Annotated in this window: 53 protein-coding genes and 2 pseudogenes (2 of these 55 only partly in view); 32 read left to right on the top strand and 23 right to left on the bottom strand. The window is 65.7% G+C overall.

The features are described from left to right. The 9 genes in view from ABIB27_RS12000 to ABIB27_RS11965 are tightly spaced (at most 11 nt apart) and all read left to right on the top strand, a layout consistent with a single transcriptional unit that may run on beyond the window. On the top strand, nt 1-847 hold the 3' portion of the coding sequence (locus tag ABIB27_RS12000) for a nickel-dependent hydrogenase large subunit (RefSeq protein WP_354216526.1). 947 nt of this gene lie to the left of the window's left edge; 847 of the gene's 1,794 nt are visible here — the last part of the coding sequence; its start codon lies off the left edge, out of view; it ends in the stop codon at nt 845-847. Nucleotides 848-853: 6 nt separating this feature from the next. After that, on the top strand, nt 854-1,771 hold the full coding sequence (locus tag ABIB27_RS11995) for a NifU family protein (protein ID WP_354253921.1): 918 nt from the start codon (nt 854-856) through the stop codon (nt 1,769-1,771). A 1-nt stretch (nt 1,772) separates the two neighbouring features. Beyond that, the gene (locus tag ABIB27_RS11990; protein ID WP_354216524.1) at nt 1,773-2,444 is read left to right on the top strand and encodes a DUF5947 family protein; all 672 of its coding nucleotides are present in this window, start codon (nt 1,773-1,775) and stop codon (nt 2,442-2,444) included. Continuing rightward, complete coding sequence (locus tag ABIB27_RS11985) at nt 2,444-3,109, top strand: DUF6084 family protein (protein ID WP_354216608.1); 666 nt, start codon at nt 2,444-2,446, stop codon at nt 3,107-3,109. The genes ABIB27_RS11990 and ABIB27_RS11985 overlap by 1 nt, the downstream gene beginning before the upstream one ends. Next, nucleotides 3,106-4,497, top strand: a complete 1,392-nt coding sequence (locus ABIB27_RS11980) for a hypothetical protein (RefSeq protein WP_354216523.1) — start codon at nt 3,106-3,108, stop codon at nt 4,495-4,497. The genes ABIB27_RS11985 and ABIB27_RS11980 overlap by 4 nt, the downstream gene beginning before the upstream one ends. Next, nucleotides 4,494-4,613, top strand: coding sequence for a DUF6893 family small protein (locus ABIB27_RS19455; RefSeq protein WP_502909192.1), 120 nt, complete (start codon nt 4,494-4,496; stop codon nt 4,611-4,613). The genes ABIB27_RS11980 and ABIB27_RS19455 overlap by 4 nt, the downstream gene beginning before the upstream one ends. Before the next feature lie 7 nt (nt 4,614-4,620). Then, entirely contained in the window at nt 4,621-5,109 is a 489-nt protein-coding gene (locus ABIB27_RS11975; protein ID WP_354253920.1) for a hydrogenase maturation protease, read from the top strand. Nucleotides 5,110-5,120: 11 nt separating this feature from the next. Further along, on the top strand, nt 5,121-5,447 hold the full coding sequence (locus ABIB27_RS11970) for a HypC/HybG/HupF family hydrogenase formation chaperone (RefSeq protein ID WP_354216521.1): 327 nt from the start codon (nt 5,121-5,123) through the stop codon (nt 5,445-5,447). Continuing rightward, complete coding sequence (locus ABIB27_RS11965) at nt 5,416-5,784, top strand: prolipoprotein diacylglyceryl transferase (protein WP_354216520.1); 369 nt, start codon at nt 5,416-5,418, stop codon at nt 5,782-5,784. Before ABIB27_RS11970 ends, ABIB27_RS11965 begins: the two co-directional genes overlap by 32 nt. A gap of 81 nt (nt 5,785-5,865) precedes the next feature. On the opposite strand, the gene ABIB27_RS11960 is transcribed toward ABIB27_RS11965, so the two are convergent. Continuing rightward, on the bottom strand, nt 5,866-6,639 hold the full coding sequence (locus ABIB27_RS11960; RefSeq protein ID WP_354253919.1) for a DUF6390 family protein: 774 nt from the start codon (nt 6,637-6,639) through the stop codon (nt 5,866-5,868). A gap of 148 nt (nt 6,640-6,787) precedes the next feature. Here ABIB27_RS11960 and ABIB27_RS11955 point away from each other — a divergent pair, with 148 nt between their 5' ends. Genes ABIB27_RS11955 through ABIB27_RS11945 form a run of 3 tightly spaced genes read left to right on the top strand, consistent with a single transcriptional unit; the run spans nt 6,788 to nt 9,765 of the window. Next, nucleotides 6,788-7,942 (top strand): ABC transporter substrate-binding protein, encoded by a 1,155-nt coding sequence (locus ABIB27_RS11955; protein WP_354216518.1) that lies wholly within the window; start codon nt 6,788-6,790, stop codon nt 7,940-7,942. After that, nucleotides 7,932-9,029, top strand: a complete 1,098-nt coding sequence (locus ABIB27_RS11950) for a FecCD family ABC transporter permease (protein WP_354216517.1) — start codon at nt 7,932-7,934, stop codon at nt 9,027-9,029. Before ABIB27_RS11955 ends, ABIB27_RS11950 begins: the two co-directional genes overlap by 11 nt. Then, nucleotides 9,022-9,765: an ABC transporter ATP-binding protein gene (locus tag ABIB27_RS11945; RefSeq protein WP_354216516.1), complete on the top strand. Its 744-nt coding sequence runs from the start codon at nt 9,022-9,024 to the stop codon at nt 9,763-9,765. Before ABIB27_RS11950 ends, ABIB27_RS11945 begins: the two co-directional genes overlap by 8 nt. A gap of 39 nt (nt 9,766-9,804) precedes the next feature. Here ABIB27_RS11945 and ppc read toward each other — a convergent pair whose 3' ends face one another. Then, a complete protein-coding gene (gene ppc / locus ABIB27_RS11940) occupies nt 9,805-12,636 on the bottom strand; it encodes a phosphoenolpyruvate carboxylase (RefSeq protein ID WP_354253918.1) in 2,832 nt (943 codons plus the stop codon). A gap of 338 nt (nt 12,637-12,974) precedes the next feature. After that, complete coding sequence (locus tag ABIB27_RS11935) at nt 12,975-13,655, bottom strand: NADPH-dependent F420 reductase (RefSeq protein WP_354253917.1); 681 nt, start codon at nt 13,653-13,655, stop codon at nt 12,975-12,977. Nucleotides 13,656-13,791: 136 nt separating this feature from the next. Between ABIB27_RS11935 and ABIB27_RS11930 the strand changes: the two genes are divergently transcribed. Next, nucleotides 13,792-14,628: a DUF1684 domain-containing protein gene (locus tag ABIB27_RS11930; RefSeq protein WP_354253916.1), complete on the top strand. Its 837-nt coding sequence runs from the start codon at nt 13,792-13,794 to the stop codon at nt 14,626-14,628. Nucleotides 14,629-14,630: 2 nt separating this feature from the next. Here the strand turns inward: ABIB27_RS11930 and ABIB27_RS11925 are convergent, their stop codons facing one another. Beyond that, nucleotides 14,631-15,836: an acyl-CoA dehydrogenase family protein gene (locus ABIB27_RS11925; RefSeq protein ID WP_354253915.1), complete on the bottom strand. Its 1,206-nt coding sequence runs from the start codon at nt 15,834-15,836 to the stop codon at nt 14,631-14,633. Further along, on the bottom strand, nt 15,833-16,648 hold the full coding sequence (locus ABIB27_RS11920; protein WP_354253914.1) for an SDR family NAD(P)-dependent oxidoreductase: 816 nt from the start codon (nt 16,646-16,648) through the stop codon (nt 15,833-15,835). Before ABIB27_RS11920 ends, ABIB27_RS11925 begins: the two co-directional genes overlap by 4 nt. Before the next feature lie 133 nt (nt 16,649-16,781). Between ABIB27_RS11920 and ABIB27_RS11915 the strand changes: the two genes are divergently transcribed. Next, nucleotides 16,782-17,948: a glycoside hydrolase family 76 protein gene (locus ABIB27_RS11915; RefSeq protein WP_354253913.1), complete on the top strand. Its 1,167-nt coding sequence runs from the start codon at nt 16,782-16,784 to the stop codon at nt 17,946-17,948. A 6-nt stretch (nt 17,949-17,954) separates the two neighbouring features. Here the strand turns inward: ABIB27_RS11915 and ABIB27_RS11910 are convergent, their stop codons facing one another. Further along, complete coding sequence (locus tag ABIB27_RS11910; protein WP_354253912.1) at nt 17,955-18,704, bottom strand: ABC transporter permease; 750 nt, start codon at nt 18,702-18,704, stop codon at nt 17,955-17,957. 225 nt (nt 18,705-18,929) lie between these two features. Between ABIB27_RS11910 and ABIB27_RS11905 the strand changes: the two genes are divergently transcribed. The 4 genes from ABIB27_RS11905 to ABIB27_RS11890 all read left to right on the top strand — a co-directional run bounded on the left by ABIB27_RS11905 (nt 18,930) and on the right by ABIB27_RS11890 (nt 23,673). After that, nucleotides 18,930-19,985, top strand: coding sequence for an iron ABC transporter substrate-binding protein (locus ABIB27_RS11905; RefSeq protein WP_354253911.1), 1,056 nt, complete (start codon nt 18,930-18,932; stop codon nt 19,983-19,985). 4 nt (nt 19,986-19,989) lie between these two features. Continuing rightward, entirely contained in the window at nt 19,990-21,585 is a 1,596-nt protein-coding gene (locus ABIB27_RS11900) for an ABC transporter permease (protein ID WP_354253910.1), read from the top strand. Beyond that, nucleotides 21,582-22,751, top strand: coding sequence for an ABC transporter ATP-binding protein (locus ABIB27_RS11895; RefSeq protein ID WP_354216506.1), 1,170 nt, complete (start codon nt 21,582-21,584; stop codon nt 22,749-22,751). The genes ABIB27_RS11900 and ABIB27_RS11895 overlap by 4 nt, the downstream gene beginning before the upstream one ends. Before the next feature lie 733 nt (nt 22,752-23,484). Further along, complete coding sequence (locus tag ABIB27_RS11890; RefSeq protein ID WP_354253909.1) at nt 23,485-23,673, top strand: hypothetical protein; 189 nt, start codon at nt 23,485-23,487, stop codon at nt 23,671-23,673. Between the two features lie 42 nt (nt 23,674-23,715). Here ABIB27_RS11890 and ABIB27_RS11885 read toward each other — a convergent pair whose 3' ends face one another. Both ABIB27_RS11885 and ABIB27_RS11880 read right to left on the bottom strand, forming a co-directional pair. Beyond that, nucleotides 23,716-24,033 carry an FAD-dependent oxidoreductase gene (locus ABIB27_RS11885; protein WP_354253908.1) on the bottom strand — a complete coding sequence of 106 codons (318 nt, stop codon included), beginning with the start codon at nt 24,031-24,033 and terminating at the stop codon, nt 23,716-23,718. A gap of 108 nt (nt 24,034-24,141) precedes the next feature. Then, nucleotides 24,142-24,876, bottom strand: a complete 735-nt coding sequence (locus tag ABIB27_RS11880) for a DUF4386 domain-containing protein (protein ID WP_354217167.1) — start codon at nt 24,874-24,876, stop codon at nt 24,142-24,144. A 112-nt stretch (nt 24,877-24,988) separates the two neighbouring features. Here ABIB27_RS11880 and ABIB27_RS11875 point away from each other — a divergent pair, with 112 nt between their 5' ends. Next, nucleotides 24,989-25,702, top strand: coding sequence for a TetR/AcrR family transcriptional regulator (locus ABIB27_RS11875; RefSeq protein WP_354217166.1), 714 nt, complete (start codon nt 24,989-24,991; stop codon nt 25,700-25,702). A gap of 990 nt (nt 25,703-26,692) precedes the next feature. Here ABIB27_RS11875 and ABIB27_RS11870 read toward each other — a convergent pair. Both ABIB27_RS11870 and ABIB27_RS11865 read right to left on the bottom strand, forming a co-directional pair. After that, the gene (locus ABIB27_RS11870) at nt 26,693-27,403 is read right to left on the bottom strand and encodes an ankyrin repeat domain-containing protein (RefSeq protein WP_354217164.1); all 711 of its coding nucleotides are present in this window, start codon (nt 27,401-27,403) and stop codon (nt 26,693-26,695) included. 10 nt (nt 27,404-27,413) lie between these two features. After that, entirely contained in the window at nt 27,414-27,995 is a 582-nt protein-coding gene (locus ABIB27_RS11865) for a GlcG/HbpS family heme-binding protein (RefSeq protein ID WP_354217163.1), read from the bottom strand. 222 nt (nt 27,996-28,217) lie between these two features. Here ABIB27_RS11865 and ABIB27_RS11860 point away from each other — a divergent pair, with 222 nt between their 5' ends. The 3 genes from ABIB27_RS11860 (at nt 28,218) to ABIB27_RS11845 (ending at nt 31,649) form a co-directional block, all read left to right on the top strand. Next, on the top strand, nt 28,218-29,444 hold the full coding sequence (locus tag ABIB27_RS11860) for a sensor histidine kinase (protein ID WP_354217162.1): 1,227 nt from the start codon (nt 28,218-28,220) through the stop codon (nt 29,442-29,444). Then, nucleotides 29,441-30,067, top strand: coding sequence for a response regulator (locus tag ABIB27_RS11855; RefSeq protein ID WP_354217160.1), 627 nt, complete (start codon nt 29,441-29,443; stop codon nt 30,065-30,067). The genes ABIB27_RS11860 and ABIB27_RS11855 overlap by 4 nt, the downstream gene beginning before the upstream one ends. 736 nt (nt 30,068-30,803) lie before the next feature. Then, nucleotides 30,804-31,649, top strand: coding sequence for a fumarylacetoacetate hydrolase family protein (locus ABIB27_RS11845; protein ID WP_354253907.1), 846 nt, complete (start codon nt 30,804-30,806; stop codon nt 31,647-31,649). 136 nt (nt 31,650-31,785) lie between these two features. On the opposite strand, the gene ABIB27_RS11840 is transcribed toward ABIB27_RS11845, so the two are convergent. Both ABIB27_RS11840 and ABIB27_RS11835 read right to left on the bottom strand, forming a co-directional pair. After that, entirely contained in the window at nt 31,786-31,977 is a 192-nt protein-coding gene (locus tag ABIB27_RS11840) for a hypothetical protein (protein ID WP_354253906.1), read from the bottom strand. A 169-nt stretch (nt 31,978-32,146) separates the two neighbouring features. Next, complete coding sequence (locus tag ABIB27_RS11835) at nt 32,147-32,368, bottom strand: hypothetical protein (RefSeq protein ID WP_354217174.1); 222 nt, start codon at nt 32,366-32,368, stop codon at nt 32,147-32,149. 74 nt (nt 32,369-32,442) lie between these two features. Here ABIB27_RS11835 and ABIB27_RS11830 point away from each other — a divergent pair, with 74 nt between their 5' ends. The 7 genes and pseudogenes from ABIB27_RS11830 to ABIB27_RS11800 all read left to right on the top strand — a co-directional run bounded on the left by ABIB27_RS11830 (nt 32,443) and on the right by ABIB27_RS11800 (nt 39,174). Beyond that, entirely contained in the window at nt 32,443-33,210 is a 768-nt protein-coding gene (locus ABIB27_RS11830) for a VOC family protein (protein WP_354253905.1), read from the top strand. Nucleotides 33,211-33,304: 94 nt separating this feature from the next. Beyond that, nucleotides 33,305-33,844, top strand: a complete 540-nt coding sequence (locus tag ABIB27_RS11825; protein WP_354217157.1) for an NUDIX hydrolase family protein — start codon at nt 33,305-33,307, stop codon at nt 33,842-33,844. An 85-nt stretch (nt 33,845-33,929) separates the two neighbouring features. Next, the gene (locus tag ABIB27_RS11820; RefSeq protein ID WP_354253904.1) at nt 33,930-35,036 is read left to right on the top strand and encodes a DUF6707 family protein; all 1,107 of its coding nucleotides are present in this window, start codon (nt 33,930-33,932) and stop codon (nt 35,034-35,036) included. 48 nt (nt 35,037-35,084) lie between these two features. Next, on the top strand, nt 35,085-35,810 hold the full coding sequence (locus ABIB27_RS11815) for an SRPBCC family protein (protein ID WP_354253903.1): 726 nt from the start codon (nt 35,085-35,087) through the stop codon (nt 35,808-35,810). 33 nt (nt 35,811-35,843) lie between these two features. Continuing rightward, the gene (gene tgt, locus ABIB27_RS11810) at nt 35,844-37,181 is read left to right on the top strand and encodes a tRNA guanosine(34) transglycosylase Tgt (RefSeq protein ID WP_502909190.1); all 1,338 of its coding nucleotides are present in this window, start codon (nt 35,844-35,846) and stop codon (nt 37,179-37,181) included. A 68-nt stretch (nt 37,182-37,249) separates the two neighbouring features. Further along, a complete protein-coding gene (locus ABIB27_RS11805) occupies nt 37,250-37,999 on the top strand; it encodes a dienelactone hydrolase family protein (RefSeq protein ID WP_354217153.1) in 750 nt (249 codons plus the stop codon). Nucleotides 38,000-38,235: 236 nt separating this feature from the next. Further along, a pseudogene (locus ABIB27_RS11800) lies at nt 38,236-39,174 on the top strand (type IV toxin-antitoxin system AbiEi family antitoxin domain-containing protein). Between the two features lie 128 nt (nt 39,175-39,302). Here ABIB27_RS11800 and ABIB27_RS11795 read toward each other — a convergent pair. The 10 genes and pseudogenes from ABIB27_RS11795 to ABIB27_RS11740 all read right to left on the bottom strand — a co-directional run. Continuing rightward, nucleotides 39,303-39,701, bottom strand: a pseudogene (locus ABIB27_RS11795) (queuosine precursor transporter); the annotation flags it as partial. Between the two features lie 303 nt (nt 39,702-40,004). Continuing rightward, nucleotides 40,005-41,753, bottom strand: a complete 1,749-nt coding sequence (locus tag ABIB27_RS11790; protein WP_354217152.1) for a pyruvate dehydrogenase — start codon at nt 41,751-41,753, stop codon at nt 40,005-40,007. A 641-nt stretch (nt 41,754-42,394) separates the two neighbouring features. Further along, a complete protein-coding gene (locus ABIB27_RS11780; protein ID WP_354217173.1) occupies nt 42,395-42,706 on the bottom strand; it encodes a GntR family transcriptional regulator in 312 nt (103 codons plus the stop codon). A 674-nt stretch (nt 42,707-43,380) separates the two neighbouring features. Next, complete coding sequence (locus tag ABIB27_RS11770) at nt 43,381-44,106, bottom strand: maleate cis-trans isomerase family protein (protein WP_354217151.1); 726 nt, start codon at nt 44,104-44,106, stop codon at nt 43,381-43,383. A gap of 8 nt (nt 44,107-44,114) precedes the next feature. After that, nucleotides 44,115-45,536, bottom strand: coding sequence for an amidohydrolase family protein (locus ABIB27_RS11765; protein ID WP_354217150.1), 1,422 nt, complete (start codon nt 45,534-45,536; stop codon nt 44,115-44,117). Between the two features lie 26 nt (nt 45,537-45,562). Beyond that, nucleotides 45,563-46,369, bottom strand: a complete 807-nt coding sequence (locus tag ABIB27_RS11760) for an aspartate/glutamate racemase family protein (RefSeq protein WP_354217149.1) — start codon at nt 46,367-46,369, stop codon at nt 45,563-45,565. After that, nucleotides 46,366-47,049 (bottom strand): GntR family transcriptional regulator, encoded by a 684-nt coding sequence (locus ABIB27_RS11755; protein ID WP_354217148.1) that lies wholly within the window; start codon nt 47,047-47,049, stop codon nt 46,366-46,368. Before ABIB27_RS11755 ends, ABIB27_RS11760 begins: the two co-directional genes overlap by 4 nt. A gap of 67 nt (nt 47,050-47,116) precedes the next feature. Continuing rightward, entirely contained in the window at nt 47,117-48,481 is a 1,365-nt protein-coding gene (locus ABIB27_RS11750) for an MFS transporter (protein ID WP_354217147.1), read from the bottom strand. Between the two features lie 364 nt (nt 48,482-48,845). Then, nucleotides 48,846-48,968: a hypothetical protein gene (locus ABIB27_RS11745; protein WP_354217146.1), complete on the bottom strand. Its 123-nt coding sequence runs from the start codon at nt 48,966-48,968 to the stop codon at nt 48,846-48,848. Nucleotides 48,969-49,383: 415 nt separating this feature from the next. Then, nucleotides 49,384-50,898: a helix-turn-helix domain-containing protein gene (locus ABIB27_RS11740; protein WP_354217145.1), complete on the bottom strand. Its 1,515-nt coding sequence runs from the start codon at nt 50,896-50,898 to the stop codon at nt 49,384-49,386. 148 nt (nt 50,899-51,046) lie between these two features. Between ABIB27_RS11740 and aceA the strand changes: the two genes are divergently transcribed. Next, nucleotides 51,047-52,378, top strand: coding sequence for an isocitrate lyase (gene aceA, locus ABIB27_RS11735; RefSeq protein ID WP_354217144.1), 1,332 nt, complete (start codon nt 51,047-51,049; stop codon nt 52,376-52,378). Nucleotides 52,379-52,474: 96 nt separating this feature from the next. Further along, nucleotides 52,475-54,127 carry a malate synthase A gene (aceB, locus tag ABIB27_RS11730; RefSeq protein ID WP_354217143.1) on the top strand — a complete coding sequence of 551 codons (1,653 nt, stop codon included), beginning with the start codon at nt 52,475-52,477 and terminating at the stop codon, nt 54,125-54,127. Nucleotides 54,128-54,344: 217 nt separating this feature from the next. Here aceB and ABIB27_RS11725 read toward each other — a convergent pair whose 3' ends face one another. Further along, nucleotides 54,345-55,583 (bottom strand): MFS transporter, encoded by a 1,239-nt coding sequence (locus tag ABIB27_RS11725; protein WP_502909188.1) that lies wholly within the window; start codon nt 55,581-55,583, stop codon nt 54,345-54,347. Between the two features lie 178 nt (nt 55,584-55,761). Between ABIB27_RS11725 and ABIB27_RS11720 the strand changes: the two genes are divergently transcribed. Then, on the top strand, nt 55,762-56,347 hold the 5' portion of the coding sequence (locus tag ABIB27_RS11720) for a D-2-hydroxyacid dehydrogenase family protein (protein ID WP_354253901.1). 374 nt of this gene lie beyond the right edge of the window; only the first 586 of its 960 coding nucleotides appear in the window; the start codon lies at nt 55,762-55,764; its stop codon lies off the right edge, out of view.

The following is a 56,347-nucleotide window of genomic DNA, read 5'->3' as shown; positions in this document are numbered from 1 at the left end:
CATCCGGATCATGCTGGGCTCCTCCTACTACGAGGACTGGGAAGACCAGGAAATGTTTGTGACCCACGATCCGCTGGGCAACCCGGTGGACCGCCGCCATCCCTGGAACCAGCACACCAATCCGCGGCCGCAGAAGAGGGACCTGAAAGAGAAGTACAGCTGGGTCATGTCCCCGCGGTGGTTCGATGGCCAGGACAACCTGGCGTTGGACACCGGGGGCGGACCATTGGCCAGGCTGTGGGCAACCTCGCTGGCCGGACTGGTGGACATCGGCTACATCAAGGCAACCGGGAAGAGCGTCCAGATCAACCTGCCCAAGACCGCATTGAAGGGCCCGGTATCCTTCGAATGGAACATTCCGCAGTGGAGCAACACCATTGAACGCAACCGCGCCCGCACCTATTTCCAGGCCTATGCCGCCGCGGCCGCCCTGCACTTCGCGGAGAAAGCCTTGGAGGAGATCCGGGCAGGCCGGACCAAGACGTGGGAGACGTTCACGGTCCCGGACGAAGCCATCAGTTGCGGCTTCACGGAGGCTGTGCGCGGCGTCCTGTCACACCACATGGTGATCCGGGACGGCAAGATCGCCAACTACCATCCGTACCCGCCCACCCCTTGGAACGCCAGCCCCACCGACTCGTCCGGGACCGCCGGCCCTTATGAGGACGCTGTGCAGGGCCAGCCCATCTTCGAGGAGAATGACCGCGAGCATTTCAAAGGGATCGACATCATGCGGACCGTCCGCAGCTTTGACCCGTGCCTGCCGTGCGGTGTCCACATGTATCTGGGCAACGGCCAGACCCTGGACAGGCTCCACTCGCCCACCCAAGCGCTCACCGGAGAGTAACCTGCCATGCCCGGCGGGGACCGGCCGCTGCAGACCGGCGAACGGATAGGCACCCTCCTCGACGCCCTCGGAGCCGGCGGGGCGGTGGCCCGCGGGCGCGCCGAAGACCTGGTCCGCCAGGTCACCGACATGTACGGCTCGGGGCTGGAACGCATGCTGGAAATCCTCGACGAGCAAGGAAAGCTCGACGCCGGCACGCTGGCGGCGCTCGCCGCCGACGAACTGGTGTCCGGCCTGCTGATCATCCACGGCTTGCATCCCGAGTCGATGGAGACAAGGGTGGCCGGAGCCCTGGACAGCGTCCGGCCTTATCTGGGCTCGCATGGCGGGGACGTGGAACTCCTGGACATCAGCCCGGAGGGCGTCGTGCGGCTGAAGCTGCTCGGCACCTGCCAGGGCTGCCCGTCGTCGTCCGTCACGCTGAAGTTCGCCGTGGAAGAAGCGATCGAAACGGCAGCTCCCGAGGTTACGGCCATACAAGTGGTGGAAGCTGAAAAGCACGCTGCCACCCCTGCGCTGATCCCGGTGGACGCCCTGATGGTCCGGTTGAACAGCGCTGATCAGCCGGAAGGCTCCTGGGAGCCGGTCCCCGGCATCGCCGACCTGGAACCCGGCGACGTCGCCGGGTTCCAGGTGGGCGGCTATTCGCTCCTGGCCTGCCGGACGGGGCAGGACGTCTACGCATACCGTGACTGCTGCCCACGCTGCGCCGGCCCCATGGCGGGCGCAGCACTGCAACGCGCCCTCGCAGCCCCGGCCGGCGGAGGACTCCTGCGCTGCCCCACCTGCCACGCACACTTCGATGTCCGCCAGGCCGGCTCTTGCTTAGAGGACCGCACCCTGCACCTTGACCCGCTTCCGCTGCTCGTGCGCGGCGGTGTGATGTCCGTGGCCGTGCCGGCCGCTGCCGTGAAGGGCGGCTGAGATGAACGCGCCTGGCCTGCCCGTTGGACTCCTGCGCCGGATCGCCGCTGCCCCGCCTGCTGCCCCCGCCGGCGAGCGCTGCGAAATGTGCGGGGAACCCATCGCCGCGGAACACCAGCACGTAGTGGACCTGGACAGCCACGCCATGATGTGCACCTGCCGGCCGTGCTACCTGCTCTTCACGGACAGCGATGCCCATCTCCGGTACCGGTCGGTGCCGGACCGGTACCTGTCCTTCCCCGATTTTGAGCTTGGCCCGGGCCAGTGGGACGAGCTGGAGATTCCGGTGGGGCTGGCGTTCTTCTTCCGCAGTTCCACGATGGAGCGGACCGTTGCCTTCTATCCCGGCCCTGCCGGCGCCACCGAATCCGAGCTTCCGCTGGACGCCTGGGATGCCGTCATGGCGCGGAATCCCGCCCTGTCCGTGGCCGCCGCGGACACCGAGGCGCTCCTGATCCGGGGACCCGGCGTCGACCGTCCCCAGGCTGACTGCCACCTGGTTCCCGTGGACGCCTGCTATGAGCTGGTCGGGCACCTGCGGCGGCTGTGGCGGGGGTTCGACGGCGGCCAGGAGGCCCGCGACCAGCTCACCGCGTTCTTCGGGAGGGTCAGCAGCCGCAGCAAGCCGGTCCGCGAAGCCAGGCGGGAACCAACGTCCCGGGGCCCACAGTGATGGCACTGGCATTCGAGGTCCTGGATATCCAGCCCGAGCCCTACGCGGCGGCCCCGCAGCTCACCGCGACGCTGCGCGTGACCGAGTCCACCGGCGCCGCAGTGCACGCCATCGCCCTGCGGTGCCAGGTCCGGATCCTGCCCCAGCGCCGCGGTTACACCCCCGCCGAAGAGGCCGGCCTGCTGGACCTCTTCGGCGAGCGCAGCCGGTGGCCCACCACGCTCAAGTCCTTCCTCTGGCTGCAGTGCAGCACCATGGTCCAAGGCTTCAGCGGCGAAACGGAACTTCACCTCCCGCTGCCCTGCACCTTCGACTTCGACGTTGCCGCCGCCAAGTACCTTCAGTCCCTGCGTGACGGACTGGTCCCGCTGGAACTGCTGTTCTCCGGCACGGTCTTCACCAAGGGCCAGAACGGCTTCGGCGTGGAGCAGGTGCCCTGGGACCTCGAAGCCTCCTATCGGCTTCCCGTGGACGCATGGCGCCGGCTCATGGACCAGTACTTCCCCAACACCGGCTGGCTCCGCCTGGACCGGGACGTGCTCGCTGCCCTGTCGCATTACAAGGCGGCCCGGGGCCTGACCTCATGGGATGCCACCGTGGAAACCCTCCTCGCGAATGCCGCAGCGGTGTCCCCGGCAGTGCTGTCGGGAGACCCACTGCCATGAATATGAGCCTCAGCCTTGCCCGCGCCGTGGCAGATGCCGTCCTCTATGAGGGCTACCTGCTCTACCCGTACCGCGCGTCCTCGCAGAAGAACCAGGCCCGGTGGCAGTTCGGCATCCTTGGCCCGCCGGGCGCAGCCGCTGCCGGTACCGGCGAGGAGCCGGACATGTTCGCGGACTGCCTGCTCACCCCTGGCCCGCATGCCGCCGTCGAAGTCCACCTGCGCTTCCTGCAGCTCCAGAGCCGGTCTGCGGAGAAAATGGACGACGACGGCGGGTTCACGGCGGTTGACGAGCTCACGGTCGGTGCTGCCCGCTGGCTGAGCTGGGATGAGGCAGTGGAACGGGAAATCGCGCTGGGGCCCTTCCCCGCAGTCCGGCTCAGCGGCCAGGAGACGGTCCTGCCCGTGGAAGTTCCCGGCGGAGAGGACGTGGAAGAACTCCGTGACACCTCGGGGCGGGTGGCAGGCCGGCTGGTCCGCCGTCGTCGTGCGCTGCATGGTGACGTGAGGCTGGAAGCTGCAACTGCCGGCGGGGGCCTGATCAGGCTGCGCATCTCAGTGGTTAATAGGGCTGTGACCCCGGCGGCGGGCACGGCGGATGCCCGGACCAGGGAGGATGCCATCGCGGAATCGTTCATCGGCACGCACCTGCTGCTGAGCCTTGACGACGCCGACTTCGTCTCCTTGCTTGAGCCACCACCCGAGGCCCAGGCTGCGGCGGCGGGCTGCGGGCAACGCCGTTGCTGGCCCGTCCTGGCTGGTCCGGAGGGGCAGTCGGACGTACTGCTGATATCCCCGATCATCCTCTACGACCACCCCGCAGTGGCTGCGGAAAGCTCGGTGGCGCTGTACGACTCCACGGAGATCGACGAAATCCTCACCCTGCGGGTGCTGACACTCACCGAAGACGAGAAGGCCGAAGCCCGCGCCACGGATCCACGGGCGGCGGCCATCATCGACCGGTGCGAGGCCATGTCCCCGGAGGAATTGCAGCAACTGCACGGCATCCTGCGCAATCCCCATGCCCTGGACATTCCCGAAGCCCCAGCCGCGGCCCCCGGCGCGGAAAACGCGTGGTGGACGCCGGAGGCGGAAGCCCTGGTCCAGCCACACCTGGATGCCGTCCTGATCAACGGGGTTGCGGTGGCCCGGGGCAGCAGGGTCAGGGTGAATCCGAACAGGCGCGCCGACGCACAGGACCTGTTCTTCGCGGGGCAGACGGCCCGCGTCACCAACGTCCACTTCGATGTTGACGGCAGCACCCACGTTGGCCTTGTCCTCGACCAGGACCCGGCCGCAGACCTCCACGAGGGCTACGGCAGGTCCTTCTACTACTCACCCGAAGAGCTTGAACCCCTGGGTTCGGATGGAAAGGAAAGCCCGCCATGAGAATCATAGGAATGGCCACCGTAACGTTGCTGGCAGGGTTGGCACTGGGCGCCATCTACGTGGGGATCCGGTCGGTTCCTGACATCCAGCGTTATCTGACGGCACGGCGGATGTGAGCCCGGCGTGACTGTGCTGGTGGCAGGTGTGGGCAACATGTTCCTGCGCGATGACGGTTTCGGGCCGGAAGTTGCCCGCCGGCTGGCCACGGACGAAAGCCTTCCGGCCGGTGTGGACGTGGTGGACTATGGCATCCGCGGCATGCACCTCGCCTACGACCTCCTCGCCGGCGTGGAGGTGCTTGTGCTCGTGGACGCGGTGCCGCCGGACCATGGGACAGAACACGATGGGGCGCCGGGCAGCCTCAGAGTGCTCCGGATCCGCAGCGAGGATCTCGACGGCGGCGCCTCGCTGGACCCCCACGGCATGGACCCTGCCGCTGTCCTGGGCAAGCTCCGGACGCTGGGCGGCAAGGTTCCAGTGACCTACGTAGTGGGCTGCGTTCCGGCCGATGTCACCGAGGGCGTCGGCCTGACGCCACCGGTGGCAGCAGCCCTGCCGGGGGCGGTTGCCGCCGTCGTTCATCTCCTCAGCCAGCACACCTTCACGACCTAAGGCGGACCACCATGTGCCTCGGAATCCCCGGCCAGGTCATCGGCCCGATTGATGGCTACGGCAATCAGCTCGCACTGGTGGACGTGGCCGGCGTGCAGCGGAGGATCAACATCGGCCTGCTGGACGACGGACCGCTGCCACCGGGCAGCTGGGTCCTGATCCACATGGGTTTCGCGCTCGAGCGGGTGGATCCCGCGGGCGCCGAACGGGCCATGAGCGGCCTGGAACTGATGGGCCAGCCGCGGCAATCCGGCGACGACGACATCCCGCCGCCGGCTGACCACCAGCTCGATCAAGGAGAACGCCATGACACCGATGAATCCCTCCGAACCAACTGACTCTGCACCCCGCGCTACTGGAACACGCGGCGGGGAGCAGGGAACCTCGCCGGGCACCGCCCGTGCGTGGGGCAGCGAGCCGCCCTTGAAGGAGCCCGCGCAGCCGGGTGCTGATGAGACGCCCGAGGACGCGGCCATGGCTCCGGACGGCGTGGGCGAGAGCACCACACGGCGTGGCGAAGACGTAGTCAAGGAGGAAGGCAAAGAGACCGGCCGCGAAGACACCGGCACCGACGCGGGTCCGGTGGAGCGTCCCACCGGTGAATCCGCTCCCCGGGACGCGACCGGCGTTCAGCCGCCGGACGATCCCGATTCCGCGGCCCCGCAATCCCCGTAGGCCCGGGTTCCACGGCCCGTGATGAGGGACCCAGCGCTTTCAGGGTTTTGGCGGTCCAGCGCGTGCTTATCGTTCGAGTGCTTATCGTTCGAGGGCGATGGCTGCGCCGCGGTGCTCAACACCGGTGTTGGCAATCCTGAGGTGCCTACCGGTGAAGAGCACCAGCTGCTGCAGCTGGTGGGGTGTCAGCCGGTCGCAGACCCAGTCCCAGTGGAGCGACACCACATCACCCGCTGCGAGCCCGGCAATGAAGCCGGTTCCGTTCACGGCATACTTGGCGGTCTCCACCACGGGTTCGCCCACGGCCAGAGATGTGCCGTCCCAGGTCAGGGGTCGCGATTTCACTACGGCTTCGTCGCCCGTGGTGGCCAGAACCTCGCCCCACCGGATCCGGCAGCGGTCCAGGACGTTCAGTGCGGTGGCGTAGCGGCGGTCATCACGCAGCAGGCCCAGCCAGGGATAAATTTCGAAGACGTGGAAGCTGTGGTGCGGGACGCCGCCGGCCAGCACGCCTTCCACTAGGTGCGGAAACTGCCGGCCCGTGCGGGCCCGGAATCGGTCTTCCATCGAGTTGCCCATGTTGCCGATGCCCACCGTGTCCAGCAGGCTGTTTCCCACCCAATAGGCCTCCACCACGCGAGAGTCGAGCGGATCCGGGATGCCGTGCGCGCCGGCAATCAGCTTCAGGTAAGGCCAGGCGCCAGCAAACCCCTTAGCGAGTTCCCGCAGGCCCTGGTCAGTGACGCCGGACTGGCCGTAGTGCAGGAGGGCGTCACTGTCGGGAGGGCCGCAGCTGCCCCGCGAATTGGGCGGGTAGGCGTACCGGACAAACAACTGGGCACCATCGACAACCATGGCATGGCCACCTTCTCCGAGGGTCTTTCGAACCTAGCACCGCAGCCTGCCCCAGACAAGGGCCGGTTGGCCGCCTGGGCACCACAAACCGTTGACAGCCTCCGCTCACCAGCGGATGCTGTGAAGACTAAGCACAGGGGGTCACACCATGGCAACCGCGGACCTGAACCGCCGGACCGCACTTCAACTCCTTGCAGCGGGAGGAACGGCAGCCCTCCTGGCCGGATGCGCCGGCACCCCTGGTTCCCCGCCGCCGTCGGGCCCTGCCACGAACGGCACGAACGGCGGCAGTGGCGCAATCAGCGTCACCGATCAGCGCGGCAAAACCCTCACCTTTGCCCGGCCCGTGACGCGGGTGGTAACCATCCCCATGCCGGCGGCGTCCCTGCTGCTGGCAGTAGACCGGACCGCGGACCACCTCGCGGCCATGCACAACGCGTCCTGGGTGGCCATGCGGGACGGCATCATGGGCACGATGTTTCCCAAGGCCCTGGACCTGCCGCACGAGATCGCCACCCAAGACTTCACGGCCAACGTGGAGAGCGTGCGTGCCCTCAACCCGGACGTGGTGATTCAGTGGTCCGACGCGCAGCTCATCGATCCGTTGGAGAAAGCCGGCCTGAACGTCATCGGCCTGACGAATACGGGCAAGCAGGAGGATGTGGACGCTTGGGTGGCCATGTTCGCGGCCATGCTGGGGAAGCCCGAGCGGGCAGTGGAAATCAAGGCGCGGAGCGACGCGGAACTGGCCGCCACTAAGGAACTCGCGGCGGCCAGGAGTTCCAAGGGACCCAGCATTTTGTACTTTAACCGGTTCACTGGCGGGCTCAAGGTAGCCGCGGCCAATAGCTATAACGACTTCTACATCAAACTGGTAGGTGCCACAAATCCCGCCACCGGGGATGATCCACTCAAGGGATCGGGGATGGTTGGCCTGGACGTGGAGCAGGTGCTCCGGTGGGATCCGGAGGTCATCCTGCTCGGGAATTTTGACGCCGCCATGCCCCAGGACCTGTACTCGGACCCGGTCTGGCAGTCCGTGTCCGCGGTGAAGTCCCGGCGCGTGTACAAGGTGCCGCTTGGCGGGTACCGCTGGGATCCCCCCGGGCAGGAATCACCGCTGATGTGGCACTGGCTCAGCGACATCGCGTTCCCCCAGCGGCAGTCCAGGCTCCAGAGCAAAGTCACCGAATACTTCGATTTCCTGTACAGCCACAAGCCGACGGCGGCCGAACTGGACAAGATCCTGTGGACCGCGGCGAACGGGCGCTCTGACCACTACCAGCAGTTCAATGCTGCATGACGCCAGGGACCACATGCTTGATGCCCGCCACGGCCGGTCGTCCACGGTCCAGAACGGTAACAAAAGGCACGGACCGCCGGCCCTGAAGCCTATCGCCAGCAGCACAGTCTTCCTGGTTGCCGTGGCGCTGGTGGCTTTGGCGGTGGGCCGTTACAACGTGCCACTCTGGCACGTTGTCCAAATTTTGGCGGGGCAGGTCCTACCGCTCCCGGTCGAGGCAACAGACACCGAGCAGAGTGTGGTGCTGCTCGTCAGGCTGCCCCGTGTGCTGCTGGCTATGCTAGTGGGCGGCGGCCTGGCCATCGGCGGCGCCGCCCTGCAGGCCATCTTTCACAATCCGCTGGTCAGCCCGGACATCATCGGCGTGTCCGCTGGCGCGTCCTTCGGCGGCGCGCTTGCGCTGCTCCTGGGTCTGGGGACGTTCGCGCTGATCACGAGTTCTTTCGCGTTCGGCCTGGTAGCCCTGGCCACGCTGTTCCTCATCACGTCCGGGCGCGGAGGGACGCCCCTGCTGATGATCGTGCTGGGGGGCGTGGTCACGGGATCCTTCTTTTCCGCGCTGGTCGCCCTGGTCACGTACATCGCGGACCCGAACACGACGTTGCCGGCCATCGTCTTCTGGCTCCTGGGCAGCGTGGCCACTGCCACCTTCGGCAAGGTGGCAGCGGCACTGATTCCCGTCGTGGGCGGCGCGGTGGTGCTCCTGGCGCTGCGCTGGCGCATCAACGTACTCTCGCTTGGCGACGACGACGCCACTGCCCTTGGGATTCGTCCCCGCCCGCTGCGCTGGGTGGTACTGGTGTCGGTGGCACTGATCGTGGCCGGGGCGGTGGCGGTCAGCGGTGCCGTCAGCTGGGTGGGCCTGGTGATCCCGCACCTGGCGAGGATGTGGGTGGGTCCGGACCACAGGGTGCTGCTGCCGGTGTCCTTCCTCCTGGGTGGCGCCTACATCATGCTGGTGGACACGGTGGCACGTACCGCGACGGCGGGCGAGATTCCGCTCGGCGTGCTGACAGCGTTGATCGGTGCGCCCGTGTTTTTTGTGCTGCTGCGCCGGAACCGGGACAGGATCTGGGAAAGTGCTTGAGCTGGACGGCGTGGGCTTCGGGTACAGCCGGACCGAGTGGGTCTTCCGCGACGTGAGCTTCCATGTACTCCCCGGGACTGCCACTGCCGTCCTGGGGCCCAACGGCAGCGGCAAGACCACGCTGGTCCGCTGCGCCGCAGGACTGCTGAACCCTGTGGAGGGCAGCATCCGGCGGACGGACCGGGCCGGCTACGTCCCGCAGGCGCACGGCAGTACCTTCGCCTACCGGGCCCTGGACATGGTGCTGATGGGACGGGCCCGGCAGATCGGCCTCTTCCGCTCGCCGGGTGCGGCGGACCGGGCTGCTTCCCTGGAGGCGATGGACAGGGTGGGCATTGCCGGCCTCCGAAACCGGTTCTTCCCCACTCTTAGCGGCGGCGAGCAGCAACTCGTGCTGATTGCCCGAGCCATCGCTGCCGGCTGCCCCGTCCTGGTACTGGACGAGCCCGCTACCGGACTGGACCTGAAGAACCAGGTCCGCGTCCTGCGGCTCCTGCGCGAACTGATGACGGACGGCATGGCCGTGCTCCTCAGTACCCACCACCCGGAGCATGCCCTGTACCTGGCGGACCGCGCGGTCCTTCTCACCCCCAAGGGACCCCGGACCGGTGACGCTCTGGAACTCCTGACTCAGAAGGAACTGACGGCGCTTTATGACGTGGGCGTCAGCACCATGGCCTACACCGACGGCCCCAGCACCCGCCGGACCGTCGTGGTGCACTACGGCGGCCGGTGAGCGAGCATCCGGGAAAACCGGAAGGATGTGAGAGCGCGTTTAGCCGGTGTTGCGCAGGCCGGCAGCCACCCCGTTGACGGTGATCAGCATGGCCCGCTGGAGGCGTTCGCCGATCTCGGTATTACTAATGCTTTCGCCGTCAGAACCTTGGACGCCCTGTGCTTCACGCACGCGGCGCAGCAGCTCGACCTGCAGGTAGCTGATGGGGTCGAGGTACTGGTCGCGGATCTCCAGCGAACGCTTGAGCGTGGGATGGGCATCCAGGATGGTGTGCTCGCCGGTGAGGTTCCGGATTTCCGCGACGGTGAGTTCGTACTCCTCGCGGATGTCATGGAACAGGCGGTGCAGCTCCTGCGGAACCAGGGTTGATACGTAGTAGCCGGCGATGTCCAGGTCCGTCTTGGCCAGGGTCATCTCCACGTTGGACAGGACCGACCGGAAGAAATGCCAGTGCCCGATCATTTCCGCAAGCTGGGCGGAGTGGCCGGCTTCGCGGGCCGCCTTCAGGCCGGACCCCACGCCGAACCAGCCCGGCACGATCTGCCGGGACTGGGTCCAGCCGAACACCCATGGAATGGCGCGCAGGCCTTCAAGCCCGGCCCCGGAATCCGGGCGCTTGGACGGACGCGAGCCGATGTTCAGCGAGCCGAGCTGCTCCACCGGAGTCGACGCCAAGAAATAGGCCGGCAGGTCCGGATCGTCGATCAGACGGCGGTACCGGTCGAAGGCTCCGTCGGAGATGGTCTCCATGACGTCTCCGTACCTCCCGCGCTGATCGTCAGACGTCCGGGGGTCGCGGTGCAGGGCCGAACCCTGTAGCACGGCGGCCAGCGAAAGTTCCAGGTTTTCCCGGGCCAGCTCGGGCAGGGAGTACTTGTCCGAGATGACCTCGCCCTGTTCGGTGAACTTGATCTCGCCCTCCAGCACGCCGTTGGGCTGCGCCATGATGGCATCGTACGTAGGGCCGCCGCCGCGGCCCACGGACCCGCCGCGGCCGTGGAACAGCCGGACCCGGACACCGTGCTTGGCCGCGATGTCGCGCAGGTTGCGCTGGGTCTTGTGAATCTCCCACTGGCTGGTCATCACCCCGGATTCCTTGTTGGAGTCCGAGTAACCCAGCATGATTTCCTGGACATCGCCGCGCAGCCGGACCAGGTCGCGGTAGGACGGGACGGACAGCAACTGGTCCACGATTTCCGCCGAGGCGCGCAGTTCCTCGACGGTTTCCAGCAGCGGCGCGAAGCCGATCTTGGCGAAAGGGGCTTGACCGAAGAGGTTGATCAGGCCGGCTTCGCGCGCCAGGACCGCTGCGGCCAGGACGTCGTCCGCGCCGCGGGTCATGGAAATGATGTAGGTCTCGATGACGTCCGGACCGTACAGGCGCAGCGCGCGGCGGATCTCACGGAAGACGTCGTATGTGCCGTCAGCAACACCGTCGAGCTTGATTGGGTGGCCGGACAGCGGACGGCGGGAGGCCAGCTCCGAGCCCAGCACCTCGAATCGCTCGGCGCGGCTGAGCTCGGCGTAGCGGAGGCCCGGGCCGCCAATCCGGTCCATCAGCTGCCCGACGGCGTCGTGGTGGTGGTCCGCGTGCTCGCGGATGTCCAGGGTGGCCAGGTGCAGGCCAAAGGAGGCAACAGCGCGGCGTACGCGGGCCAGCGCACCGTCGGCAACGAGCGACGCCGAGTGGTTGCGGAGGGAAATTTCCAGCAGTTCGAGATCGGCCAGGAGCTCCGCGGTGGAGCTGTAGTCGCGGCCGTGTTCGTGGTTGGAGCCTGCGGCCACGCGCTTGCCTGTGTTGATGAGCTTGGCCTTGATGCAGGTGAGCTTGAGTCGGTAGGGTTCCTGGGCGTTGAGTTCCAGGACACGGCGGTCCAGGCCCGGGAGATTCCTCAGGTCCACATCGATCGAGTCCAGCAGGCCCTGGTCCGTCCCGGCCAGCGAGGTGGAGTTGGAGAGGATGGAGATCAGGTCGTCCATCATCGCAATGCTGATGCGGACGGCGTGCTGGTTCTGGATCTGCAGGATCTCCCGGGTGACTGCGGCCGTGACGTTGGGGTTGCCGTCGCGGTCGCCGCCGATCCAGGAGCCAAACCGGATGGGGGCGGCCTGGGACGAGAGGCTGACGCCGTGTTCGCCCAGCAGGTCCGATAAATCCGAGAGCATCTCCGGCATGGCGTCCGTCAGGATTCCACCGAGATAGTAGATCGCATTACGGGCCTCGTCCACTGGAGTGGGGCGCACCTGGCGCAGCTCGTCGGTCTGCCACATCTGGTCGATGACCTCGGACAGCTGCCGGTCCTGCCGGCGGCGCGCTGTCGTACCTTCCTGGGTGGGTTGGGCCAGGACGTCGGAGAGTTTGCGGATTTTGTCCAGCACCGAGCGGCGGGAGGCCTCGGTGGGGTGAGCGGTGAAGATCGGCCGGACGTCCAGCCCGTTCACTACTTCCTGGAGCCGTTCGGGGCCCGCCTGGGCGGCGATGTCGGCAACGGCCCTGGCCAGCCAGCCGTCCTTTTCCTGTCTGGTCCGCAGGGTACGGACACGGTGGACCTGCTCGGCCGCGTTTGCGAGGTGGAAGAAGAAGGCGAAGGCTCGCACCAGGTCGGTTGCCTGCTCGATCGGCAGGGAGCCGAGCAGTTCGCGGACCTGGTCCACGACGTCGTGCGCGCTCCAGGGGCCCGTGGCATCGGCGCCGCCGCGGGCCGCTTCCTTGGATTCCTTGGTGAGGAGGCGGACCTGCTCCACCAGGGAAAGGAGTTCTGGGCCGTGCTGTCGTACCAGGGATTCACCGAGGAGGGTGGAGACGCGCCGGACGTCTGCCCGCAGTTCGGAAGCGAGGTCGGTTGAGGGATTCACTGCAGTGTTAGCCATGGAAACTATCTTTCGAGGGTTCGGACTTGGCTCGTACACTGCGCTGGATACTGTGAGCCGCGTTACTACCAGTCGATGCTACCTGTCCGGGACGGCGAAGGCGGAATCCGTCTCCGATCATGTCCTTGCCCGCGACGTCCGCCGCAGACGCGGTCTGCTGGGTCGCCGTCCGGGGCGCATCGACTTTGCTGTTCGGCGCAACCACCGATTTGTGGGCCTCACCAGCCGGTGGTACCGAAACCCGGATGGTGATTTTCCTCCGCAGGCGCCGTCTCCGTCACTGCGATCAGGGCCAGGCAAACCACCGGGACCGCGCTGCTTCCAAGATCACGGCTGCTTCAGCGGACAATCTTGAAATTGAAGTCCGGCGTGCCCAGCGCCGACCACAGACGCAGCCATACCGGCAGCATCATTTCAGCGCCGCGGGCTGTGGTGATGTCTCCAAGGTCGATGATGTCACGGTGGCCGAGTGCCTCGAGGAGTTCAGTCACCGTCGTCTTGGCATCGGCGTCATCGCCGGAGACAAACACCGAGTGATCCCCGCCGGCAACCCGCCCAGGGTCGACCATCAGCGCCGCGTTCATGGTGTTCAACGACTTGACCACGCGGGCGTCCGGGAACGAACTCTGGATCCTTTCCGCGTTGCTGTCAGTGTTGACCGGGTTCAGCACCGGCGGCATGCCTTGGGAAAAGTCGAGCGGGTTGGACACGTCCAACACGACTTTCCCGGACAGGTTGGCCGACCCGGCAGCGCTGAGGGCTGCAAGTGCGCCTGCTCCGTTAGTGGCATTCACCACCAACTCGCCGGCAGCTGCGGCATCCGCGAACGATCCCACGGCGATGCGCTGGTTGGCTGCGTGCCATTCACTGAAAGGAGGGGTGCCCATGGCGTCGGGTCCGCTGCGGGCCAACGTCTCCCCGGGATCGCGGGTGCCCACCACCACCTCATGTCCCAGCCTGGACAGTGCACCCGCGAGGGTCCGGCCTACCATGCCCGTGCCAAGAATCGCGATCTTCATGCGTCCGACGTTACTCGCCGGTGGCCGCTTTGCAAGGGCAACTGCGCGCCGCCGCCCGCGTGGAATCAAGGGCGCGGAATGAATTACATACCGCCACGGTTGAAACGCAGGAACCGGAAACCATCCTGGAGGAACCATGAGCACCGCAGCAGCCGCGCAGCTGGAACGCTGGCAGCGTTTCCGCACCAACCGGAACAAAGCCCTCGCCGCCCGCCACGGCTGGCTGACCCTCACCTCCTTCCAGTGGCTGGAATCCGTTCCCGCCGCCGTCGACCTCGCCCCCGGCCTGTGGTCAACGGACGGTACGACGGCGGTCCTCACCGCAGCGGTGCAGGCCGGCCTGACGCTGGTGGCCACCGGTGAGCCCGTTGACGGAACCGTCACCGCCGCCCTCGCCGATGAGGAATCCCTGATGTGGGTGCAGTTCGGCGGCGCGGACGGGCAGCAGGTGGTGGTTGAACTGGCAGTGCGCGCCGACCGGTACGCCATCCGCACCCGGGATTCAGCCTCGCCCGTCCTGACGGAGTTCGACGGCGTCCCCACCTTCGACTACAACCCGCACCTGGTCATTGACGCAACCTACGAGCCGTACCCCGGGCCGGTGGCGATCCCGATTGGAACGGCCAACCCGCTGGTGGATGGCGTTCATTATTCGGTGGGCGAAGTGGTTTTCCGGCTGCCCGGGGTTGACCATGAATACCGCCTGCACGCCGAGGAGGAAAAGCTGGGTGCACTGACCGTCACGTTCCACGACGGCACCAACGGGGACTCAACGGACGAGTGGCGCAAAGTATCCACGCCCCGGCCCAGGGTGGACGCCGCCGGCAACGCAACGGTGGTGCTCGATTTCAACCGTGCCATCAACTACCCCAGCGCGTTCAGCCCGTTCGGGACCTGCCCCATGCCAGTCAAGAACAACAGCCTGGACGCAAAGATTGAGGCCGGCGAGAAGCAGCCAACCTTGGCTGACTGACGTTACACAATCGCCGAGACCCCGGTGACCGCCCGGCCCACGATCAAGGTGTTGATCTCAAACGAGCCTTCATACGTGAAGATTGCTTCGGCGTCGGCGAAGATCTTGGCCATCCGGTAGTCGGTCACGATGCCGTTGCCGCCCAGGATGGACCGGCCCAGCGCCACCGTCTCGCGCATCCGGGCACTGGTGTAGGACTTGGCGAGGGCCACCTGCGGCATGTCGGCGGCGCCGTCGTCCTGCAGTTGGGCGAGCCGCGCCATCATGCCCATGCTCGCCACGGTATTGCCCAGCATGGTCACCAGCTGCTGCTGGATGAGCTGGAACTTCGCCAGCGGCCGGCCGAACTGCCGGCGTTCGACGGCGTACTGCCGGGCGACGTCGAACGCCGCCAGCTGCTGCCCCACGGCTTGCCAGGCCACCATGATCCGCGAGCCACGCAGGAGCTGGTTGGCGTCCTCGAAACTGCTGATCCCGGCAAACCGGTCAGCCTCGGCGACCTGGACGTCCTTGAAAACAATGTCGGCGTTCTGCACCGTCCGCAGCGCGATCTTGTTCTCGATCCGGCTCCTGCTCACCCCAGGCAAGGACGCATCAACAATGAAGCCGCGGACCGCGCCCGGCCCGTCGGCGCCGGCGGATTCGTCCCTGGCCCACACCAGCATGTAGTCGCAGAACGTACCGTTCCCGATCCAGCGCTTGGCGCCGTTGAGCACCCAGGCGTCGCCGTCGTCGTCGGGCTCGCCGGTACTGCTGGAAATCCGCCGGGCACCGGTCTCCATCCCGCCGGCCACGTCGGAGCCGTGCCCGGGCTCGGTCAGGGCGAACGCGCCGGTGATGCGCAGGCTCGAGGCGTCCGCGAGCAGCCGGTCCTTCTGGGCTGCCGAGCCAAAGCCGTAGAGCGACTCGACGAACAGGTCATGGTGGACCAGGAAGAAGGTGGCGATGGAGGTGTCCACGCGGGTCATCTCAGCAATGACCAGGCCTGCGAACAGGTGGCTGTAGCCGCGCTGGGCCGGTGTGCTGAGCTCAAGCGCGGCGAGCTTGGGCAGAAGGTGCGCCGGAAACTCGGCCTTGTTCCACCAGCCGGACGCGTAGGGGGCGATCTCCGCGGCGAGGAATTCGCGCAGCTCGGCCAGCTTGGCCCGCTCCTTCGAGCTGAGGAGGGACTCGAATGCGAAAAAGTCGGCGGTGGGCAGTTCGGTCATTTCGGGCCCATCCGGATGGCGCCGTCGAGCCTGATAGTTTCCCCGTTGAGCATGGCGTTCTCGACGATGTGGGCCACCAGGCTGGCGTATTCGGCCGGCCGGCCCAGGCGGGAAGGATGCGGGACCTGCTGGCCCAGCGAATCCTGCGCGTCCTGCGGGAGGGCGGCCATCATGGGTGTTTCGAAGATGCCCGGAGCGATGGTCACCACCCGCACCAGCGAGCGCGCCAGTTCCCGGGCCAGCGGCAACGTCATGGCGGCGACGGCGCCTTTGGAGGCGGCGTAGGCCGGCTGGCCGATCTGCCCGTCGAAGGCCGCTACGGATGCCGTGTTCACAATGACGCCGCGCTCGGAGCCGCCCAGGCTGGTGCTGACCGGCTCGGTGGCCACCATGGCTGCAGCGGCGAGCCGCAGCACGTTGAACGTCCCGATGAGGTTCACCTGAATCACGCGATTAAAGGTGTACAGAGGGAGAACCCCCTCCCGGCCCAGCACCTTGCCGGGGGTAGCGATACCGGCGCAGTTCACTACAATCCGGAGCGGCCCCAGGGTTACGGCGGTGTCGACTGCGGCCTGCACCTCCGCTTCGTTGGTGACGTCCGCGGGGACAAAGACTGCTCGCTGGCTGGTGCCGGTGCTGGTGCCCCCATCGGTGCTCGCGGCATTCAACTCCTCCGCATAGGCTGCGCCCGCAGCGGACGGCAGGTCGATCATAACCACCGAGGCGCCGTCGTTGAACAGGCGTTTCGCCGTAGCAGCGCCCAAACCGGATGCCCCGCCCGTAATCAGCGCGACCGTACCCTTGACGTCCATACATCCTCCTTGATGCGGCCCCGCATGTATGCCTGCACGGAACATTGGTTAGTGAATGTTAACTGAAATCCATGCGGCCCGCACCCGTACGCCCTCCGAAAGACAACAGTGCGGCGCCGGTTAGGCTGGACGCATGACTCCGCCGGACACCACACCACCTGCCGTCGACTGGCCGGCGCGTGCCAATGAAGCCGCCCGCGCGGTGACGTCACGGTTCGGCCAGCGGCTACTGTTTTTGCCCGGTACGCATTTAGGCTCGGTCCTGTGGCCGTCGAACCGGCTGACGAACCTCGTCAGCCCCTGGCACTACTGGTGGCAGGCGCACTATGTGGACTGCCTGGTGGACACCGGCCGCCGCGAACTGGGCAACGGCGCCACCCCGGCGGCACGCTTCAACGGCCCCGGCAATCCCAGCGCAGGCAAGCTGGCGTCCAGGCTCGTCACGGGCATGAGGATGCGGAACCTCTTTACCTTCGTCAACAACTACTACGACGACATGGCATGGCTGGCCCTTGCCACCCTGCGGCTCCAGTCCCTGGCCGAAGAAACGCGCAAACCGGGCCGCCGCCGCAACGCCCGGATCCACAAAACCCTGACCCTGCAGTTCGAGTCCGCCTCCACCGACGACCTGGGCGGCGGGACCTTCTGGAGCAAGAAGCGCGACTTCAAAAACACCCCGGCAACCGCCCCCGTCGCGCTCTACTACGCCCGCACCAGCCAGCAGGCAAAGGCGCAGCGGCTGGTGGACTGGCTCAATACCGTGCTGTTCGACCAGGCCCAGGGCCTCTACGTCGATGGGGCGCGTCTTAATGCGGCCGGCGAGATAACCGTAGAGAACACCATCTATACCTACAACCAGGGGCCGGTGCTTGGGGCGCTGCTGGAGATCGGCGGCGAGGAAAACCTCGCACGGGCCGCCACCGTGATCGGGGCGGTGGACAGGCATCTGACGGTACCTGCCCACGCAGTGGTGCCCGGGAGTGAACCGGATACCCGCACCAGCATCCTCCGCTGCGATGGAACGGGCGACGGCGGACTCTTCACCGGGATCCTGTGCCGTTACCTGGCGCTCGCCGCCCTCGATGCCAGGCTCCCGGAGGAGGTCCGGTCCACCGCAGCCGAACTCATCACCGCGACGGCGGAGGCCTTCTGGGTGGGCCGGCGGACGGACGGCGGGCCGCTCTTCTCCGTCCACGCAGCACAGCCGGCGGCCGGCACCTACCCGGCGGGCGCCGCCGTCGAACTTTCCACCCAGCTGCAGGCCTGGATGGTACTGGAGGCCGCTGCCAGCCTTAAGTAGCATCCGTCAGCGGGGCAGTGCCGGCAGCTGGCGGACCGGAGCAAGCTGGGCGACCACCAGGACAGCGGTAACGGCACCGGCAGCCATGATGGCGGCGAGCACCACAATCTGAAACCGGCCCGCTTCCAACGGCGAAATCCCACCGAAGATGGCGCCCACGAATGCGCCGGGCAGCGTGACCAGACCCGTAGTTTTGGTCTGGTCGGTGGCTGGAATGAGGGCCGAGCGGACGGAACGCCGGGCGAGATCCAGGGTGGCCCGCCGCGGCGAAGCGCCCAGCGCCAGCCAGCCCTCCACCTCGTCCCAATGGTCGTGGACGGTTTCGGCGAAGCGCCGGCCGGCCAGGACGGCCACAGTCATGGCGTTGCCGATCACTATTCCGCCGATTGCGAGGGCATAGCGGGGACTGAACTCGATGGCACCAGAACCGAAGATGATCAGGAGCGTGGCGCCGACGCCGGCCGCCATGGACCCGCCTACCAGCCCCAGGCGTGGCCAGCTCCAGCCGACCCGCCGGGTGGCGCTGACCGCCGCGACGGCGAACATCACCAGCAACGCCAAGGCAACCCAGCCAGGACTGGTGATGATGCCGCTGAGGACAAAGCTCACCGCCGCCAGCTGGACGGCGCCCCTGAAGATGGCCAGCGCCGGCGAAAACCCGGACGGTACGCGGAAGGCCAGGAGCACCGCCGTAGCCAGCACCAGCAGCAGCCCAACGCCCGCAAGAGTGGGGACGAAGTAGTCGAGCTCAGGCATGGAGTTAGCATATCCACGAGGGCGCCGGCGGCTACTCCCAGCTCCCCAGCCCAAACTAATTACGTCACGCAATAGTTTCGTAATGGATGTGATCCTGATCACATCAGGCCGCATGCGTTTGCTGCCTTAGGTTTGGCTAACCTACAGTTCCAATGTGAGCCACCCCCCGTCCACGGCTCACCAGGGACTCCCGGTCCCCCAACTTTTCCCCAGAAAGCAGCCCTCATGAAGATCCGCAACAGCGCACTGGCCGGCATCGCGCTCGCCGCCACTGCAGCCCTCGGTCTGACCGCCTGTGGCGGCAGCACCACCCCGGCGGCCACCGGTTCCGCGTCCTCGGATGCCAAACCTTCCGGCGAGATTACGGTGTACAACGCCCAGCACGAAAGCCTCACCCAGGAATGGGTCGACGCATTCACGGCTGAGACCGGCGTCAAGGTGACCTTGCGCCAGGGTTCGGACACCGAACTGTCCAACCAGATCGTCCAGGAAGGCGCAGCCTCCCCGGCTGACGTATTCCTCACCGAAAACTCCCCTGCAATGGCGCAGGTTGAAAATGAAGGCCTCTTTGCCGACGTCGACAAGGCCACCGTTGACCAGGTTCCCGCCGAGTTCCGCCCGAGTACCAACAAGTGGACGGGCATCGCCGCCCGCTCCACCGTCCTGGTCTACGACAAAGCCAAGCTGACCGAGGACAAGCTGCCCAAGTCCATGCTGGACCTGGCCAACCCGGAGTGGAAGGGCAAGTGGGCCGCATCGCCGTCCGGCGCCGACTTCCAGGCCATCGTGGCCGCGCTGCTCGAGCTCAAGGGCGAAGCCGCCACCGAGGATTGGCTCAAGGGCATGAAGGAAAACTTCACCGCATACAAGGGCAACAGCACCGCCATGAAAGCAGTCAACGCCGGCGAAATCGATGCCGCCCTGATCTACCACTACTACTACTACGGCGACCAGGCCAAGACCGGCGAGAACTCGAAGAACGTCACGCCGTACTACTTCAAGAACCAGGATCCGGGCGCGTTTGTCTCCGTGTCGGGCGGCGGCGTGCTGAAGACCTCCAAGAATGCGGCCGCCGGGCAGGCGTTCCTGAAGTTCATCACCGGCAAGAAGGGCCAGGAAGTCCTGAAGAACGGCACCTCCTTCGAGTACGCCATCGCCTCTGATGTGCCGGCCAACGACAAGCTGGTTCCGCTCAAGGGCCTGCAGGCTCCCACCGTGGACCCGGCCAAGCTCAACTCCGCCAAGGTCACCGAGATGATGACCAAGGCAGGACTCCTGTAATCCAGTGACCTCCGATCTATCGGCTCCCCCGGCAGCGGGGAGCACGACGACGACGGCGGGCCGGGGCAAGCGCCCCCGCCCGCCTTTCGGCGTTTCCACGGTGTCCATCCTGGCGGTGCTGATCGCCCTGTTTTCCCTCATCCCGCTGGGGTACGTCGTGTACATGACGGCGGCAACGGGGTGGAACACCGCCGTCGAACTGATCTTCCGGCCGCGCGTTGGCGAACTTCTGCTCAACACCATCATGCTGATGGTGATCACCGTTCCGCTCTGCATTTTCCTGGGCGTGGGCGGTGCGTGGCTGGTGGAACGGACGCGTCTGCGTGGCCGGAAGATCTGGGCGGTCCTGTTGGCCGCGCCCCTGGCTATTCCGGCGTTCGTAAACAGCTATGCCTGGGTGTCCGCCGTTCCATCCCTGGAGGGGCTGGGCTCAGGGGTACTGATCGCCACGCTCTCCTATTTCCCCTTGGTGTATATCCCGGCGGCGGCAACGCTCGGCCGCCTTGACCCTGCCATCGAACAGTCCGCCGCCGCACTGGGGCTTGGCAATTGGCGGGTCTTCTTCCGGGTAGTGCTTCCCCAACTGCGCATCGCCATGACCGGCGGTGCGCTGCTGGTGGCGTTGCACCTGCTCGCCGAATATGGCGCGTTCGCGATGATCCGCTTCGATACCTTCACCACCGCGATCATGATCCAGTACCAGTCCACGTTCAACGGTACTGCCGGCAACATGCTGGCCAGTGTGCTGGTGTTTTTCTGCCTGATCCTGCTGGTGGTGGAAGTACGCGGCCGAGGCACAGCACGCTACGCCCGGATCGGCTCGGGCGCCCAGGCCAAGTCACTGCGCCTGCCGCTGCACGCCTACCAGATCCCGGCCCAGCTCGCCCTGCTTGCCCTGACGGCGTTGGCCTTCGGGCTGCCGCTGTTTCTGGTCCTGCGCTGGATCACGGCGGGCGGTTCGGCGATCTGGGTGGCGGACGAGTTCCTGCCGGCCCTGGTGTCCACCCTGGGCTACGGGCTTGCCGGCGCCGTGGTGACCACGGTCGTCGCCTTTCCCATGGCTTTCCTGGCGGTGCGGCACCCCAGTTGGTTCAGCAAATCCCTGGAACTCTCCAACTACGTCACCAGCTCGTTGCCGGGAATTGTGGTGGGTCTGGCGTTTGTGACGGTCAGCATCCGGCTGGTGCCCGGCATCTACCAGAGCGCCGGGGTGCTGGTGGCCGCCTACGTCCTGCTGTTCCTGCCACGGGCGCTGGTGAACCTGCGCGCGGGCCTGTCCCAGGCCCCGAAGGAACTCGACGAAGCGGCCCAGGCTTTGGGCAAACCGCCGTTCCTGTCCTTCATCCGGGTGACGCTGCGGCTCACAGCTCCCGCCGCCGCCGGCGGCGCGGCCCTGGTTTTCCTTGCCATCGCCAACGAGCTCACCGCCACGCTCCTGCTCTCACCGAACGGGACGCGCACACTGGCCACCGAGTTCTGGAGCAAAAGCAGCGAGATCGACTATGCGGGTGCCGCACCGTATGCCTTGCTGATGATCCTGCTCTCCGCCCCCATGACCTACCTTCTCTTCCAGCAGTCCAAGAAAGTGGCCGGACAGTGACCGAACAATCCCCCTCCAGGCTCCCCGGACCGCGGATCGCGCCATCCGTGGAGCCGTCCACGAACAGCCACCTGCAGATAGCGGACGTCACCAAGAATTTCGGGACTCAGGCTGTACTCAAGGGCGTCAACCTGTCCGTGGCCAAGGGCGGCACCACTGCCATTGTGGGCCCCTCCGGGTCCGGCAAGACCACGCTGCTGCGGCTGATCGCGGGATTTGAACACCCCGCCACCGGCACTATCTCGCTCAATGGCACCAAGGTGGCGGGCGACGGCGTTTGGCTCCCGGCCCACAAACGGCATGTGGGGTACGTTGCCCAGGACGGTGCGCTCTTCCCCCATCTCACGGTGGGCCAGAACGTCGCCTTCGGGCTTGACTCAGCCAAGCTGCCGGGCGGCCGCCCGGCAGTGGCTGACCGGATCACGGAGCTGCTGGACATGGTCTCCCTGGACCCCGCCATGGCCAAACGGCGCCCACATCAGCTTTCCGGCGGGCAACAACAGCGTGTGGCCCTGGCCCGCGCACTGGCCCGCGAACCCGAACTCATGCTGCTGGACGAGCCGTTCTCGGCTTTGGACGCGGGGCTGAGGGTGGCAACCCGGCGGGCCGTGGCAAAGGTCCTGAGCGACGCCGGCGTCACCACCATCCTGGTCACCCACGACCAGGCAGAAGCGCTGTCCTTCGCGGACCAGGTGGCCGTGATGCGCGGCGGCAAGCTGGCGCAGATCGGTAACCCGTTTGTGGTCTACACGCGCCCCGCCGACCGTGCCACCGCCGAATTCCTGGGCGACGCCGTGATCCTGGACGCCTGGATGGAGGGCTCACTGGCCACCTGCTCGCTCGGTGCAATCCCCGTCCGCCGGCCACCGGCCCAGGGCCGCGTGCAGGTGATGCTGAGGCCCGAGCAGATCCGCATTGCGGAGGACGGGCCCATCCGCGGCGTCGTGGTGGACACCGACTACTTCGGGCCCGAAACCACCGTGCGGCTCAAGCTGTCCGTACCACCGGGACTGGCCGGCGGCAGCGACCACCGTTATCCCGGCGGCGGCGAGGTCATCACCATCCGGCACTGGAACGCCTCCATTGCACGGCCGGGCATGGAACTTTGCCTGCGCGTGGTGGGCGAAGCGGTGGCGTTTCCCTTGGATCCGGCCGAACCCAACTAGGTAGCGTGACGTTGATTCCTTTGGGTATGGTTTTTTGTCAGACTTGATCCATGGTTTGTCTGGCAAGGGCTTTGGAATTGCGTGACGGGGACCGGGGGGCTTTGGAGGCGTTGACTCGTGGGAATTCTTCCTCCGCGTCGTTGGCGTTGCGGTCGCGCACGGTTTTGTTGGCTGCCGACGGGAGGCGAACTAACCCAGAAGGCGGAACCCTCCCTGAGCCGTCCAATTCCATTCCACCTTCACCATGGCCGCCGATAGGCCCCCATGAGGGTTGCATTCTCCTGCTCCCCTTACGGATGTACACAGATGCCTCTAGGTTCTGCCCACCGCGCGGCGTCCCGGCCGCAGCGTCGGCGGTGTGGCTTACGGTGAAGCCGGGGGGCAAGAGCGAGCCACACCCTCATGGGCTGTTCCTACCTGGCGGTTTGGCCAACGGTCCTTTCGAGCGCCAGCGGAGGCCCGCCCGGCCATCTGAAAGACCCCGGTTTCGCAGCTTCGCGACGCAGCCACCGAAGTGTTTGTCGGCTCACCGACTCCTTCGCGATAACACCGAGAACACCGGTCAAATGAGCGCCTCGGGGGGTGTCATCTGAGCTGACTTGCTGAATCCATCCGCCGTGTCGACCAAGCGATATGCATTGACGAACCCGGCCGTCATGACTGTGATGCTCGCTATGCCGGCAGAGGCGGCCTCGCGCTCCTGCGCCGTGACCACGATTCCAAGCCGCTCTAAATGTCGTTGGACCGTATTCCCTCCGGCTATTTCAAGACTGGCGCCGCCGGGTCCTCGGGTGCGAAGTCGCACGCGCAGGTCGGGGCGAGCGGACGCGATCTCCGCGGCAAGCTCGACCCCGGTCAGTCAGCCACCGATCACGTCGACACTGCCGAAGCCGAAACTTGCCAGTCGCGCGCCGCAGTCTGAGCGCTTCGCCGTGGGATGCAATGCTGAATGTTCCGGAAGGCATCACGGGCGAGGTGCTCCCCACCGCGTAGACCAAGCCGTCGTAACCGAGGATGCGCCCGTCGCGAGAAAGACCTTTTGCCCCTCCGCGTCGATGCGTTCAGCCCAACCGACCATGAGCTCCACATCGAGGTGCAGAACTGATGCGAGGGGCAACTCCGCGCTGTCCCTGCTGCCCGCGGCGACCTCGTGCAGCCGGATGCGTTCGACAAACGTTGCGCCAGCGTTCACCAGGGTCACGCGCCCGCTACGGCCGGCTGCTCGGTTCGCGGCCATGACGCTGGCATAGCCGCCGCCGATAATGATGAGGTCGGTATTCACTCGCATCCTGCTTGCTGCTGTGGCCGGCGACCAGTGATCTGGCACAGCTTGTGATCGACGCCCCCGGCGCGGCCGGTCCACTACGGCGGACCGCGTCCCCATCGATTGTCAGCGCAACTCGGTGACGGCTGAATACTCCGCTCGGTCGGCGCCAGCGCGGCTGTCCCCCACCCGCTCGAGTGCAGTGGCGTTGAAGCCTTTGATGATCAGCCAGAGCGCGAGCGACATCTCCCAGACGAACACGGGCAGCGCGACGAGCAGCCCGATCGGCGAGAACTGCCCGTACAGGCCGAAGATGACCAGCACGGTTGAGAGCGTGATGACCGCGCCACCTACCAGGCCGAGAACCGCGATGATGCGAGGCACGAGGCGGGACGTGTACATGAGCGAAGCCAGCAGGATCGAGCCGATGCCGAGCGCAAAGCCCGGGCCGAACAGGAGCGTAGCGTCTTGCAGCGTCAGCAGGGCAGCCGCGACGACTTCGAGGGTGCCCTCGTCGGCGCCGCGGGGCTGCTGCCGCAGCAGCAGCACGGTGAGCAGGCTGATAGTGCCCACCGCGATGATCGACGCCTCGATGATGCGGGCGGCGACGTAGGCCAGGGCCAACCTTGGGCTCTGGCGCTTGACGACGGGATAGATGGCTACTGCGGTGCCGACGACGGCGATCACGAGCAACGCCTCGAACAGAACACCGACGGCCAACGACGCGTCGCGGCCGGTACCGGTGACGTAGCTGGGCGTGTTCAGCACCGGAGCGTAGAGGAGCCGGGCGACGATCGCGCCGACCTCACTGAGCAGGAACAGACCGCCGATGAGAATCGCAGTTGTGCGTGTGGGGGTCATGAGAACTCCTTGGGGGGTAAGGGTGTACGGTGTACACCAAGATTCAATATACTCTAAGGTGTACGATGTACTCCAGTCAAGGGCAATCCCATTCTCAACCCAAAGGACCGCAATGACTCCAGCGCCGTCCATCCCGCGCCTTCGTCTCAACCGCGATCGCGTGCTTCAGGCCGCCGTGGAGCTCGCCGACGAGATCGGCCTCGAAGCGCTGAGCATGCGCCGGCTCGCCGAGGAGCTCGGGGTCGTACCGATGGCGCTGTACAAGCACGTCGCGAACAAAGAAGAGCTGCTCGACGCGATGGTCGAGGTGATCGTCAAGGAGATCGACCCGCCGATCAGCAGCACCGACTGGAAGACGGCTGTCCGCCTACGAATCATCTCGGCACGGCAGGTGCTAATGCGGCATCCGTGGGCCCGCGCGGTACTTGAGTCGCGCACCAATCACACCCCAACCGTGCTGGACTACATGGAGTCCACGATCGGGATGTTCCTGGCCGGTGGGTTCTCGGTGGACCTCACCCACCACGTCATGCACGCTCTGGGCAGCCGGATGTGGGGCTTCACCCAAGAACTGTTCAACCAACCCACAAGCTCCGGCAGTGCGGCCGCAGCCGAGACGGCCCCCGACGCGCAATCTGCCCAGACCCTCGCCACGGCAGAGCGCTACCCCAACATCGCGCGGATCAGCGGCGCGGCCGCCCACGACGGCACGGTCGTGGCACACGGATGCGACGACAGATTCGAGTTCGAATTCGCCCTTGACCTACTCCTTGACGGTTTCGAGCGGCTCCACCAAACGGGATGGCGTCCGCCGCTGCGAAGCTAACGGTCTACGAAACGGCTGGCACTGTTTCGCTGAATTGCTCCTTTGCCACCGGACCCGCCCCGATCTGCGCCGGCTGCACTCCACGGCAAACTGCGGCCTGCGCGCAGTGCGGGCAGGACCGTCCGCCGACCGCCCGCTGGCCCGAGGGTCCGGTCTGCGACAAGTGTTACACCGCGGCCATGCGCCACCGGGGCGGCTGCGACGGCTGCCACCAACAGCGCCGGCTGGTTGGCCCGCCGGGACCCGGGGCAAGCATCTGCGCCGACTGGCCCGGGATCCCGGGCCATGCATGTGGGCACCGGCTGCGGGATTGAGGACAATCTCTACGAACGGGGCCGGTGCCCGTCCTGCGCGCTTGCCCACAGAACCGTCGGCTCCTGGCCGCCGCTTCAGGGCAGCTCCCGACCGCCTTGGTGCCCGTCCATGAATCGATCACCGCCACCACTCCCCCGCGTTCGGCGCTGAACTGGTTGCATCAAGGAGCCGGCGCCCCGATCTTGCCGGGCTGGCCGCGGGAACGCTGGCCATCAGCCACGACGCCCTGGATACCCACCCGAATCCGAGCGCAGCCGCCTACCTAAGGTGGCTTGTGGAAAAGCGACATATCCGACGCCAAGGTTTTGCGGATCGTCGTAGTGGCCCGTATTTGCCGGGTTTGATGTGGCGATTCGCACCTGGTGGACACAACACCAGCGCAGACAGCAAGAAGCTCCGCAGCACGTGTCAGTGATGCGGAGACTTCCTGGCAACCCCTCCGCACCGGAATCCGTCCCAGTGCCGCTTTCATGACGGGCTGGCTGCACGAAGTGGTGGTCACCGTCGTCCCTGCGGCGCTGGCCGCCTTCACTGGCGCGGTACTCCAAGACCTGCCTCTGACACTCGACGGCGGGGGCGGGGGGGCGGGGGCGTCGCACCAAAAGTGCGGCACGCCGTCGTACTTTCGCGGAACGATGCGGACGTCAGCGGCCCAGGAGCCACCCGCCGCGCACTTTAGCCGTGGCTGCGAATCAGGTTGGCAATCTCCACGAAGCCCAGGCGATCCGCGTTCTGCAGGGCAGTGCGCGCCTCGGGGTCCCGAATGGTATGGTCCCCGCCGGCGTCCAGGAGCTGGCGCACCACCTCCTGCTGTCTGACGCCACCGTCGTTGAGCAGGATGGCCTCCTGCATGGCGGTCCAGCCCAGCCTGTTCACGTGGTTCACGGGCACCCCGGCGGCCAGGAGGATCTGCACCGTCTCCACATGGCCGTGCTCGCTGGCGGGAATCAGTGCAGTACCGCCGTAACGGTTGGTGCTGGTCACGTCTGCGCCGGCTGCAAGCGTCAGCTGGAGCATCTCATTGAATCCCTCGGCGCCGGCGTAGAGGAACGCGGAATCCTCGATGGCGTCTTTGGCGTTCACATTGGCGCCGTGGCCGATGAGTTCGCCGGCCAGCGCGACGTTGTTGGTCTTTGCGGCGACGATCAGTTTTTGGTCCAGCTGTGCCTGGGCCGTCGCGGACAGGGCTGGCGGCGTGGTGGGTGCCGCTGTGGTGTGAGCGGTCAGTGATAACGGGGACGAGGCTGTTGTTACGGACGAGGGCGACTCCAGCCGTTGCGGCTCACCTGGATTTGTCTGGCAGGCGGCCAGGAACGCCGCGAGACCCGCCACGATCAGAACCGCTGCTGCCTTGGGGGCCCGGCGGCACATGCTGAACGGTGTCATGGATCCGAGCCTACTTGGCAGCGCCCGCGACCGCTGCACCGATGGCCTCGGCACCTGCGGTGGCGCAGGCCTCGTCCAAAGTGCCGTCAGGGGCGCCCCCCACTCCGATGCCCGCCACGGAAACGCCGTTGACTTTAAGCGGGACGCCACCGGCCAAAAAGAGGGTGCCGGGGAGGTCGGCGATGCTGGGTCCGTTGCCGTTGATGCGCTTGGCCAGCTCGCTTGTTGGTGCACCGAAGGCGGCCGCGGTGTAGGCCTTCTGCTTGGCAGCGTCAATCGTATGCTCAGCGGCGTTGTCTCCGCGCAGGAGAGCCTGGACGGTACCAAACCTGTCAACCAGGGCCACAGTGACGAACGGCAACTTGTCCGCCTGGCATTTCGCGAGGGCTGCCTGGACGGCGTCCGACGAGGCGCCCACGGTGATGCGGTTCTGCGCGACCACGATACCCGGCGCCTGGGGAATATCAAGGGCGGGTACGGCGGCGCGGGCGGCCATTTGGCTGGTCCCGGCATTGGCGGCAGCGGTCAGGCCACCAGTCAGGAGCAATGCTCCGGCGGCAGCAACGGCGGCAATCTTGTTCGGCTTTTTCATGGGTTCTCCTTGAATTTCAGTTGGTGGCTCAACCAGACCGTGGCCTGGGCCCGGCCCGTGACCTCGTCTCCATCCTGTCCCGCCCAGCCGCGGCGGACATCGGGCCTTCGGTTGCATCCCGCTCCTCCGGAAGGCCAGCAGCGTCAGCCAAAAGGCTGAGAGACCAGCAACGGCGGGGGCCCTAGCATTGGAGGGGAACTCCCCTGACCAGAACCGGACAACATGCCCTCGCCAGCCACTGCCCTTGAAACCCCACCCGCCGGACCTGCTGCGAAGCCCGGCCGGCTCGGCCGGATCGACGCCGCGGTCCACCTCGGCTTTGCGTTGCTGTTAGTCGCATCGGCCGTCCGCTATGTCATGCGGCATAGCCTGCCAGACAACTTCCTGGTCCTCGGACTGGCCGGAGCGGTATGCGCCCTGTACGCGGTGATCGCTGTACTGGCCCGGCAGAAACGTCCGTGGGCGGTCTGGATGCTTGTACTTGTGGCCGTGTGGGGGGTCCTGGTCATTTCCGCCCCCAGCTTTGCGTGGTGTTCCTTTGCGATCTTTTTTCTGTGCCGGACAGCGTTCACGGGCGCCCTGAGTTACCTTGCGGCAGGCGCGGTGGCGGCCGCCACCGCCGTCGGGCTTTTTCGCCTGAGCGCCGGCACGGACCTGGCCATGCTGCTGGGGCCCCTAGCAGTCGGAGTGATGCTGACAATGATCTATGACCGGATCGAGCACGACTCCGCCGAGCAGCGCCGGCTCCACGCTGCAGTATCGCAGGCACAAGGACAACTGAAGGCCAGCGAACGCCGCGCCGGGACCATCGCCGAACGCGAGCGGGTATCACGCGAGATCCACGACACCGTGGCTCAAGGCCTTGCCAGCAGCCTGCTGCTCCTGGAAGCCGCCAAACGCTCGTGGCCCGGCGCGGCATCCCGCCGCGACGTCGATCGGGCCGCCGAACTGACGCGGCGGAACCTCTCCGAAACCCGTAGCCTTGTCCACGAGCTCGCTTCCCCGGGGCTCGACGCCTCGCCGCTGCCCGAGGCCCTGCGTCAGGCCGCCACTCAGTATGTCCCGAACGCCAGGCTCCTGCTCACCGGCGAGCTGAGGGACGTCCCGGCGGAGGTCCGGCACACGCTGCTCCGGGTGGTCCAGAGCGCGGCCGCGAACATTCAACAACACGCAAACGCCACCGCCACAACCGTAACGCTGGGTTTCCTTCCGGATTCCGTCACCTTGGACATTTACGACGACGGAACCGGGTTTAACCCGTTGGCGGCAGCACCGCCATCGGACGCCGGAGGCTACGGACTGCGGGCCATGCGCCAGCGCGTGGAACAGCTGGGCGGGGAATTCTCGGTGGAAAGTTCCCCCGGACAGGGCACCATCGTGGCGGCCCAGGTACCCGCCCAACACCCCATGCAGCTACCAGCGCAGCGAACCAACCAGGAAGAGTCATGAGAACCATCAGCGTCCTCCTCGTGGACGACCATCTGGTGGTCAGGAGCGGACTCCGCTCGTTGCTGGGCACGCAGCCTGACTTTGAGGTGGTGGCCGAGGCCGCCTCTGGCGAAGAAGCCCTCAAGCTGGCGGACCAGCACTCGCCTGCTGTGGTGGTGATGGACTTGGCCATGGGCGCCGGGATGGACGGGATCGAGGCCATTAAGCAATTGCGGCAGCGCAACGGCCGGCAGGCCATTCTTGTCTTCACCACCTACGATTCAGACGCGGACATCGTGCGGGCAGTGGACGCCGGGGCAATGGGCTACCTGCTCAAGGACGCAGCCCCGGACGAAATCTTCGCCGCCCTCCGTGGCGCCGTGCAGGGAAAGTCCGTGATGAGCGCACCGGTAGCTTCCCGGCTTTTCCAGCAGCTGCGGAATCCCGGCGACGTCCTGACGCCGCGGGAGGCCGAGTTGCTGAGCCTCCTGACCCAAGGGCTCAGCAACCGGGAGCTGGGCCAGCAACTCTTCATCTCCGAAGCCACGGTCAAGACCCACCTGGCCCACATTTACGCCAAGCTGGGGGTGGAAACCCGTGCCGCAGCCATCGCCACTGCCATCCGCAGGGAGGGTATGCGCTAGGAGACTGTCGAATCAGTCGCGGGCGCTAACGCGGGTCGGCTGGACTGGTAGAGCCCGTGGTTAGGACTGGCCTTATGCAGGACATGAAGACGCGGAACCCGGGTATTTGGATATGGATGCGCTGACCGGGGAATTGTTGGCTCCGGGCTCCGGGCTGCGTCTTTGCATTCTGATCCCCTCGCGGCGGCGCCGGCCTTCTGCTCCGGCGCCGGTCATTGGGTCGTTGCACGCATTGGAGGCCTTGAAGGCCTTTCGGACCGGGAGGCCCCGGAGGCGTTGACAGACGATCTGCGGTGGAAGGCCGCGTGCGGGTACCGGTTTACTGATAAGGCGTTCCATCCGAGCTGCAAGCTGCGGGAGCGCCGACCTTGCTGCCACCCCGTGGTCGGTTTAATTTTCCGGACTACGGAGTTCCGGGCGTTCGTCTCTTTGCTACACGCGGAACCAACGGTCCAGCCAGCCAAGGCTGCATGCCCGAACCAAAGTAACAATTCGTTTTTAGGCCTTTCTGAAAAAATACGTTGACAGTGATTCAAGTCACTCTTAACTTTGATTTGGGATCCCAAGCTCCCCCCAACGAGGGCGCGGCCAGGATCGGTCCAAGGGCGAGTCCGGCACCGGCGACGCCTCCAACACAACAGGTCCACGCCGCGACCGACCAGCCCTCAGCCGACTGGGGGCGAGCGCACGTTGGCCAAGGAACCCGATCCCGAACCTCGAAGAAGGAACCAACCGCATGAAGTTTGCACGCCTCGGCCCCGTCGGAGCCGAAACCCCCGCCATCATGAATGGTGGTAGTTACTACTCCCTAGCCGGACTGACCCCGGACCTAAACCCCAACTTCTGGTCCTCGGGCGGCCCCGGCCGTGCAGCAGCGGCCCTGGCTGCCGGGGAACTACCGAAACTGGATGCCGTGAGCCTCCGAATCGGGGCGCCAATCACCCGGCCGTCTTCAGTGTTTTGCGTCGGCTTGAACTACGCCGCTCACGCCGCTGAGTCCGGTTCCGAACCACCCGTGGCACCGATCCTGTTCCAAAAGGCTGCCAACACCGTCGTAGGACCCAACGACGCCGTCGTGATCCCCCGCGCTTCCACCACCACGGACTGGGAAGTCGAACTGGGCGTTGTCATCGGCACCCGCGCGTCATACCTCAATTCACCATCGGATGCGCTCAGTCACATCGCCGGCTTTGTCACGGTCAACGACCTGTCCGAGCGGACCTTCCAGCTGGAGGGCTCCGGCGGTCAATGGTCCAAAGGCAAGAGCTGTGCCGGGTTCTGCCCCACCGGTCCATACTTGGTCACCCCCGAGGAAGTGGACCCAGGCGACCTCCGGCTGCGCACATGGGTAAACGGTGAACCCCGCCAAGACTCCACCACGCAAGACCTGATTTTCGACGTGGCCACCATCATCCATGACCTCAGCCAGTACCTCGTCCTGGAAGCGGGCGACTTGATCTGCACCGGAACGCCGGAGGGCGTGGCCTTGTCCGGACGCTTCCCTTATCTAAAAGCCGGGGACGTGGTGGAGGTAGAGGTGGCTGGCCTTGGACGCCAGCGGCAGGAATTCATTCAAGCCTAGAAGTACAGTCGCGTTTATTCTTGGCGCTGTCGGCGTTTTAATCGTGTGATGTCTCCAAAGTTTGGTAACAGTTCCGCCTCGAGACTTCGGTGACACTTGCTGTCTCTAGACATCGGTAACAGTTTTCTCTGCCTGCCTATCTGCGGAAGTGGGTGCGTGCCTTGCCCATCCGGACGTAAGTGGTTCCTTCGGCGGCCAGAAGTACTCTGCGAGGACCTCCCCTCCGGTTTTGGCGGAGCACGACGCCGTCAAGGTCCCAGGCGGCAATGACGACTAGTCCGCCCATCCGCTTGGTCACGGAGTACAGGGTCCTGCCGATGCCGACCATGTCCCCGGGCAACCGCGTTGGCGAAGTGTCGGACGGCGTGAGCGTGGCTCCAGGGCTGCGGCGTGGCCTTCATCAAAGGCCCTGTGGCCCGTATCGCATAGAACGTCTTGCGGGTTTGCCCGTGAGGACCTCCAGGGCGGCGAACAAGGTGGTGGTGCCGTTGGCCCTCCTATGTTTGTCTAGCCTTGTTCAAGGTGGCGTTTTTCGAGTTAAGGGTTCGGTGGACCCGTCGCGCCAGGTAGCGTTTGGTGCAGCGGCGGATTTCCTTGATGGTGCGTCCTTCGGCCTCCCGTTTGTCCGCGTGGTTCGTCTCCAGCCTGCTGCGCCACTCGGCGGCGTCCTTCATCAGCAGCTCCGCGAGTTCGATGGCCATGGCACTATTCTGCTCCACGGGACTCCTTATTCAAGGCGTGGCATTATGGCCATATCAGGCAACAAGCCGTCGTCTTCACCCCGGGAGATCCAATGCTGCGTGTCCGCCCCGTCCACTTCACCTCGCGCCTGGACCAGTGGGAGCGACTCCTCACGGGTCTGGGGATGGTCCGGACAGTCGATGACGGGCCTTGGCAGGAGTTCGACTCCGGGTCGGGCAGGCTTGCGCTGCACGCCGCCGAGCCGGGCTCGCCCGAAGACGGGACGACGGGGTTCGGCGTCGAAGTGGGCGATTTGGCTGAGTTCGCCCGGCGCACCAACGAGGCCGGGGTGGAGAGCGGGACGTCGCCGGCCGAGCTGACCCGGGCTGACCATGGCGACACCTGCCGCATCACCGGCGAGGACGGCTTCAGTTTTTACGCCGACAAGGCCGCCCACGGAGCCCAGTGCGCGGACGCCGATCAGGCGCTTGCCGTCGTCGTGGTTTGGTTCACGCCGGACGCTGCCGCGGCCGCCCAAACACTGCGCAACATGGGTGCGCGCCGCCGTCCAGTCCCGGACGATGACGAAACAGCGGACTTCGCGGCCAAGAACGGCGGGGTGCTGATGGCGCGCCCGGCCTCCGGGCCACCCCGGACCGGCCTGGGATTTGAGTACGACGGCGATCTGGGCGCCCTGCGCACCCGGCTCGCGGACGCCGGGGTGGAGGTCGGCGAAACGGAGGAAGCCTTCGGCCGGACCCTGCACGTGGCCAACCCGGATGCAGCCGCCGCAGGAACGGCCAGCCCAGCCCCGGATTCCAATGCCGGCCCGCACGTCCCGCCCACGCTCTGGATCTCCCAGCGGCGCGCCGAGGGGTGAGATCCCGGCGCTGTGGCCACGCGCTTTGGACGGCGAATTACGCTAAAAGCCCCCCTCACCGGCCCGCACGCGTCCGATGGGGTAGAACTTAACCATGAACGTTCGCACTCCTGACCCCAATCCCGGCTGGCTCTCCGAGGAGGACCTCTTTGAGGCACGCGGGAGGCTGCCCATGATCTACGTGGAGGCCGTTCCCGTCAGGCTGGATCCGCTGGGATTCGTGAACGAGGTTGGCACGCTGCTGCAGGCCGATGAAGACGGCACCATGATCCGGTCGCTGGTGTCCGGCCGGGTGATCTACCGCGAGACCATCCGCGCCGCGCTCCTGCGCCACATGGAGAAGGATTTGGGGCCGCTCGCGTTTCCCCAGCTTCCCATCAGCCCGGTGCCGTTCACGGTGGCCGAATACTTCCCGGCCCCGTCCCACACCGGCTTCACCGACGACCGCCAACACGCCGTGTCCCTGGCCTATGTTATCCCCGTGACGGGCGAATGCGAGCCCCGCCAGGACGCCCTGGAACTGACGTGGATGACCCCGGAAGAAGTGCTTAGCCCCGGGGTTCAGCTCGAATTCGACGGCGGCCGGGGAGCTTTGGTCCGCCAGGCGCTCGCCTTTGCGGGAGTGGGCTTCTGACGCCCGGAGGATCCCCGGCGTCCCGGACTGGAGCGCCCTGCTTTGTAGACTGTAGGGCGGACCGCAAGAGAATTTAAGGACCCCCATGACCGAAACCCCAGCCGCCAGGCATTACAGCGAACAGCAGGCTGGATCTCTGACGTCCGGCGATCAGCTCCTCCTTCCCGATGGTGAACGCACCGCCGAAATCCAGCGGGTGGAGCTGGAGTCAGATGATTTCGGCACACCTGCCGTGGTTCTGGCCAACCTCACCGGCGGCGGCACCATCCGCATCGCGGCCGGCTCCACGGTGAAGATCGCCAGCCCAACGGCCCGCAACGTCACGCTTCAGGACATCATGGTCCAGGATGCGGCCCACCAGGACACAGCTACCGACGCCGTCACGCAGCTTCCGGTGGCAATGCGCCTTCCCGAGGGGGAACAGGCCGACGCTGAACAGCCCGACGGGGAGCAATTCCACGCGGAATCCCGCGAACACCAGCCACCGGCAGCGGTGGAGGCAGCACCGGCGGCTCCCGCCGTCGTCGTACCTCCTCTGCCTGCCATCCCGCCCGCGGTGAGTGGCCCTTCGGCGGAGGAACTCGCGCGGATTCCGGCCCCGCAGGGCACGCCGGAAGCCGTGGTGGAGGCAGCCGCCGAAGCCCACCCCGACGCCGTGGGTGTGCTGCTGCTGGCCGACAAGCTGGCCAAAGGCATCAATTTCAAGTCCGGCAGCTGCCTGAAGGACCTCAGCGACCTCGCCCACGAGCTGTTCATCACGCTGAAAGACCCTGACGGGGCGCTGGCCGTGGCGGACCTGCTCAACGTGCTGCCGTACGACGGCAACCCGGGCAGGTGGGCCTCCGTGGAGGCGTCGCTGGCGCTGTCCAGCTACATCTGCCGCCAGGACCGGCAGGAAGAGCGCGCCGAAGTCTACGAAAAGCTGCTGCGCACCCCGGAAAACCAGGAAACGGACCCTTTCAAGGCGCGCATGAACGCCAAGGTGCGCCAGCGGTCACTCAACGAACCCAACCTATACGACAAAGAGATCTTCCGCTCGATCGACAACTCCAACCACGAGGCCGAGCGGGAGTGGCGGCTGCTGCGGCTCGAGTCCCTGCTCTTCCTGCGGGCCCACGGCGGGTCTGAGACGATCGGGCTCGGTGAACTGCAGCGCCGGATCAGCAACGAGCTCGAGTCCGTCCGGGCCTGAACAAACTAGCCCTACCCGGGGTTGCGCGGGAGTTGTAGATTCGGGGCTATGACGAACAATCTGAGCGTGGTGGTTAATGCTGATGCGCCGCAGGTCTGGACCATGCTGCGCGAACCGGCCAAGGTGGCCCAGTGGCACGGCTGGGAGGCCGATGAACTGGCGGCCGAAATCAACGAGATCTACTTTGGCAGTAAGGTCGTCGAAGCCCCGGACCACACCAGCCTGACCGCCAACGGCGGCGATGTTTTTGACCTGAAACCGGTGGCGTCCGGGACGGAGGTCCGCGTCACCCGGGCGGCCCTGGACCACAATTCCGAATGGGCGGCCTGGGACGAGGACATCACGCAGGGCTGGCTGACGTTCCTGCAGCAGCTCCGATTCGCGCTGGAACACCATCCGCACGGCCAGCGGCACACTCTGTTCATCGAGGTCCCGGGCGGATCCGGTTCAGCCATCGAGAAGCTGGGGCTGTCCGAGGTTCCCAAGCCCGGCGAGCCATACCAGCTGACCCTGGCCACCGGAGAGGAAATCTCCGGCAAGGTCTGGTACCGCAGCAACCATCAGGTGGGGCTCACTGTCCACGGTTATGCCGAGCACGGGGACGGCCTGCTGATCGTGGCCGACCAGCCCGTCATCGAGGACGTCAGGCCCGACGGCGGTGCCATGGTGATTGCCTCCACCTACGATCTGGGTGCCCACAAACTGGAGTCCATCCAGTCGTCCTGGGACGGCTGGCGGGCTGAGAACTACCCCACACCAAAGGCGGCCAACTGAGGGATCGGCGCTGTTTGCTGGCACACTGTAACGGTGCCAGCCATTCCCGCCTCCGCTCTGCCCGCTGACTCCACTGCCGCTAGCGCCGGAGTCACCTTTGCCGGGCAGTCCATCGCTGCGCAGTCCCAGTTCTCCTTCACCGTGGGCACTCGGTTGGCCGAAAATTGTGCGCCGTCGGCCGACCAAGTCGCTACCAACGGCGGCCGGTTTCTCGGCCGCACGGGCACCATCAGCACGCCGCACGGTGAGATCCAGACGCCCGCTTTCATCGCCGTCGGGACCAAAGCCACCGTGAAGTCGGTGCTGCCAGAATCGATGGCGGAACTTGGGGCGCAGGCGCTCCTGGCCAACGCCTACCACCTGTACCTCCAGCCAGGCGCGGACATCCTGGACGAGGCCGGCGGGCTGGGCGCGTTCATGAACTGGTCCGGGCCCACCTTCACCGACTCCGGCGGATTCCAGGTGATGAGCCTGGGCTCGGGGTTCAAGAAGGTTATCGACATGAAATCGGTTGATTCTTCGGGGCCGGATGACGCTGTCGCTCCAGGCAAGGAACGCCTGGCCCACATCGACGACGACGGCGTCTGGTTCAAAAGCCACCTCAACGGCGACCGGCACCGGTTCTCGCCGGAAATCTCCATGCAGGTCCAGCACCAGATCGGCGCGGACATCATGTTCGCGTTCGATGAACTGACCACGCTGCAGAACTCCCGCGGCTACCAGGAGGAGTCACTGGAGCGCACCCGCCTCTGGGCGCTGCGCTGCCTGGACGAGCATTTCCGGCTGACCTCATCCCGCGTGGGGAAGCCGTACCAGGCCCTGTTCGGCGTGATCCAGGGCGCCCAGTACGAGGACCTGCGCCGGAAGGCCTGCCAGGACCTGGGAGCCATGAACTTCGACGGCTACGGCATCGGCGGGGCGCTGGAGAAGGAGAACCTGGGCACGATTGTGCGCTGGTGCAACGAGGAACTGCCGGAGGACAAGCCGCGGCACCTGCTGGGCATCTCCGAACCGGACGACATCTTCACCGCCATCGAAAACGGTGCGGACACCTTCGACTGTGTCTCCCCCACCCGCGTGGCCCGCAACTCGGCGTTCTACCACCCCACCGGCCGCTACAACCTCTCCGGCGCCAAGTACAAGCGCGACTTTGGGCCCCTGCAGGAGGGCTGCGACTGCTACGCCTGCGCCAACTACTCGCGCGCCTACATCCACCACCTTTTCAAGGCCAAGGAGATGCTCTCCGCCACCCTCATCTCCATCCACAACGAGCGCTTTGTGGTGAAGATGGTGGACGACGCCCGGCTAGCCATCGAGGCTGGCACCTTCTTCGACTTCAAGGCCGAGACCCTGGCGCAGTACTACTCCTGAGTCCGCCGCCACTGCGGCGGGCCGCGGTGCTGCCGCGGCCCGCCGTCGTCCTCCTATATCCTGACAAGATGCTCCTTGAGATCCCTGCCACTGCAGGCACCGCCGAAGCCCTGGTTGTCCGTCCTTCCGCCGGTGAAGGCCCGTTTCCCGGCGTCATCCTGTACATGGACGCGTTCGGCCTGCGTCCGCGCATCGAGGAAATGGCGCGGCGCATCGCCGACTGGGGCTACGTGGTCCTGGCGCCGAACGTCTTCTACCGCGAAGGATCTGCTGACGAGTTGGCACCGACGGTGGACATGACCACTCCGGACGGCCGCGCGGCTGCCGGCAAGGCCGCGTTCCCACGGGTGGGACACCTCACTGCAGACAAAGCGCTGCCGGACATTGACGCGTGGGTTGCAGCGCTGGGAACGCTCGACGGCGTTGCGCCCGGCCCCATCGGCACGTTCGGTTACTGCATGGGCGCCCGCCTCGCGGTCCGCACCGCCACCGCCCACCCGCAGGTGGTGGCAGCCTGCGGCGGCTTCCACGGCGGCGGTCTCGCCACCGACGCACCGGACAGTCCGCACCTGGAACTGGCTCATGCGAAGGCGCGGTTTGTGTTCGGCCACGCCGACCACGACCAGAGCATGGCTCCCGAGGCCGTCGCGCGCCTGGGCGAAGCGCTCGACGCAGCGGGGCTCGAGGCGTCCAACGAGATCTATGCCGGTGCGCCGCACGGCTACGCGATGGCAGACACCTCGATGTTCCACGCCGAAGCCACGGAGCGGCACTTCACCGAACTCCGCGGCCTCCTCGACGGGACGCTGAAGGGCTGACGCCAGGCCCTCCGGAGAGGGCTACGCCCGGAAGGTGCAGCAGGCGGCTTAGGGCCGGTCCCCCGTCCTCACGCCGATGACCCGCCGCCTAACCCGCCGGAACGCTGCCGGACCGCCGGAGCGTTTCGGCGATCGGAGCCCGTTCGGGCAATCTGGACGCGCTCCGGCGACGTGGGTATTCCACATAACGACGGCGGCGCCTTCCGGGCTGCCACTGGCTGCAGCATTCTGTCGGGATGACACCCTCGCAGCCAGTCCGCCTTCCCGCACTTCCAAGCACCGGTCACCTGTGGCGAACGGGCCAATTGCACGAAAAGGGCCTCAATTCCCGGGCCATCAAGGTATTGGTGCTCCATAAGAAACTTGTTCGACTCCGCTACGGCTGCTACATCCGCGGTGAGCTGTGGGAGAAGCAAACGCGTGCAGTCCGCAGCAGGCAATTGATTCAGGCCCACGCGCACGGAACACTCACGACATCGACCGGAGACTTCGTCTATAGCCACACCTCGGCGGCGCGGCTGCACGGTTTGTATCTCTGGGATGTTGACGACCTGATCCATCTTCTGCTGCCTGTTAGCCCCTCCAGCGAACGGCTAGGCAAGGATGTCCGCGGCCATACGCGGCCCTACGCCTAGTCGGAGGTCGTGACCCTTGGGAAACTTCGGGTGACGTCGCTCGAGCGGACGGTGGTGGACTGCGCCATGACGCTGAGTTACCGGCAGGCACTGGTGCTGATGGACCACGCACTCCGGCTTGGCGCAGATAAAGCCATAATGGAGACCGCAGCTGACGGCCTGCCGGGACGCCGCGGGATCCGGACCCTCCGACTGGCGCTCGCCAACGCCGATCCAAGGTCGGAGTCAGCGGGTGAGACGCTCACCCGCGAACTACTCACTAGGCTGAACCTTCCCATGCCCGAACCGCAGGTCGAGGTGACTACCCGAGCCGGTCGGTACCGCCTGGATTTTGCCTGGAAGGAGAAGAAAGTCGCGCTTGAATTCGACGGGAAAACGAAGTATTTCGATTACAAGCCGACGGCCGAGGTGTTGTACAAGGAACGACAACGCGAGAATGCGCTCACTGAAGACAGCTGGAAATTCGTGCGCGTGAAATGGGATGACCTCTTCCACGAACTGGAGTTCAAAGCCCGCATTCTGGCCGCGCTCCGGCGCTAGCCATGCCGCCGAGATCGCCGGAACGCGACGGACTAGCCGGTCCGTCCCGGCGATCCAGCAGCGTTCGGGCTGGCCCGCAACGTTCCGGCGGTCTCGCCGCAGCTGGAAGATACGACGCCGGGCGGCAGCTACGCGGCGTTCGTCACAGCTGCCGTCGGGGCGCCGTAGCTGGGTTCGCGCTTTTTGATCCAGCCGATCACCAGGGACGTCACGGGGACGAACAGGACCTCCACGAGGGTCTTGTAGGCGAAGCCCACCACCACGTAGTTCACAAACGTGCCGAAGTCGGTGATGCCGATGACGGACGCGGCGATGCTGCAGAAGATCAAGGTGTCCACGAATTCGCCTGCGCCGGAGGAGCCCATCAGGCGCGCCCAGAGGGATTTCTCCCCTGACCGGGCCTTCATCTTCACCAGGATCCAGGAGTTGATGGTCTGCCCGGCGAGGAATGCCAGCAGTGAGGCGAGCACAATTTGCGGAACGGGGCCAAGTGCGATTTCAAGGGCCGCCGGCTTTGAGGTGCTGAACGATGTCCTCTGCCTGAGCCGCAGCATCCGCGACTGACCAGCATGGGAGAAGACATGAACGCAATAATCACCGTGGTACTCGCCGGGGCTTCCGGCTTCGTCGGCGCCTACCTGCGGGGCCGCTTCGAGCGGGACGGCTGCCTCTGGCAGGGCGGCGCGCGCTAAGTCAGTCCCCACCCCACCCCGGACGCTCTCTCACTTAATGCAGGTTTTCCAAACGCTCTCTCACTTTCATAAGATAGTGAGAGAGCGTTTAGGTTTTTCCTGCAGGATCTCCGAGAGCGTCTGGAGGGGCGGCCGAACTCATCGCCGGGGAATGTTCCGCAGGTTGCTGCGGGCCATGCTGACGGCCTCGCCCGCACCGCGGTTCAGCACCACTTTGGACATGGCCGTGGTGAAACCGAGCACCTGGGACCCAGAAACCTTGGGCGGAATCGAGAGCGCCTGGGGATCGGTGATCAGTTCCACCAGTGAGGGGCCCTGGTGGGCGAACGCTGCGCGGTATGCCCCCTCGATCTGTGTAGGCTCCGTGACCCGTACGGCGTGGAAACCCAGGGCCCGGGCGACGGCGGCGTAGTCGGCGTCGGGCACGTCCACGCCGAAGTCGGGAAGCCCGTCCACCAGCATTTCGAGCTTCACCATACCCAGCGTCGAATTGTTGAAGACCACCACGTTGACGGGCAGTTTATGGGCGGCGACCGTAATGAGCTCGCCGAGCAGCATGGACAGGCCGCCGTCACCGGACACGGAGACCACCTGCCGGCCCGGAAAGGCCAGCTGCGCGCCGATAGCGTGCGGGAGCGCGTTGGCCATGGACCCGTGCAGGTAGGAGCCGATCAGCCGGCGGGTGCCGAGCGGGTTGATATACCGGGCGGTCCAGACGTTGCACATGCCGGTGTCCGCAGTGAAAATGGCATCCTCAGCCGCTACCTGGTCCAAGAGGGACGCCGCGTATTCGGGGTGGATCGGCTGCTTCTTCTCCACCTTGCGGGTGTAGGCGCGCACAGATTTGTTCATCAGCCTGTCGTGCTTTTTGAGCATCTGGTCCAGGAACCGGCGGCTCTTTTTTGGCTTCAGCAACGGCATCAGGGCGGCGAGGGTGGGCAGCACGTCGCCGTGGACTGCGACGTCGACGTCGGTCCGCCGGCCCAGCCGGTGGGCTGCCCGGTCCACCTGGGCGGTCCGGGTTTCCGGCAGGAACTGGTCGTAGGGAAAGTCGGTGCCCAACAGAATCAGCAGGTCAGCGTCCTCGATCCCTTCGGCAGCGGCGCCGTAGCCCAGCAGGCCAGTCATTCCGATGTCGTACGGGTTGTTGTACTGGACGAAGTCCTTGCCGCGCAGCGAGTGGCCGATGGGGGCGTTGATCAGTTCCGCGAGCGAGATCAGTTCGTCGTGGGCACCTTCAACGCCTGCGCCGGCGAAAATCGCCACCTTTCCGGCTTCATTGATCGCATCGGCCAGCTGCCGAACGCTGGCGGGGTCCGGGGTGAGCGTGGCGCGCCGGAAGGTGGCAGGCAGCGGTGCTTCGGCTGCCGCTCCAAGTCCGGCGATATCGCCGGGAAGTGTGACGACGGCGACTCCCCCGATGCCGACAGCATGCTGGATGGCGCTGTGCATCACGCGCGGCGCCTGCTCGGCCGTGCTGACCAGTTCCGAGTAGACCGAGCATTCGTTGAAGAGCCGGTCCGGATGGGTTTCCTGAAAGTAGCTGCTGCCGATCTGTTTGCTGGGGATGTGCGAGGCGATGGCCAGCACGGGAGCCCCGGACCGGTTCGCGTCGTACAGTCCGTTGATCAGGTGGAGGTTGCCCGGGCCGCAGGATCCTGCGCAGACCGCCAGCCTGCCGGTCAGCTGGGCTTCCGCGGCGGCAGCGAAGGCGGCGGCTTCCTCGTGCCGGACGTGGATCCAGTCGATCCCGCCCTTGACGGCGCCGCCGGTCTTCCGGACGGCGTCCACGATCGGGTTCAGGCTGTCGCCGACGATCCCGTAGATCCGCTGCACGCCGGCAGCCTGGAGTTGTTCGACGAGCTGGGTGGCTAGTTCCTTGGCCATGGTGCACGCTCCCGCGAGATGGATCGATGAGCTGACACTGGCCAATATAGTCTGCCCGCCCGGTCCGACACCGGGGCCCGGTGGTGGGTCCGGCCCGAATGCGTTTCCGGTGCACCAACGGATCTGCGTGAGCACCGACTTGTCAGCCTCACCCAGCTCTGGCTGGCCAATTCGGCAGCTGCCGTTGCTGGCCTGCCGCCGGATAACCGGCACCCACCCTCGATGGCAGGCTATGACCTCCTCAGCCGCAGAACGACACCACCAGTCCCGACTGTGCAAGAGAACATCTCATGAGTTCGACCAACCCCGTCATCGTTTCCAGCACTCCCCGCGCCGCCGCCACGGGCTCACACCGGAGGCTGCGACCGCGGCCGTGGACCCGGCCCGTCCGAGCCTCCGGCTGCCCACCATCCAGGCGGTCCTTGCTGAGGCACTCACGGTGGGCGGAAAGGAGCAACATCACGGCAGTTTTCGATTGGAAAGTCAGCGGAGCCGATCAGCTTCCGTTCGCCGGCCCAGTGGTCCTGAACGACGTTGACATAGCAAGGCGTCATTGCCGGACAGAACCAGTCGAAAGGCGACTGCCAGCCATTGTTTGCAACTGCGGCCGGCGTGAAGCCTGCGGTGGGGCACTGGGCCGCCTATGGCGCGAGCGTGTGGGCGAGCCCGGCAAGGACCGGTTCACGGCCAAGTTCGATATGCGAATACACCAGGGAATAGGCCAAATCGGGCCGGCCTTTGAGGATGGCGCCGCAGAACTCCACGTGCTCGTCACGCTGAAGCTCGTTGCTGCGGTTGTGGGCGAGGCCGAAGATCCAGCGCATGCGGCCGAAAAGTGGCTTCAGGGATTGCCCCTCCGCGACGCGGACCGATGCGGTGCGTGCCGCGAAAGTTTTGAGGCAGAGCCGGACGTCAAAGAGTTCGTTGACATCGGTGAGCGTGAGCCGACGCACCGCCGCACCCCGGCGGGGGGATGTTTCAACGAAGCCGTCCTCCTCTGGAAAACGGTTTACCGCGACCGCACCATCACCACCTCGGACAGCGGGGCAACACCACAAACCCGGACCCCCTGCGATTCCTCCCGCTCCTGGGTTGGGAAGACATCAACCTCACCGGAGACTGCACCTGGCCACGACCCAACCACAGCAACCCGGCAAATACCGGCCACGGCGACGATCCGAAAACCTTAACGTCGGATATTCCACATTTTGCCAGCCACCCCTGGTGTGACGGGCCAAGGTCATGTGTAGCATTCCGGGCGGTCGGCGGGAAGATGCCCCACCCGGCGGGGTCCGTCTTTCCCCGGGCACGCCTAGTACGTTTCCGGCGGCGCTCGCGCTGCAGGGCTGTCATCGGCCCCTCAGAGGGCAACTGCTGGCACGACCTTCATTTGGGACGCTGCCGCCATCCGGCAAACGCACTACCATCGCAGCGGGAGCTCAAGCGGAACTTCTTACCCCGACGGGCGCGTCACCCGGAGAGCTCCCGGTGACGCTCCCGTCTGGATATGGGCTATACGGATCTTAGAAGTTGCTGGTATGAAGGCTCGCGGGCCACGAGAGGGTAGCCCGGGAGGTGTCATCGACGCTTCAAGTTGTGGTTTATGCAAGGTCGCCGATGGCTCTTGCTATGTCAGCAGTTTGCCCCAGCGCGGGTCCAGGAGGGGTGCGCCCGCGATTTTAAGGGCGTGCCAGAGCGTTACGGCCACGGAGTCCAGGACGGGAATTCCGGTGCTTTCTTCGATTTCGGCCGTGATGTTGGCGCCGTAGAGGTTGGTGCACAGGTAGACCAGTGCGTCGGGGGCGGTAGCTGCGAGTTCCAGGGAGCCTGGCCTCATCTCCTCCGCGGTAACTCGGGCGAAGGATTCGTTGTCACTTAAGCCCAGTGCCCGGTGGCCGGTTGTCTTGATCCCTTCCCGCTCGTAGGAAGCGATTACCTCGTGATTTACATCCTCGGTATATGGCGTGAAAAGGCCGATCCGTTCCGTGCCGAGTGTCCGGAACGCTTCCAGGTACGCCAGTGTGGAGGTGGTGGCGGGAACGCAGGTGGCATCTGTGATTTCCTTGACCAGCTCCTGATCGTGGGCCGCACCCAGCCAGGAACCGGAGGTCCCGTTCCAGGCGATCACGTCCACGTCCGCCGTCGCAAGCAGTTGCGCGGCTTCCCGCATGACTGCTGGGTCGAACTGCCGGTCCGACGAGTCGTCCAAAGCTATCCGGGTGACAGGGATGCGGGTGAAATGGATAGTGACGTCCCTCCGGTCCCCAAGGATGCGGTAGGTCTGGGGCTCAAGGCAGGTGTTTGAGGATGGCACGATCATGCCGATCCGACGGGGTCGGGTTGTTGATGGCATCGGGTGTCCTAAAGAGTGGCGGCGTGCGTGAAGGGGGCGTTGGACTGGTGCTGCCGGAAGCCGTCGCGGGCCACAAAGCGGCCAACAGCCCCTGGATCGTGGAAACCGTCGGCATCGAGCACCACATGACCGGCAGAAATGACGGTGGCGGGCCAGCCGGCCAGTACCTTGCCGTCAAACGGGGAGAAGTCGGTGCCCATGTGGAGTGCGTTGCCGTCCACGGTGCGCTCTTCGGCGGGGTCGAAGATGACCAGGTCGGCGTCGAATCCTTCCGCGATGCGCCCCTTGCCTGGAACAGCGTTGATACGCGCCGGTGCTGCGGAGAACGCTTCTACGAAGTCTTCGACGCTGGCCCCGGCGGAGGTCATGGCGGTGAAGGTGACCGGCATCCGGGTTTCGACGCCCGGGAGCCCGTGGGGCATTTCGCGGATGTCGTCGGTTCGTTCCCGCTTTTGTGTGAGGTCGTAGCAGGAGTGGTCGGAGGCGACAGTGTCGATGGCGCCGTCGGCGAGCCGTTTCCGGAGCGCGGCGACCGTCTCCGGACTGCGCATGGGCGGGCAGCAGGCGTACCACTCCGGCATTACCGAGCCGTAGACGCTGTCGTCGAGGGTGAGGTAGTGCGGGCAGGTTTCGGAGTAGGCCTCCTGGCCGTGGCTGCGGGCCTCGGTGACCAGGTCCACGGCGCCCGGGGTGGACTGGTGCACAAAGTAGACGGGGGCGCCGGTGTATGCGGCCATGGCCAGGATTTCCTTGACCGAGACTTCTTCAGCCAATTCGGGGCGGGTGCGGTGCAGGTGTTCGATGCCGATCCGGCCGTCGTCGGCGTGCTGCGCGGTGCAGTCCGCGATGATGGGGTCGTGTTCGGCGTGGATGTAGGTCAGGCCGTCCAGCCGGACCATCTCGCGCATGACCTTGAGGATGGTGTCTCCGTTGGCCATGGTGGTGCCGCGGTTGGTGGTGTACATCTTCACGGACCGGACGCCCTCGGCGGCTAGTTGCTCCAGTTGCCACGGCACCGTTTCGTCCCAGCTGACCACTGAGCCGTGCAGTGCGACGTCGCAGCGGGACTCCCGGGCCAGTTCCTTTTTGTGCAGGACGGCCGCGAGCGGGGTTTCCCGGGCATCGCGGGGGATACCGAAGTCGATGATGGTGGTTGTGCCGCCCCACAGGGCGGCGGTCGATGTGGTCCGGTAGTCATCGAGGGTGCGGAACCGCCCGGTTATTTGGGCGACGTGGCAGTGTCCGTCGACGCCGCCGGGGATAACGAGCCGGCCGGCGGCATCGATGATACGCGTGCCGGCGGGGACGGGCTCGGCGGCGTCCACGAGCTCATGGATAAGGCCTTCCCGGATCACAACGTGGACCTGCTGGCGGCCGAAACTGTTGACCACGGTGCCATTGGCGATGACGAGTTCTGGGGTGTCGGACATGGTGGTCCTCCTAAGTTTTGAAGTAACTAGTTGGCCGGTGCGGGCGTGGCCGGCTGGCGGCTGGCGCTGCGGGCGGGGTTCTGCGCGGTGGTGAGGGCGGCGTCCAGGGCCTTGGTGAGGCCGCGGCGGTCTTTTGCCGGCGGCGGCGCGAAGGCGCCGGCGCGGTGGAGACCGGAATCCAGGGCGACGACGGCCTCCGCCATGCGAATGCCGGCGGAGATGCCGTCCACCACCGGAACCGGGATCTGGCCTCGAAGTTCGCGGGCCAGCCCGGCGAGCGGCGCCCCGGCAAGGATCACGACGTCGGCGCCGTCCTCGGCGACGGCCTGCCGGCTCAGCGCCAGCAGGGTTTCCTTGAAGTCCTGCTGCACGGAGCCGATCCCGTTCAAGGACTCGTTGATGGAGCGGATCGATGCCAGTCGGCCACCAAGGCCGAAGCGTTCCACGCAGTCCAGGTACCACGGCCGGATCCGGTCCGAGATGGCAATGATGGAGAAGCGGTGTCCCTGCAGGGCCGCCGCGCAGAGGGCCGCCTCGGTAATCCCGATAACGGGGACATCGGCGAGTTCCTTCAGCGCCGGCATGCCTGGATCGCCGAAAGCGGCCACGACGACGCCGTCGATCAGGCCCGGGACCTGGGTATATTCGGCAATAATTTCGGCCACCGCGCTCGCTGCGATCAGCGATTCAAAACGGGTTTCAATGTACTCCACACCATGACCGGCGGTGCGGACCACGAGTTCGGTTCCAGCGGAGGCAGAGCGCAGGGCCTCAGCTTCGATCAGGGCGGTAACGTCCTCGCTGATATTGGGGTTGATAACAAGAAGTTTCATAAGGTCTTCCGATGAAGGGTGGGTTCTGTCCGGCGGAAGTCCTCCGGAAATTGGTCACGATATTTGTCGATGTGCGACGCCGACTGGATGGCTGCGCGATCCGGGTCGCCGCTGGCGATGGCGGTATAGAGGGCCCGGTGCTCTTCGATGAGTTCCGGCAGGTCGCTCACATGGCGGAAGAGCCAGTGCATCCGGCCCTGAAGGGGTTCCAGCGCGGACTTGAGGAAGCCGTTGTCCGCGATCCGGGTGATGGCATCGTGGAATTCGCTGTTCGCCCGGTGGGCGTCCATGACCGCGCCCATGGCCAGGCAGCGGTCGGCCTCGTCCAGCAAACTTTTGAGGCCGTCGAGGTCTTCGGCGGTGGCGCGGGCCGCGGCCAGACGGCAAGCCAGTACCTCAAGTGACTGCCGGACGTCGAAGAGATCCTCGACATCCTTGGGGCTCAGCGTACTGACTTCGACTCCGCGGGCACCACGGTCACTGATGAGACCTTCCTGGCGCAGCATGCGCAGCGCTTCCCGGATGGGAAGGCGCGACACGTTGAACTCGGCGGCTAGGTCCCGCTCCACCAGCCTGGTGCCGGGAACGTAATGCCCCTCAAAGATCCTCGTGCGGAGCGTATCCCGGACAGCCTCGCGGAGGGGGCGTTCCTTGTCCTGGGATTTTTCTGCGGCAAGCATGATGCTCCATTCGGGTTCTTTTGTGGCAGTGCGTTCCCGGCTTCAGGAACAGGTGCATCTCGCTAGCTTAGACAGGCAGGCGCTTGTTGTAGTTCAGCGTCAGCACCGAGGCGCCCATGATGATTGCGGATCCCACGAAGTACAGCAGCGCCCAGGTGTAGGAACCGGTGGCGCCCACGATCAGGCCCACGGCTATGGGGGTGACGAAGCCGGCGATGTTGCCGCTGAAATTCATGGCGCCGCCCAGGACGCCGGCGTTCGTCCGGCCGCCGAGGATGGACGGGATGCTCCAGAACAAACCTACCCAGCGGAGGAAGAACATCACCACTGACAGCAGAACAACGGCGGTCGTCGAGTCGGCAACAACGGTCACTCCGATGAGTCCGCCGATCACCACGACGCTGGAGATGCCCAGGAGGGTCCGCATAACGAGGTTGGCCGAGGCTCCGGAGTTGCGCCACTTGTCCGCGATGGTGCCGCCGAGGATTTCTCCGACAAAACCGGCCCCGAAAATCACAAAGGTGGACCAGCCGATGGTCTTAAGGTCAAAGCCCTTGGCCTGGGCCAGATACAGCGGCCCCCACGTCAGCAAGCCGTAAAAAACGCCGTTGAAGCCCAGCCAGCCGAAGCACATGGCCCAGAAAGACCGGAACTTCAGGTAGGGGAGCAGGGCCCGTTTGCCCTGGCTGCCGTCGAGCTTCGCCTCAGCGTCCTCTGCTGCGTGGGAGGCCTCGATGTAGGCGGCTTCGGCTTCGTTGACGCCGCGGTGTTCGCGGGGATTGTCCCTGACGTACCACCAGACGGCCAGGCCCATGAGCACAGTGGCAGCACCTGCAATCACGAAGGACCAGCGCCAGCTTCCGGTCGATGCAATCAGCCCTGCGATAAGGATGCCGCCGAGCCCGGCGCCGAGGGGAGCACCTGCATCCAGAATGGTGGCACCGCGGCCACGTTCGGACTTGTGCATCCAGATGGCGTTCAGCTTTCCGCCGGCGGGCATCACGCCCGCCTCGGTGACGCCGATGCCCATGCGGGCGATGAACATGCTTAGGAAGCCGCCTGCCATACCGGAGGCGGCCGTAGCCGCACCCCAGCCGATGCAGGACGCGGTCATGACCCTGCGGGGCCCGAATTTGTCAATCAACAATCCGACCGGGATCTGCATCAGGGCGTAGGTCCAAAAGAAGGCGGACAGCAGCAGGCCGACCAGCTCGGGGGCGAGATTGAATTCCTTCTGGATGATCGGCAGGGCCACCGAGATGGAACCCCTGTCGATGTAATTCACGGCGACGAGGACCAGCAGGAGCAGGAACATTTTCCAGCGGACGTTGGTGCGGCGCTGCACCCCGTCCTTCTGTGGTTCGAGCGTGGTTGCATCTGTGGACGGGCCTTCAAGGGACGACGCCGCTGTTTCGGTGTGTGGAATGGACACAGCTTCTCCTTCACGGGGAAGTTTACGGATGGGGGGAAGGTACGGATGGGAACTGGCGGCCCGGGAAGGCAAGGGAATCGGCCAGCGGGTACGGGGACAAAAGCTGAAACTCGCGTACAAACAGGAGCGCACCGGTTAGCTCCCGTCTTTGGGATCCCAAATTGGGATCCCATAATCAAGATACGAGTGATGTACGCCACTGTCAAGACATTTCGCTAAATCCGGCCAGAAAGTGTTTGGAAACGAATTGTGACAGCCGTGGCGGACCTGGCGCGTCATCGCTACCCCGTCAGCACTCTCGTCCATGCGTGAGGGGTGCCCATCAAAGCCACGGCTGCACCGCACCACGCAAAAGGCGCGGAACTTATGACTTGCGAGAAATGAAACCCAAGAGAATCCCGTGGTTCCAGTCAGTGTCCAGGCGGCCGAATCGTCGGGCGCCGCGCAGGTCGATGCCGAGGAGTACCTGCTCCAGCAGGAAACCCATCGGTTGAGCCGTAGACCAGTTCTAGTGGCTTCTGCTCTTCCGCCGACCTTCCGACAGGTATCTCTCTGTCGCCGGCAGCGGGCGCTGTGCTGAATCGCCCGATATCGCTGTACATCTCAGAACCTCCTACGTCGTGACCCGAAGATCGACCGCCGGCTGAGCTGCCACGGGTTTCACCGGGGTACCGTCGGTTCTTCAGGGCGCGGGCTGTAGGTCCTCATGGACGCTTCTCCAGCTTCCTTGCGGGCCCCCGGTGACCAGACAGGGCCCGGTCCCAGCGGGGCCGGTGCACCGGACGCCACGCTCTGGGCGCGTCCACGGTAGAACTCCGCGAGGTTGGAGGCATCGAAGATGCATTCCTTGCCCTCCGGCCGGGAACGGCTGGAGCCTGATTGGCCGGACGCCGGAGCTCGGGTCAGCTCCCCGAGTGGGCCTGGAGGAAGCTGTACACCTCGGTCTCGTCCACACCGGGGAACGCGCCGGGCGGCATCGCGGCGAGCAGGTGCGAGTGCGCACGGGCGGAGGGCCAGGCGTTGCCGGCCCACTCGGATGCAAGCGAAGCGGGCGGCCGCTTGCAGCAGTTCGGATCGGGGCACGTGGACTTTTCCCGGGCCGTGGTTTCCCGGCCGCGGAACCACTTAACATGCTGGTACGGCACCCCGATCGACAACGAAAACTCGCCGTTGGCCGAGCGCTCAGTCCGTGCGGTGCACCAATATGTTCCTGAGGGTGTGTCGGTGTACTGGCTGTAGGCGCTGAACTTGTCCGGCACATCGAACACCGCCCGCGACGTCCACGCCTTGCACGATGGCTGGCCCTCGATCGCGCCGGTATGGTCCATCGGGAACGTCACGCCGTCGTTCTCGTAGGCCTTATAGATGATGCCGCTCTGGTGGGTCTTCTGGAAGTGGGTGGTGATGCCCAGGTGCCGCGTGGCCAGGTTGGTGAAGCGGTGCGCCGCGGTCTCATAGGAGACGGCAAAGGCGTCCCGGATGTCCTCGACGGCGATTTCCTTGGCGGCCTTGGCCTTCTGCAGGAAGTCCACAGTGGCATGCTCCGGCAACAGCAGCGCTGCCGCGAAGTAGTTTGTCGCAACCCGTTGGGCCAGAAAGTCGCCGTAGTTTTTCGGCGTCTCATGCCCCAAAACGTAGTGCCCCAGCGCCTGCAGGAGGACCGAACGGGGGTCGTGGTCCTGCCGCTGGCTCTGCGTCAGGTAAATTCTGTGGTTCTTCAAATCGGTTACCGAACGGGTGGAATGCGGCAGATCGCCCACGTGGTGGAGGGTGAATCCGAGCTTTTCGGCGATGTCGGCGATCACGTGCTGGCTGAGCGGTCCAGCGGTGTAACCCACCAGGCCGAGCACCTTCTGGGCCTCAGCCTCGTACTCCTGAAAATAGTTGCCGCGCTCTCGCATCATGGCACGCAGTTCACCGTTTGCGCGGCGCGCTTCTTCCGGCGTCGCCACCTGCTCGTTCAGCTTGCGTTCGAGCTCGTGCAGCAGCCCCACCTGTGCCTCCAGAACATCGAGCGGGAGGCGCGAGCTGATGCGGATTTTGGGCAGGTTCAGTGACTCATACAGGGGTCCGCGCTGGTAGCGTTCCAGCTCAATTTCCAGTGCCGCACGCCGGTTGGGCGGCTCGGCGCCAAGCAGCTGATCGATGCTCACGTTCAGGGCCGCGGCCAGCCCTTGGAGCAGGGACAGCTTGGGCTCCCGTTTGCCGTTTTCGATCAGGCTCAACTGGCTGGGGGCGGTCCCGACGGCGGCGCCCAGGTCATCGAGCGTGTAGCCGGCCTGCTTGCGCAGATGACGCACGCGGCGGCCAAGGCTGATGACGTCCAGTTCCGGGGAGGCAGCGGACGACGGCGGCGGTGCAACTTCGCGGCTCCAGCTTGAAGGGGACATTTCTTGAGGATACGCGAAGAAACGCATTTCTTTCCACGGTTTTCCTCTAGAGAAGTGTTTGGAAGTGCTGAAAAGTGGAGATCACGGAAAGAAACACCGCACCGGGACAGCCTGCGGGGACCGCGACGGCGCGGTTCCCGCCCACGATTCCGGAGCACAAATCAAGGAGACAACGATGACTGCAGCATTTGAGCCCACCCAGCAGACGCCCGAAGAGCAGGCCGCCGCCTTGGAGCTCGAGTGGTCCGCCAATCCCCGCTGGCAAGGTGTGACCCGTGACTACAAGGCAACGGACGTCGTCAAACTCCGCGGCCGGGTCTCCGAAGAACACACGCTGGCCCGCCGCGGTTCCGAGAAGCTGTGGAAGCAGCTCACCGAAGAGCACAAGACCGGCGGGTACACCAACGCTTTGGGCGCCCTGACCGGCAACCAGGCTGTGCAGCAGGTCAAGGCGGGCCTCCGCGCCATCTACCTCTCCGGCTGGCAGGTCGCCGCCGACGCCAACAATTCCGGCCACACTTACCCGGACCAGTCGCTGTACCCGGCCAACTCGGTTCCCACAGTGGTCCGCCGCATCAACAACGCTCTGCTCCGCGCGGACCAGATCGAGTTCTCCGAAGGCGTCCAGACTGTTGAGGACTGGATGGTCCCGATCGTCGCCGACGCCGAAGCCGGCTTTGGTGGTCCGCTGAACGCCTACGAACTCATGAAATCCATGATCCAGGCCGGCGCGTCAGGCGTGCACTGGGAAGACCAGCTCGCCTCCGAAAAGAAGTGCGGCCACCTCGGCGGCAAGGTGCTCATTCCCACCCAGCAGCACGTCCGCACCCTGAATGCCGCCCGCCTGGCCGCCGACGTCGCCGGTACCCCGTCCGTCGTCATCGCCCGTACCGACGCCGAGGCAGCCACCCTGATCACCTCCGACGTCGATCCCCGCGACCAGGAATTCGTCCTCCGCGAAGGGGGACAGCCGGTCCGTACCCCGGAAGGCTTCTACAAGGTCCGCAACGGCATCGAACCCTGCATCGCCCGCGCCAAGGCCTATGCCCCCTACTCCGACCTCATCTGGATGGAGACGGGCACCCCGGACCTCGCACTCGCCCGCAAGTTCGCCGAAGCCGTCAAGGCCGATTTCCCGGACCAGATGCTCTCCTACAACTGCTCGCCGTCGTTCAACTGGCGCAAGCACCTGGACGACGCCACCATTGCCAAGTTCCAGCGTGAACTCGGCGCCATGGGCTTCACGTTCCAGTTCATCACCCTGGCCGGCTTCCACGCCCTGAACTACTCGATGTTCGATCTCGCCCACGGCTACGCCCGTGAAGGCATGAGTGCCTACGTCGAGCTCCAGGAGAAGGAATTCGCCTCCGAGTCCCGCGGCTACACCGCGACCAAGCACCAGCGCGAAGTCGGCACCGGCTACTTCGACGACATTGCTACTGCGCTCAACCCGAACGCATCCACCCTTGCCCTGGTGGGATCCACCGAGGAAGGCCAGTTCCACTAGAACTTAGCGCTCGACGGCGGCGCGTGCGTCCGCCGGCGGACCGGACGATCCTCTGCCTGCCGTCGAACTCCCCTTTTAGTCTTTAAGGAGATTGAAATGAACACCTTCACTGACAACTTCGCCATCAACGGCATTACCTTGACCGCACAGCCCATTTGCCGGCAGGACGAGGTACTTACTCCGGATGCTTTGGAGTTTGTCGCAAGGCTGCACCGGGCCACGGCCGGTCGGCGGCAGGAACTGCTGCAGGCGCGCCGGACCCGCCGCGCCGAGATCGCCGCCGGACAGGACCCCGGGTTCCTCCGCGAGACCGAGGACATCCGCAACGATCCGTCGTGGCGCGTCGCTCCCCCCGCTCCCGGCCTGGAGGACCGCCGCGTGGAGATCACCGGACCGGTGGATAAGAAAATGACCATCAACGCGCTGAACTCGGGCGCCAAGGTGTGGCTCGCGGACATGGAGGATTCCTCCACCCCCACGTGGCGGAACGTCATCAAGGGCCAGCTGAACCTCACCGATGCGCTGGAACGCCGGATCGACTTCACGTCGCCGGAGGGCAAGGAGTACAAGCTCCGCCCGGCCAGTGAACTGCCCACCATCGTGGTCCGCCCCCGCGGCTGGCACCTGCCCGAGAAGCACATGATTATCGACGGCGCTCCCGTGGCCGGCGGCATCGTGGACTTCGGCCTGTTCTTCTTCCACAACGCCCGGCGCCTCCTGGCCCAGGGCAAGGGCCCGTACTTCTACCTGCCGAAGATCGAGACCCACCTCGAAGCACGCCTGTGGAACGACGTTTTCATCCTGGCCCAGGACCTGCTCGGCATCCCGCAGGGCACCATCCGCGCCACCGTGCTGATCGAGACCATCACCGCCGCGTTCGAAATGGAGGAGATCCTCTACGAACTGCGGGACCACGCCGCGGGCCTGAACGCCGGCCGCTGGGACTACATTTTCTCTCTGATCAAGAACTTCCGCACCCGCGGCCCCCGGTTCGTCCTGCCGGACCGCGCCCAGGTGACCATGACCCAGCCGTTCATGCGGGCATACACCGAACAGCTGGTCCGTGCCTGCCACAAGCGCGGCGCCATGGCCATCGGCGGGATGGCCGCCGCGGTCCCCAACCGTAGGGACGAAGCAGCCAACACCAACGCGTTCGAGAAGGTCCGCGCGGACAAGACCCGCGAGGCCAACGACGGCTTCGACGGCTCCTGGGTAGCCCACCCGGACCTGGTGCCGGTCTGCCGCGAGGTGTTCGATTCCATCCTGGGCAGCACACCCAACCAGCTGGACCGCACCCGCGAGGACGTCACCCCGGACGACGCCGCCCTCATCAACGTGGCCGCCACCGAAGGCACCATCACCGAGCAGGGCATCCGGAACAACATCGAGGTGGGCCTACGCTACATCGAGTCCTGGTTGCGCGGGAACGGTGCCGTGGCCATCCACAACCTCATGGAAGACGCCGCCACCGCGGAAATCTCCCGCTCACAGCTGTGGCAGTGGATGTTCGCCAGCGCCATCACCGACCACGGCGAAATCATCACCCACCACTGGATCGAGGAGCTGCTCGACGAAGAGTTCGCACGCCTGGAACGCTTCGACGGCGACCGCTTCGAAGACGCCCGCGACATCTTCGAGGAAGTCACCCTCAGCCAGGACTTCCCGTCCTTCCTGACCCTCCCCGCCTACGCCCGCTACCTCACCGAGGCACGGGAAAAGGCAACCCCGGAAGAGCTCACCGCGGCCTAAAGCCGCACAGATTTCCGTCAGCCGGGCAGGCACGCCCTTCGCAACAGGCACCCCGAGATCCGGGGAGCCGGCCCGGCGACGGAACACCCCTCCAGAAATGAGGCGACAACGGGACACGCCTACCCAGGCGGGTGCACTCGCCGGCGCTCTCTCACTTGCAGGATCTGAGAGAGGGAAGGAAGTGCGGTAAGCGGCCGGACGACGACGGCGGGGCGCGTCAGCGTCCTTTCGGCACCAGCCGCACAGAGAGCGTTGTGCAGACGAAGAACATCAGCACGGAACCCAGAATGACCAACAGCGCCAGAGTCCAGGAACCCGAGGCGTCGTGCACGAACCCCACCAGCGGCGGGGCCACCGCCCCGAAGCAGTAGCCCAATCCTTGGACCGTGGCGGACATCCGGCCGGCGGACGCCTGGTCCCGGGCCAGTTTGATGATGGCGATGAAGATCAGCGTGATCCCGCCGCCCTGCGCGATGCCGCCGAAAGTGGACCACAGCCACCACAGCTGCGGTGCCAGCAGCAGCCCGGCCGGCACGGCCGTCCACAGGAGCCCCACGGTGACTGCCGTCGTCGTCGTACTGAAGTACTTGGCCGCGAACGGCACTCCCAGGCCACCGACGATCGCGAAGATCTGGAACAACGACGAACCCGCTCCCGCCTCCGAGGCGGACATGCCCAGCTCATCGTGGAGGTAGCTCGGCAGCCACGCAGTCACCGCGTAATAGGAAAAGGCCTGGCCGGCGAAACCCAGGGTCAGCCCGGCAGTAATCCAGCCGGATCCGCTGACAGGGGAATGCTCCTGCCCGCCGCTGACTACGGCCCCGGACGGGACAAACGCGGTGCGGGCACCCACGGCGAGCGTCCAGAAAACAATGGCCACCACCGCCAGGATGCCCACAGACACCAGAGCCACCCGCCAACCGGCAAGCTCGGCCAGGGGCGCCGTGACCATCGACGTCAGGAACGACCCGATATTCAACGCCGCCGTGTACACGCCCATGGCGGTTCCCTGCCGCCACGGGGAGAAATCCCGGCGGATAATCAACGGCACCGCGATGTTACCCACCGTGATGGCCAGGCCGATCATCACCGTACCCACCACCACCGGCCCCGCGCCGCCAGCCGAGCGGACAATGACGCCGGCCAGCACGCCCAGGATGGTAAGGGAGACGGCGAACTCGGCGCCGAGTTTCCGGGTGGCCAGGGAGGCCAGCGGGGCGGCCACCGCGAAACACAGCACCGGGATGCTGGTCAGCAGGCCCAGCATGACAGGGGAAAATCCGAGGTCCGTCTGCATCAGGTCCACCACGGGGGCGACGGCTACGAAGGGTCCGCGCAGGTTGAGCGCCAGCAGGCCGATGCAGGCGAGCAGGATCCAGGCCTTTGGAACCTTCGCAAGGAACTGTCCGCTCACGATATATCCGCGCGGTATAAGAATGGTTTCATCACCTCCCATTGCTATCACGCCCGGACGTCATTGAGTTTTTGTCCAGATAACGCTCCCAAAAAGGACGGAATCGCGAATTATCTGGACAAAAACTCTGAGCGACGCCCTGGCATACGATAAACCCACGCCACCCCGCCCACCGGAGTGCACGGTATTCGCCACGCAGACCTTGGACAAAGGAACAGACATGCAGCAACGGCTTGCCATCCTTGACGACTACCAGGACGTGGCGCACGGCTTCGCCGACTGGTCCGCCCTGGAAAAGAATGGCGTCTCCACGTCCGTCTTCCGGGAACCGTTCCAGTCCGAGGACGCCCTCGCGGCAGCGCTTACCGGGTTCCAGATCGTCGTGGCGATGCGGGAGCGAACCCCGTTCCCCCGCTCCGTGCTGGAGCAACTGCCAGGCCTCAAGCTTCTGGTGACCACCGGCATGGCCAACGCCGCAATCGACGTGGCCGCGGCAGAAGACCTTGGCATCACCGTCTGCGGCACGCCCGGCTCGCTTACCGCCGCCCCGGAACTGACGTGGGCCCTGCTCCTGGCGCTGGCCCGGAACCTCCCGGCCGAGGAGAACTCGCTGCGGGCCGGCACGTGGCAAACATCCGTGGGGATGGAGCTGTCCGGCAAAACCTTGGGTGTTGTGGGCCTGGGCAAAATCGGGCGGCGAATTGCCGCCTACGGGCAGGCGTTCGGAATGGAAGTACTTGCCTGGAGCCAGAACCTGACCGGGGAGGCCGCCGCCGACGCCGGAGTCCAGAAAGTCAGTAAAGCGG

It is taken from the genome of Arthrobacter sp. UYEF21, from assembly GCF_040546085.1.
In the GTDB taxonomy this organism is placed as follows: Bacteria; Actinomycetota; Actinomycetes; order Actinomycetales; family Micrococcaceae; genus Arthrobacter.
The sequence above is the reverse complement of the archived record's forward strand: the minus strand, read 5'-3'. Positions and strand labels throughout refer to the sequence as shown.

Bases quoted from the DNA above. Each gene is read 5' to 3' on its own strand.
- ABIB27_RS11995 (WP_354253921.1), top strand. From the start codon at position 854: ATGCCCGGCGGGGACCGGCCGCTGCAGACCGGCGAACGGATAGGCACC.
- ABIB27_RS11990 (WP_354216524.1), top strand. From the start codon at position 1,773: ATGAACGCGCCTGGCCTGCCCGTTGGACTCCTGCGCCGGATCGCCGCT.
- ABIB27_RS11985 (WP_354216608.1), top strand. From the start codon at position 2,444: ATGGCACTGGCATTCGAGGTCCTGGATATCCAGCCCGAGCCCTACGCG.
- ABIB27_RS11980 (WP_354216523.1), top strand. From the start codon at position 3,106: ATGAATATGAGCCTCAGCCTTGCCCGCGCCGTGGCAGATGCCGTCCTC.
- ABIB27_RS19455 (WP_502909192.1), top strand. From the start codon at position 4,494: ATGAGAATCATAGGAATGGCCACCGTAACGTTGCTGGCAGGGTTGGCA.
- ABIB27_RS11970 (WP_354216521.1), top strand. From the start codon at position 5,121: ATGTGCCTCGGAATCCCCGGCCAGGTCATCGGCCCGATTGATGGCTAC.
- ABIB27_RS11965 (WP_354216520.1), top strand. From the start codon at position 5,416: ATGACACCGATGAATCCCTCCGAACCAACTGACTCTGCACCCCGCGCT.
- ABIB27_RS11960 (WP_354253919.1), bottom strand. From the start codon at position 6,639: ATGGTTGTCGATGGTGCCCAGTTGTTTGTCCGGTACGCCTACCCGCCC.
- ABIB27_RS11955 (WP_354216518.1), top strand. From the start codon at position 6,788: ATGGCAACCGCGGACCTGAACCGCCGGACCGCACTTCAACTCCTTGCA.
- ABIB27_RS11950 (WP_354216517.1), top strand. From the start codon at position 7,932: ATGCTGCATGACGCCAGGGACCACATGCTTGATGCCCGCCACGGCCGG.
- ppc (WP_354253918.1), bottom strand. From the start codon at position 12,636: ATGGCTAACACTGCAGTGAATCCCTCAACCGACCTCGCTTCCGAACTG.
- ABIB27_RS11935 (WP_354253917.1), bottom strand. From the start codon at position 13,655: ATGAAGATCGCGATTCTTGGCACGGGCATGGTAGGCCGGACCCTCGCG.
- ABIB27_RS11930 (WP_354253916.1), top strand. From the start codon at position 13,792: ATGAGCACCGCAGCAGCCGCGCAGCTGGAACGCTGGCAGCGTTTCCGC.
- ABIB27_RS11925 (WP_354253915.1), bottom strand. From the start codon at position 15,836: ATGACCGAACTGCCCACCGCCGACTTTTTCGCATTCGAGTCCCTCCTC.
- ABIB27_RS11920 (WP_354253914.1), bottom strand. From the start codon at position 16,648: ATGGACGTCAAGGGTACGGTCGCGCTGATTACGGGCGGGGCATCCGGT.
- ABIB27_RS11915 (WP_354253913.1), top strand. From the start codon at position 16,782: ATGACTCCGCCGGACACCACACCACCTGCCGTCGACTGGCCGGCGCGT.
- ABIB27_RS11910 (WP_354253912.1), bottom strand. From the start codon at position 18,704: ATGCCTGAGCTCGACTACTTCGTCCCCACTCTTGCGGGCGTTGGGCTG.
- ABIB27_RS11905 (WP_354253911.1), top strand. From the start codon at position 18,930: ATGAAGATCCGCAACAGCGCACTGGCCGGCATCGCGCTCGCCGCCACT.
- ABIB27_RS11890 (WP_354253909.1), top strand. From the start codon at position 23,485: ATGTCGTTGGACCGTATTCCCTCCGGCTATTTCAAGACTGGCGCCGCC.
- ABIB27_RS11880 (WP_354217167.1), bottom strand. From the start codon at position 24,876: ATGACCCCCACACGCACAACTGCGATTCTCATCGGCGGTCTGTTCCTG.
- ABIB27_RS11875 (WP_354217166.1), top strand. From the start codon at position 24,989: ATGACTCCAGCGCCGTCCATCCCGCGCCTTCGTCTCAACCGCGATCGC.
- ABIB27_RS11870 (WP_354217164.1), bottom strand. From the start codon at position 27,403: ATGACACCGTTCAGCATGTGCCGCCGGGCCCCCAAGGCAGCAGCGGTT.
- ABIB27_RS11865 (WP_354217163.1), bottom strand. From the start codon at position 27,995: ATGAAAAAGCCGAACAAGATTGCCGCCGTTGCTGCCGCCGGAGCATTG.
- ABIB27_RS11860 (WP_354217162.1), top strand. From the start codon at position 28,218: ATGCCCTCGCCAGCCACTGCCCTTGAAACCCCACCCGCCGGACCTGCT.
- ABIB27_RS11855 (WP_354217160.1), top strand. From the start codon at position 29,441: ATGAGAACCATCAGCGTCCTCCTCGTGGACGACCATCTGGTGGTCAGG.
- ABIB27_RS11845 (WP_354253907.1), top strand. From the start codon at position 30,804: ATGAAGTTTGCACGCCTCGGCCCCGTCGGAGCCGAAACCCCCGCCATC.
- ABIB27_RS11840 (WP_354253906.1), bottom strand. From the start codon at position 31,977: ATGGTCGGCATCGGCAGGACCCTGTACTCCGTGACCAAGCGGATGGGC.
- ABIB27_RS11830 (WP_354253905.1), top strand. From the start codon at position 32,443: ATGCTGCGTGTCCGCCCCGTCCACTTCACCTCGCGCCTGGACCAGTGG.
- ABIB27_RS11825 (WP_354217157.1), top strand. From the start codon at position 33,305: ATGAACGTTCGCACTCCTGACCCCAATCCCGGCTGGCTCTCCGAGGAG.
- ABIB27_RS11820 (WP_354253904.1), top strand. From the start codon at position 33,930: ATGACCGAAACCCCAGCCGCCAGGCATTACAGCGAACAGCAGGCTGGA.
- ABIB27_RS11815 (WP_354253903.1), top strand. From the start codon at position 35,085: ATGACGAACAATCTGAGCGTGGTGGTTAATGCTGATGCGCCGCAGGTC.
- ABIB27_RS11805 (WP_354217153.1), top strand. From the start codon at position 37,250: ATGCTCCTTGAGATCCCTGCCACTGCAGGCACCGCCGAAGCCCTGGTT.
- ABIB27_RS11790 (WP_354217152.1), bottom strand. From the start codon at position 41,753: ATGGCCAAGGAACTAGCCACCCAGCTCGTCGAACAACTCCAGGCTGCC.
- ABIB27_RS11770 (WP_354217151.1), bottom strand. From the start codon at position 44,106: ATGCCATCAACAACCCGACCCCGTCGGATCGGCATGATCGTGCCATCC.
- ABIB27_RS11765 (WP_354217150.1), bottom strand. From the start codon at position 45,536: ATGTCCGACACCCCAGAACTCGTCATCGCCAATGGCACCGTGGTCAAC.
- ABIB27_RS11760 (WP_354217149.1), bottom strand. From the start codon at position 46,369: ATGAAACTTCTTGTTATCAACCCCAATATCAGCGAGGACGTTACCGCC.
- ABIB27_RS11755 (WP_354217148.1), bottom strand. From the start codon at position 47,049: ATGCTTGCCGCAGAAAAATCCCAGGACAAGGAACGCCCCCTCCGCGAG.
- ABIB27_RS11745 (WP_354217146.1), bottom strand. From the start codon at position 48,968: ATGGGTTTCCTGCTGGAGCAGGTACTCCTCGGCATCGACCTGCGCGGC.
- ABIB27_RS11740 (WP_354217145.1), bottom strand. From the start codon at position 50,898: ATGCGTTTCTTCGCGTATCCTCAAGAAATGTCCCCTTCAAGCTGGAGC.
- aceA (WP_354217144.1), top strand. From the start codon at position 51,047: ATGACTGCAGCATTTGAGCCCACCCAGCAGACGCCCGAAGAGCAGGCC.
- aceB (WP_354217143.1), top strand. From the start codon at position 52,475: ATGAACACCTTCACTGACAACTTCGCCATCAACGGCATTACCTTGACC.
- ABIB27_RS11725 (WP_502909188.1), bottom strand. From the start codon at position 55,583: ATGGGAGGTGATGAAACCATTCTTATACCGCGCGGATATATCGTGAGC.